This is a genomic window from Acidobacteriota bacterium (assembly GCA_028874215.1).
Lineage (GTDB): Bacteria > Acidobacteriota > UBA6911 > RPQK01 > JAJDTT01 > JAJDTT01.
Map to the genome: position 1 here is coordinate 63401 of JAPPLF010000108.1, position 57671 is coordinate 121071.

Annotated in this window: 50 protein-coding genes (2 of these 50 running past the window's edge); 19 read left to right on the forward strand and 31 right to left on the reverse strand. The window is 63.4% G+C overall.

All coding sequences use genetic code 11. From position 1 onward, the window contains the following. A protein-coding gene (locus OXT71_22010) for an amidohydrolase family protein (protein MDE2929070.1) crosses the window boundary here: on the forward strand, positions 1-949 show its 3' portion. Its footprint begins 44 nt before the window's first position; 949 of the gene's 993 nt are visible here — the last part of the coding sequence; its start codon lies off the left edge, out of view; its stop codon occupies positions 947-949. A 22-nt stretch (positions 950-971) separates the two neighbouring features. Here the strand turns inward: OXT71_22010 and OXT71_22015 are convergent, their stop codons facing one another. The 3 genes from OXT71_22015 to OXT71_22025 all read right to left on the reverse strand — a co-directional run bounded on the left by OXT71_22015 (position 972) and on the right by OXT71_22025 (position 2034). Beyond that, the gene (locus tag OXT71_22015) at positions 972-1154 is read right to left on the reverse strand and encodes a hypothetical protein (protein MDE2929071.1); all 183 of its coding nucleotides are present in this window, start codon (positions 1152-1154) and stop codon (positions 972-974) included. A 96-nt stretch (positions 1155-1250) separates the two neighbouring features. Beyond that, positions 1251-1619, reverse strand: a complete 369-nt coding sequence (locus tag OXT71_22020; protein ID MDE2929072.1) for a nucleotidyltransferase domain-containing protein — start codon at positions 1617-1619, stop codon at positions 1251-1253. Beyond that, on the reverse strand, positions 1612-2034 hold the full coding sequence (locus tag OXT71_22025) for a nucleotidyltransferase substrate binding protein (protein MDE2929073.1): 423 nt from the start codon (positions 2032-2034) through the stop codon (positions 1612-1614). Before OXT71_22025 ends, OXT71_22020 begins: the two co-directional genes overlap by 8 nt. Positions 2035-2473: 439 nt before the next feature. Here OXT71_22025 and OXT71_22030 point away from each other — a divergent pair, with 439 nt between their 5' ends. The 6 genes from OXT71_22030 to OXT71_22055 all read left to right on the forward strand — a co-directional run bounded on the left by OXT71_22030 (position 2474) and on the right by OXT71_22055 (position 12100). Continuing rightward, positions 2474-3949, forward strand: coding sequence for a hypothetical protein (locus OXT71_22030; GenBank protein ID MDE2929074.1), 1476 nt, complete (start codon positions 2474-2476; stop codon positions 3947-3949). Positions 3950-3955: 6 nt separating this feature from the next. After that, the gene (locus tag OXT71_22035; protein ID MDE2929075.1) at positions 3956-5548 is read left to right on the forward strand and encodes a hypothetical protein; all 1593 of its coding nucleotides are present in this window, start codon (positions 3956-3958) and stop codon (positions 5546-5548) included. A gap of 69 nt (positions 5549-5617) precedes the next feature. Further along, complete coding sequence (locus OXT71_22040; protein MDE2929076.1) at positions 5618-6838, forward strand: Gfo/Idh/MocA family oxidoreductase; 1221 nt, start codon at positions 5618-5620, stop codon at positions 6836-6838. A 25-nt stretch (positions 6839-6863) separates the two neighbouring features. Further along, positions 6864-8567 carry a hypothetical protein gene (locus OXT71_22045; GenBank protein MDE2929077.1) on the forward strand — a complete coding sequence of 568 codons (1704 nt, stop codon included), beginning with the start codon at positions 6864-6866 and terminating at the stop codon, positions 8565-8567. Between the two features lie 25 nt (positions 8568-8592). Beyond that, complete coding sequence (locus tag OXT71_22050) at positions 8593-10491, forward strand: SMP-30/gluconolactonase/LRE family protein (GenBank protein MDE2929078.1); 1899 nt, start codon at positions 8593-8595, stop codon at positions 10489-10491. Between the two features lie 22 nt (positions 10492-10513). Next, on the forward strand, positions 10514-12100 hold the full coding sequence (locus OXT71_22055) for a hypothetical protein (protein ID MDE2929079.1): 1587 nt from the start codon (positions 10514-10516) through the stop codon (positions 12098-12100). Between the two features lie 70 nt (positions 12101-12170). On the opposite strand, the gene OXT71_22060 is transcribed toward OXT71_22055, so the two are convergent. From OXT71_22060 to OXT71_22070, 3 genes are all read right to left on the reverse strand, one after another. Next, complete coding sequence (locus OXT71_22060) at positions 12171-13058, reverse strand: cupin domain-containing protein (protein MDE2929080.1); 888 nt, start codon at positions 13056-13058, stop codon at positions 12171-12173. Between the two features lie 92 nt (positions 13059-13150). Beyond that, positions 13151-13657: an SH3 domain-containing protein gene (locus tag OXT71_22065; protein MDE2929081.1), complete on the reverse strand. Its 507-nt coding sequence runs from the start codon at positions 13655-13657 to the stop codon at positions 13151-13153. 7 nt (positions 13658-13664) lie between these two features. Next, positions 13665-13982, reverse strand: coding sequence for a hypothetical protein (locus tag OXT71_22070; GenBank protein ID MDE2929082.1), 318 nt, complete (start codon positions 13980-13982; stop codon positions 13665-13667). A 136-nt stretch (positions 13983-14118) separates the two neighbouring features. Between OXT71_22070 and OXT71_22075 the strand changes: the two genes are divergently transcribed. Further along, positions 14119-16296 carry a PQQ-binding-like beta-propeller repeat protein gene (locus OXT71_22075; protein MDE2929083.1) on the forward strand — a complete coding sequence of 726 codons (2178 nt, stop codon included), beginning with the start codon at positions 14119-14121 and terminating at the stop codon, positions 16294-16296. Positions 16297-16389: 93 nt separating this feature from the next. Further along, positions 16390-17541 carry a Rid family hydrolase gene (locus tag OXT71_22080; protein MDE2929084.1) on the forward strand — a complete coding sequence of 384 codons (1152 nt, stop codon included), beginning with the start codon at positions 16390-16392 and terminating at the stop codon, positions 17539-17541. A gap of 279 nt (positions 17542-17820) precedes the next feature. Here OXT71_22080 and OXT71_22085 read toward each other — a convergent pair whose 3' ends face one another. After that, a complete protein-coding gene (locus OXT71_22085) occupies positions 17821-18240 on the reverse strand; it encodes a nucleotidyl transferase AbiEii/AbiGii toxin family protein (GenBank protein ID MDE2929085.1) in 420 nt (139 codons plus the stop codon). A gap of 80 nt (positions 18241-18320) precedes the next feature. Between OXT71_22085 and OXT71_22090 the strand changes: the two genes are divergently transcribed. Continuing rightward, positions 18321-19970: a hypothetical protein gene (locus OXT71_22090; GenBank protein ID MDE2929086.1), complete on the forward strand. Its 1650-nt coding sequence runs from the start codon at positions 18321-18323 to the stop codon at positions 19968-19970. A gap of 35 nt (positions 19971-20005) precedes the next feature. On the opposite strand, the gene OXT71_22095 is transcribed toward OXT71_22090, so the two are convergent. After that, positions 20006-21037, reverse strand: coding sequence for an NHL repeat-containing protein (locus OXT71_22095; protein MDE2929087.1), 1032 nt, complete (start codon positions 21035-21037; stop codon positions 20006-20008). Then, positions 21031-22119, reverse strand: a complete 1089-nt coding sequence (locus OXT71_22100; protein MDE2929088.1) for an NHL repeat-containing protein — start codon at positions 22117-22119, stop codon at positions 21031-21033. Before OXT71_22100 ends, OXT71_22095 begins: the two co-directional genes overlap by 7 nt. 539 nt (positions 22120-22658) lie before the next feature. Here OXT71_22100 and OXT71_22105 point away from each other — a divergent pair. After that, positions 22659-23843 carry a DUF1080 domain-containing protein gene (locus OXT71_22105; protein MDE2929089.1) on the forward strand — a complete coding sequence of 395 codons (1185 nt, stop codon included), beginning with the start codon at positions 22659-22661 and terminating at the stop codon, positions 23841-23843. 21 nt (positions 23844-23864) lie between these two features. On the opposite strand, the gene OXT71_22110 is transcribed toward OXT71_22105, so the two are convergent. Both OXT71_22110 and OXT71_22115 read right to left on the reverse strand, forming a co-directional pair. After that, a complete protein-coding gene (locus tag OXT71_22110) occupies positions 23865-24656 on the reverse strand; it encodes a phosphosulfolactate synthase (protein ID MDE2929090.1) in 792 nt (263 codons plus the stop codon). A gap of 16 nt (positions 24657-24672) precedes the next feature. Beyond that, on the reverse strand, positions 24673-27141 hold the full coding sequence (locus OXT71_22115; protein ID MDE2929091.1) for an FAD-dependent oxidoreductase: 2469 nt from the start codon (positions 27139-27141) through the stop codon (positions 24673-24675). Positions 27142-27327: 186 nt separating this feature from the next. Here OXT71_22115 and OXT71_22120 point away from each other — a divergent pair, with 186 nt between their 5' ends. Beyond that, entirely contained in the window at positions 27328-28827 is a 1500-nt protein-coding gene (locus tag OXT71_22120; protein ID MDE2929092.1) for a sodium/proline symporter, read from the forward strand. Between the two features lie 12 nt (positions 28828-28839). On the opposite strand, the gene thrB is transcribed toward OXT71_22120, so the two are convergent. From thrB to pgsA, 3 genes are read right to left on the reverse strand one after another with little or no spacing between them, the layout of a single operon-like run. Then, complete coding sequence (gene thrB, locus OXT71_22125) at positions 28840-29757, reverse strand: homoserine kinase (GenBank protein ID MDE2929093.1); 918 nt, start codon at positions 29755-29757, stop codon at positions 28840-28842. Continuing rightward, the gene (locus tag OXT71_22130; protein MDE2929094.1) at positions 29754-31217 is read right to left on the reverse strand and encodes a type I 3-dehydroquinate dehydratase; all 1464 of its coding nucleotides are present in this window, start codon (positions 31215-31217) and stop codon (positions 29754-29756) included. Before OXT71_22130 ends, thrB begins: the two co-directional genes overlap by 4 nt. Before the next feature lie 11 nt (positions 31218-31228). After that, complete coding sequence (gene pgsA, locus OXT71_22135; protein ID MDE2929095.1) at positions 31229-31795, reverse strand: CDP-diacylglycerol--glycerol-3-phosphate 3-phosphatidyltransferase; 567 nt, start codon at positions 31793-31795, stop codon at positions 31229-31231. A 254-nt stretch (positions 31796-32049) separates the two neighbouring features. Between pgsA and OXT71_22140 the strand changes: the two genes are divergently transcribed. Both OXT71_22140 and uvrC read left to right on the forward strand, forming a co-directional pair. Next, positions 32050-32520 carry a 3D domain-containing protein gene (locus OXT71_22140; GenBank protein ID MDE2929096.1) on the forward strand — a complete coding sequence of 157 codons (471 nt, stop codon included), beginning with the start codon at positions 32050-32052 and terminating at the stop codon, positions 32518-32520. Positions 32521-32571: 51 nt separating this feature from the next. After that, the gene (gene uvrC / locus OXT71_22145) at positions 32572-34392 is read left to right on the forward strand and encodes an excinuclease ABC subunit UvrC (GenBank protein ID MDE2929097.1); all 1821 of its coding nucleotides are present in this window, start codon (positions 32572-32574) and stop codon (positions 34390-34392) included. Positions 34393-34514: 122 nt separating this feature from the next. Here the strand turns inward: uvrC and OXT71_22150 are convergent, their stop codons facing one another. The 17 genes from OXT71_22150 to OXT71_22230 all read right to left on the reverse strand — a co-directional run bounded on the left by OXT71_22150 (position 34515) and on the right by OXT71_22230 (position 52185). Next, entirely contained in the window at positions 34515-35090 is a 576-nt protein-coding gene (locus OXT71_22150) for a DUF84 family protein (protein MDE2929098.1), read from the reverse strand. Positions 35091-35275: 185 nt separating this feature from the next. Then, on the reverse strand, positions 35276-36049 hold the full coding sequence (locus OXT71_22155; GenBank protein ID MDE2929099.1) for an inositol monophosphatase family protein: 774 nt from the start codon (positions 36047-36049) through the stop codon (positions 35276-35278). Beyond that, on the reverse strand, positions 36049-36546 hold the full coding sequence (gene ispF, locus OXT71_22160; protein MDE2929100.1) for a 2-C-methyl-D-erythritol 2,4-cyclodiphosphate synthase: 498 nt from the start codon (positions 36544-36546) through the stop codon (positions 36049-36051). Before ispF ends, OXT71_22155 begins: the two co-directional genes overlap by 1 nt. A 64-nt stretch (positions 36547-36610) precedes the next feature. Further along, entirely contained in the window at positions 36611-37255 is a 645-nt protein-coding gene (gene ispD, locus OXT71_22165; GenBank protein MDE2929101.1) for a 2-C-methyl-D-erythritol 4-phosphate cytidylyltransferase, read from the reverse strand. Further along, on the reverse strand, positions 37252-38619 hold the full coding sequence (gene radA / locus OXT71_22170; GenBank protein MDE2929102.1) for a DNA repair protein RadA: 1368 nt from the start codon (positions 38617-38619) through the stop codon (positions 37252-37254). Before radA ends, ispD begins: the two co-directional genes overlap by 4 nt. 27 nt (positions 38620-38646) lie before the next feature. After that, on the reverse strand, positions 38647-40044 hold the full coding sequence (gene dnaB, locus OXT71_22175; GenBank protein ID MDE2929103.1) for a replicative DNA helicase: 1398 nt from the start codon (positions 40042-40044) through the stop codon (positions 38647-38649). A 95-nt stretch (positions 40045-40139) separates the two neighbouring features. Then, complete coding sequence (gene rplI, locus OXT71_22180) at positions 40140-40709, reverse strand: 50S ribosomal protein L9 (GenBank protein MDE2929104.1); 570 nt, start codon at positions 40707-40709, stop codon at positions 40140-40142. A 36-nt stretch (positions 40710-40745) separates the two neighbouring features. Then, positions 40746-40958: a 30S ribosomal protein S18 gene (rpsR, locus tag OXT71_22185; GenBank protein ID MDE2929105.1), complete on the reverse strand. Its 213-nt coding sequence runs from the start codon at positions 40956-40958 to the stop codon at positions 40746-40748. Next, positions 40951-41349 (reverse strand): 30S ribosomal protein S6, encoded by a 399-nt coding sequence (gene rpsF / locus OXT71_22190; GenBank protein ID MDE2929106.1) that lies wholly within the window; start codon positions 41347-41349, stop codon positions 40951-40953. Before rpsF ends, rpsR begins: the two co-directional genes overlap by 8 nt. A gap of 104 nt (positions 41350-41453) precedes the next feature. Further along, positions 41454-43493 carry a sodium-translocating pyrophosphatase gene (locus OXT71_22195; GenBank protein ID MDE2929107.1) on the reverse strand — a complete coding sequence of 680 codons (2040 nt, stop codon included), beginning with the start codon at positions 43491-43493 and terminating at the stop codon, positions 41454-41456. 14 nt (positions 43494-43507) lie between these two features. Then, positions 43508-44098, reverse strand: a complete 591-nt coding sequence (pth, locus tag OXT71_22200) for an aminoacyl-tRNA hydrolase (GenBank protein ID MDE2929108.1) — start codon at positions 44096-44098, stop codon at positions 43508-43510. Positions 44099-44103: 5 nt separating this feature from the next. Further along, positions 44104-44760, reverse strand: coding sequence for a 50S ribosomal protein L25 (locus OXT71_22205; protein MDE2929109.1), 657 nt, complete (start codon positions 44758-44760; stop codon positions 44104-44106). Positions 44761-44841: 81 nt separating this feature from the next. After that, on the reverse strand, positions 44842-45783 hold the full coding sequence (locus OXT71_22210) for a ribose-phosphate pyrophosphokinase (protein ID MDE2929110.1): 942 nt from the start codon (positions 45781-45783) through the stop codon (positions 44842-44844). A 56-nt stretch (positions 45784-45839) separates the two neighbouring features. After that, positions 45840-46766 carry a 4-(cytidine 5'-diphospho)-2-C-methyl-D-erythritol kinase gene (gene ispE / locus OXT71_22215; protein ID MDE2929111.1) on the reverse strand — a complete coding sequence of 309 codons (927 nt, stop codon included), beginning with the start codon at positions 46764-46766 and terminating at the stop codon, positions 45840-45842. Between the two features lie 62 nt (positions 46767-46828). Continuing rightward, entirely contained in the window at positions 46829-48751 is a 1923-nt protein-coding gene (locus OXT71_22220) for a tetratricopeptide repeat protein (protein MDE2929112.1), read from the reverse strand. Positions 48752-48907: 156 nt separating this feature from the next. After that, on the reverse strand, positions 48908-51820 hold the full coding sequence (locus OXT71_22225; protein MDE2929113.1) for a YncE family protein: 2913 nt from the start codon (positions 51818-51820) through the stop codon (positions 48908-48910). 56 nt (positions 51821-51876) lie between these two features. Continuing rightward, positions 51877-52185 carry a DUF721 domain-containing protein gene (locus OXT71_22230; GenBank protein ID MDE2929114.1) on the reverse strand — a complete coding sequence of 103 codons (309 nt, stop codon included), beginning with the start codon at positions 52183-52185 and terminating at the stop codon, positions 51877-51879. 288 nt (positions 52186-52473) lie between these two features. On the opposite strand from OXT71_22230, the gene OXT71_22235 reads away from it, so the two are divergent. From OXT71_22235 to lspA, 5 genes are all read left to right on the forward strand, one after another. Continuing rightward, on the forward strand, positions 52474-53001 hold the full coding sequence (locus OXT71_22235) for an HNH endonuclease (GenBank protein MDE2929115.1): 528 nt from the start codon (positions 52474-52476) through the stop codon (positions 52999-53001). Next, on the forward strand, positions 52965-53696 hold the full coding sequence (locus OXT71_22240) for a TIGR04282 family arsenosugar biosynthesis glycosyltransferase (protein MDE2929116.1): 732 nt from the start codon (positions 52965-52967) through the stop codon (positions 53694-53696). Before OXT71_22235 ends, OXT71_22240 begins: the two co-directional genes overlap by 37 nt. 131 nt (positions 53697-53827) lie before the next feature. After that, entirely contained in the window at positions 53828-54667 is an 840-nt protein-coding gene (locus tag OXT71_22245) for a TonB family protein (GenBank protein MDE2929117.1), read from the forward strand. A gap of 148 nt (positions 54668-54815) precedes the next feature. After that, on the forward strand, positions 54816-57530 hold the full coding sequence (ileS, locus tag OXT71_22250; protein ID MDE2929118.1) for an isoleucine--tRNA ligase: 2715 nt from the start codon (positions 54816-54818) through the stop codon (positions 57528-57530). A 58-nt stretch (positions 57531-57588) separates the two neighbouring features. Then, positions 57589-57671, forward strand: partial view of a signal peptidase II gene (gene lspA / locus OXT71_22255; GenBank protein MDE2929119.1) — the 5' end (the start) only. The gene runs 1207 nt beyond the window's last position; only the first 83 of its 1290 coding nucleotides appear in the window; its start codon is at positions 57589-57591; its stop codon lies off the right edge, out of view.

Sequence of the window (57671 nt, forward strand, 5' to 3'; positions counted from 1 at the left end):
CGAAAGGGAGTTGGACGGCTTCGTTCCGGACCGGATCTACGACGTCCACGCCCACCTGTACGAGTTGTGGCAGTGGAAGAAGCCGACGATCCTGGAGGGTGGACCCGAGAAACTTCCCCTTCAGCGTTACCGGAGAGAGATTCAGTGGATCACTCCGGGACGCAAGACCCATGGCCTGTTCTTCGGCGGCGGACTCCACGAGGAGACCTTCCGGGCCTCCAACGAGTACGTGGCGGCCCAGGTGGGCCAGGACCCGGCCTCGCGGTCCCTGCTCATCGTGTCCCCCCACATGGACCCCGAGGAGGTGCGCCAGGAGGTCCGGCGCCTCTCCATGGTGGGATTGAAGGTCTACCAGCATTTCGCTCCGGGCGAGGAGACGTGGGAAGCGGAAATCGAGGAGTTCCTGACTGAAGAGCACGTGCGGGTGGCGCACGAAGAAGAGTTGGTCATCATGCTCCACATGGTCAAGAGCCGGGCCCTGGCGGACCCGGTCAACCAGGCCACCATCCGGCGCTATTGCGAAACCTGGCCCAGGATGCGCCTGGTCCTGGCGCACTCCGGCACCGCCTTCAACCCTCACCATACGGCCGAAGGAATCCACTCCCTGGCGGGGCTCCAAAACGTCTGGTTCGACACCTCGGCCATGACCGAGGCGGGCGCCTTCGAGCCCATCGTCCGGCAGTTCGGCCATACCCGCCTGATGTGGGGGTCCGACTATCCCATCAGCCATCTGCGGGGGAGATGTGTCGCCATCGGCGACAACCATATCTGGCTCTACGAGAACAACATCGACTGGAACGCCATCTCTTATCGGAAGATCCAGCCCGTCTACCTGGGCTTGGAGTCGCTGCGGGCGCTCAAGACGGCGGCCTGGAACCTGCGCCTCTCCGACGCCCAGGTCGAGGATGTCTTCTGGACCAACGCGCGACAGCTGCTTCGCCTGGAGTAGCCGGCTGGTCGATGGGCCCCGGCTACTTGTCCCGGATCTGCACCAGCAACAGCGTGACGGCGAAAGCCAGAAAGCCCATCGATCCCCTCCAGTAGACGACCGCCTCGTTGCCCAACAAGTTCCCTCCGCCCAGAAAGCGGGCCAGCGTCCCCACGATGAAAGCCAATACGGCCAGGAATATCAGGATGCTGATCAGTTGATTCATGGAATCTCCCCTTTCTCCAAGGCGGCGCCGGAGCACTTGCGAATTCGTTGCCGGGACGAACAGACGTTTATTGGCAATACTCCACCCGGATGAGAACTAACCGGACCGAACTTTGGGGGGTGCTGCGTCGCCGTAGGACGGGCCGTTTGAGGGACCAGCGAACAACACGACGTAGTTTCGTTCGATCTCAAGGTGGAAACTCTTCGGCAGTCGCGCCCAATCGTGTGCTTGAACGAGGATCGGGATGTTGGACCGCTCCAGCGCCTCTATGAAATCGACGTATTTGTCCCTTGGGACCGGTTCCAGCGTCGGACTGCGCAATACCAGATCCAAGTCGCTGCCTGGATGGCTCTGGCCGTTGACGCGGCTTCCGTAGGCCCAGGCCTCCACTTCCGGCAGATGTTTCCCCAATAGGGCTTCAATCTGCTTCCGGTAGCGCTGAGGCAGGTCCAGATGCTCAGTCATCCGGGTTCTCCGCTATAACCCGAGCCATCTCCTTGGCATCTTCTATGAAACGGGGCAATAGCCTGAGCGTCGTTTCGGCGAAGTCCACGCCGTACTGGTGCGCCGTGTCGTTTCGGTTGTCCCGGTATTCGAGCCAGCGTTCGCAACTGTCAACGGAGATCAACCCATGTTTGGCGGCATGGCGGAACCGGTTCTTGAAGGTGAGACGGTCCGCCCTGCGGTTGCTGGCAAAGTAAGGTCTGAGCCGTTTCTTCAGCAGGCTGCCGCTTTGCTCCAAGATTAATTCAAACTCTTTGACACAAGCCGCGCGAAAGATGTCATAGGCAACGTCACCCGCTTCATGCTGCTGCAACTGCTCGAACGCAACCTCCAAAGTGCGGATACACTGAGTGACGAAATCCGTGTTGAGGATCATATTCCATTAACTGTCCCAAACCCCAAGCGCTCCGGATTCGTCTCGATTGGCGCGTCCAGCGTAGCGGCCCTGAAGATGACTTCCGCCAAGACTTCGGTCCTCAACGGTTTGCCGTCCAACTCGAATCGAATCACGGGTCCATTTTAGACCTCATTCCTCACCCGTGCACCAGACAAAGGGATACGAGAACTGAAGATCGCCGCCGAAAAGTTCATGGTGAGAATCTCTCGGGGTGTGGGCTGGATTCTCATGATCACGCTTGGCGGGGATTTCCGCTTCCCATCTGCACGCCGTGGAGTCCACTCCGGGATCTGTTACTCTACGGAAACCACGTGGATTCAACCATCTGCGATGGAATGCGGGACCGGCCGCGAAGTTGGGCATAGGCGTCCGCGATGAAGACTGGAGAGGAGCCGCAATGATCGGGGGAAACCAATGCTTGAGCTTCGGGGATAGGATTCGATTCGGAAACCGGGGTGCCCTGCTCCTGCTCCTGGCCACGCTCGTTTCTTCACCGATCGGCGCCGAAGACAAGCCGGTCCGGGACATCGGCTCCCGGCTGGAGATGTTCCTCGACGACATCCTGATCGACCGACTCCAGGGCGCCCGGCTCAAGCTTCACCGGCCCCGTTCCAAGGGAATCGTGTTGCGTTTCGACGAGCCTTGGGAAGGAGAGTTTTCCGGATTTCCCAGGATTGTCGACGACTCTGGGACCTACCGCATGTACTACCGCGGCCTCCCTCCCTGGAAGAAGGGGGAACCGCTGGTGGAATCCACCTGCGTGGCCGTGAGCCGCGACGGCATCCACTGGGAGAAGCCCAACGTGGGCCGGATCGAACTCCTGGGCTCGACCCGGAACAACGCCGTCTTCGAGGGGAGCGGTTTCGCACCCTTCCTGGATACCCGTCCCGGGGTGCCTCACTCGAAGCGCCTCAAGGCTCTCAAGGGGCCTCCCCGGTTGGAGACCGGGATCGGTGTCCGGGCATACGTCTCATCCGACGGCATCCACTGGGAGGTGATGCACGACGCGTATCCCGGGGAGCGGTTGGGAAGCGTCTTCTGGAGCGCGGTGGAGGAACGCTACGTCCAGTACGTCCGGTCCGACGACGAAAGGAGCGAAGAGCTGATCCGTACCGTCAGCCGGGCCACCTCCTCGGACTTTACGGGCTGGGGGGAGTTCTCCTTGATGGACTTCGGTCCGAATCCCCCGACCCGGGAGGAGCAGCTCTACACCATCGGCGTCCGTCCCTATTTCCGTGCGCCCCACATCTACCTGGCGCTGGCCGCCCGTTTCGTGCCCAACAAGAGGTCCCTCACCGACGAGGAGTGCGAGAAGCTGGGACGGCATCCGCTGGGGGGCGGCTGCAGCAGCATCGCCGACACCGTTCTGCAGAGCATCCGCGCCTCTGAGCCTGACCGGATCCGCTGGACGTTCCCGGAGGCCTTCGTCCGGCCGGGATTGGAACCCAGCAGTTGGAGCGCCAGGACCAACTACCCGGGAGAGGGCTTCATCGCCACTTCGAAGGACGAGATCTCCTTCTACGTCCAGCGGGACTACGGCTTCAAGACCAATGGCATGGAGCGCTTCGTGGTGCGGACCGACGGTTTCGCCTCGGTTCGCGCGCCCTACGGCGGCGGCGAATTCCTCACCCGGCCCCTGCGGTTCTCGGGAAACGAACTGGTCCTGAACTACGCCACGTCGGCGGCGGGCGGAATTCGCGTCGAGGTGCAGGACGAGAAGGGAGAGCCGATCCCGGGACGGAGCCTGGACGACTGCACCGAGATCATCGGCGACGAGATCGAACGGGTGGTGCGTTGGAAGGACGGCCCGGCTCTGGGCCGGCTCCAGGGGACGGTCGTCCGTCTGCGCTTCGTGATGAGGGGCGCCGATCTCTATTCGATCCGGTTCCGCTGAATCGCCATGGGCGCCGCCCGAGAATCTGAATTGGATCGGCGCAGCTTCCTGGCCGGTTCCACCTCGTTCCTAGCGGCGGGGCGGGGACTGCGGGGCCGGAAACGCGCCTCCGAAGAGGGAACGCGAGACTACCGAATCGTTTACAACGACGATTCCTTTGCGCCGATCCTCATGTCCGAGAGCCTGGAGCACTTCCTGGAACTGGCCGTCGACCGGTTTCTGGGGACCCAGGTGGATGCCCTCTTCTGGAACGTCATCTCCAGCGACGTGCTGCACTACCCTTCGGAGGTGGCGGAGATGGTGGGCGCCCATCTGGACGGTTTCGAATCGGCCGACTACTTCCAGTGGTACCAGCGCCTGATGAAGATCGTCGAAGAGCGGCCCGATTATCTCCAGGCCATGAATGATCGGGCTCGAGCGCGGGGTCTGGAGTTCTTCGCCTCGCTACGGATGAACGACTGTCACGAGAGCCCGGTCTGGAAATCGATGGATACCCTCAGCCGGTACCGGAAGGAGCATCCCCAGTTCCTGTTGGGAGATGCGGTCCATCCCGGCTTCAGCACCGGATTCGATTTCGCCCATGCCCCGGTCCGGGAGCGCCGCTACCGGATCGTCGAGGAGCTGGCGACTCGCTATCGCCTCGACGGTATCGAGCTGGACTTTCTGCGGCATCCGGCCTACTTCAAGCCGGATGAGGCCTACCGCAACCGGCATCTCATCACCGGCCTGGTCCGCCGGGTCCGGGCGCTGTTGGATCGGCTCCGGGAGGAGACGGGCCGGAGGGTCCGGCTCGCGGTTCGAGTCGCCACGCCCATGGAGATCTCGCTGCGGATGGGCCTGGACGTGGAGACCTGGATCCGGGAGGGACTGCCCGACCTGGTCATCGCCGCCACGCCTCGCGGCTTCGAGTTGAGCCTTCCCTTGGAGCAGTACGTGGAAGCGGTTCGGGACCGGCCCATCACCCTGCTGGCCCAAATGGGCTGGCACCAGCCGGTGAAGGAAGCCCGCGGCGCCGCCTTGAATTTCTGGGACCAGGGGGCCCACGGCATCTATCTCTTCAACTGGTACTCGCGAAAGGACCGGCATCACGAGTCCTTGCGCGAAATCGGCGACCCCGGCGTTCTGCGGAGGCGGGACAAGGTCTATCCGGTCCATACCCAGGAGGGCGATCTCTGGGCCGGCACCCACCCTCCCGCACAACTTCCCTTGAGCTTGTCCACCGCGTCTCAGGGGGACGGGGCGGACGTCCGGCTCAGGATCGGGGACGACCTGGCCGCGGACGCCGCGGATGGACGTCTCCGGAGCGCCCGGCTGCGGATGCGGTTCAAGAAGCTTCATTCCGACGACAGGATGGAAGTGGCGCTGAACGGAATTCCCCTGGCGCCTGAGACCGGAAAGCGCAGGATCGACGATGCCAACATGTACGTCTGGAAGTACTGGATCGAGTATGAGTTGCCGGTTCCACCGCTGCGGGCGGGAGTCAACCGTTTTCTAATCCGGCTCGCTCACCGGAACCCCGGTCTGGACGGGCCGGTCACCTTGGCGGAGATGAAGGTGGAGTTGGACTACCGGGACGGCGACGATAGCCGAACCGTCTGAGACGTGAGAGGGTAGTTGTCGCGGCCATCTTCTCTCGGAGTCCGCGAACGAGCGGCAAGGAGATCGATCATGATTCGAAGGGATTTTCTGAAGACCGCGGCGGGGACTGCCGCCGCTCTCGGTTCGGGGTCCGCCTCCGCGGCTGCGGCCGAGACGGCGGCACCGACCTATCGAGCCGGCGTCATCGGCCTGGGCTGGACCGGCGTCCTCTACGATCTGGCCGGCCGAGGTGGGCTGCACCGGCAGGGAACCTATTGGGATCCCGCCTACGACATGGAGGGAAACCGCCCCACGCCCGGCGAGATCGACGTTCACCGGAAGTTCTACCACCACGATCACCCGGGGAACGAGGGTCTGCCCGTCTCCTACTCGGAAGCGCTTCACTCCCGTCCCGAAGTGGAACTGGTGGCGGGAGCGGAACGGGACCGGAGACGGCTGGCGATCTTCGGGGAGCGCTATGGAATCGAAGCCCTCTACACCGACGCCATCGAGATGTTCCGCCGCGAACGGCTGGACATCGTCGCGGTCTGCACCAACGTCAAGGGCCGTTCCTTTCTGACCTGCGCCGCGGTGGAGCACGGGGCCAAGGCGGTGATCACGGAGAAGCCCATGGTCTTGACCCTGGAGGAGGCGGACCGGATGGTCCAGGCTTGTGCCGACCGGGGGGTTCCGCTGGTGGCCGGGGCCATTACCACGGTCCATCCCTCTTTCGAGAAGGCGAAGCAGATGGTTCTGGACGGGACCATCGGAGAGGTGGTCTCCATTGAGGCCGGCTTCTACCTCTCCCAGCATCAGAACTGGACCTACTTCATCGACAGTCCGCCGGCCTGGGTGAGCGGCATCGGCGACGGCCCACGCCTGGAAAACGGCAGCGACGAATTTCGTGGTCAGGGGATGATGGTGACCCGGAAGGGTCAGGTGGTCCACTTTCGGCCCGGCGGTCCCATGATCCGGGTCAGTGGATCGAAGGGGGAGATCAGCTTCGACCGCAGGGGAAGAGGATGGAGAATCTGGCGGGACGTCAAATCTCTGTCCGGCCCGACGCGGCGAGTCGAAGTCCCCTGGCCCGATCCCAAGTTCGTGGGTTCCTATGGAGCCGTCAACTGCCTCGACGATGCCCTGAGGTGCCTGGCCGGAGACCTGGACGAACCCAAGAACTCGGGCCGGCGCGTGGCTCAGGCCATGGAGGTGGAGATCGCCCTCAAATTGTCCTCGGCTCGTGGCGGAGAGCGGGTGGAACTACCTCTGGCCGACCGGTCTCTGGGCCTGAACTACGCCTGGTTCCGTTGAGCGAAAGGGAGTTTGGCAACCGGGGATGAAACGCAGGCGTTTCTTTCTGACCGCCCTGACCGCAGGACTCTCCTCGCGCCTGGCCAAGGCTCGAGGCGAAACGGCTCGCAAGAGCCGTACCTCGCCGGGCTCTCCGATCCCCCGGATCATGTTCACCCACGACAGCCGCCACCCGGCCGTCTACATGTACGAACCGCCCATGGAGCGGGAGGAGTTCGAGGCGGCGGTGGACGAGCTGGCGGGGACGCCCGTGGACGCCCTGATGTTCGGCCTGGCCGACGGCCGGACCTTCTTTCACGACACCAAGGTGGGGGAGATCTGGGGGGACCCGATCCGGAAGTGGCCCCACCTCATCTTTCGGCGGGCGCGCCAGAACGTCAAGATGATGCTGGACCGGGGCCAGGACCCGCTCCGGATCGTCTGCGAACGGGCCCGGGCCAAGGGCATGCGGTTGTACCCGACGCTGTTGGTCAATCAGTGGTTGTTCGGGGATTCTCCCCAAGATGACGTCAGGGCATCCAGCTTCCGCTGGAAGAACCGGCATCTGGAAATCGGCGCCGCCGGGGACCTGGAGGAATTCCCAGGGAAGACTCATCTGGATTTCAAGCATGAAGCGGTCCGGGAAGAGCGGTTGGCCGTGATTCGGGAGGTGTTGAACAACTACCCCGTCGATGGATTCGAACTCCATCTCAATTACGCCGGACCCTTCTTTTTTCACCCGGATCGGGTCGCGGCCGGCCGCAAGATCATGTCGTCCTGGGTGTCTCAGGTCCACCAGGCGGTGAAGGCCAGCGGTGCGGAACGGGAGCTGGTGATTACGGTTCCGGTCGACCTGGAACGCGCCTATTCCCGGGGACTGGACGTGCGGCAGTGGATCCGCGACGGAAGCGTCGACGTCCTGGTGGGTGCGTCCCACAACTCCATGGATCATGTGGCCGACTTCCGGCCCCTGGTCCAAGCCGCCCGGGGCTCCTCTTGCCGGGTCTACGCGGGTCTCAACGGGCAGGTCTACTCCGACCGGCTTCAGAACTCCGACATCACCGTCGCGCGGGCGGGCGCCTGCAACTACTGGGCCCAGGGAGTGGACGGGCTCTACCTGGACCAGTGGTACGCCCGCTGGCCTTACCAGGCATCCTTCTACGAGCAGCTCCGGGAGGCGCCCCATCCGGACGTGATGGCCGCCAAGGACAAGTTCTACTTCGTGCCGACCCGGGCCGGGACCCGGCTTCGCTCCCACGAGCCACCGTTGCCCCTTCCGCGGAAGCTGGAGGTGGGACGGGCGGTGGCAGTCGATTTGGAGATCGCGGACGACCTGCCCCGGTGGGATCGCGCCGGCCGCGTCCACGAGGTTCTGCTTCGCCTGCGTATCGCCGGGACCACCGAGCTGGATCGTTGGCGGTTCACCCTCAACGGCCGGCGTCTGCCCGAGGAGCGGATGAGAAAGATCAACCAGATCTACACCATGAGGTCCCCCAGGAGGCAAAGAGTCGCCGGCTACTGGTTCGTTTTTCGTCCGGACCGGGAACAATGGCCGCGGCAGGGAAGGAATCGGATCGAGGTCACCCTCCTGGAGCGGGATCCGGACGTGACACCGCCCGTCGAGCTCCGGGACGTGGAACTGGAGGTCCGGTACCTGCGGGGGAAGAATTCCTGGAGGGGCCGGGATCCGGACGATCTGGGCAGAAACGAGACCATCGTCCGCCTGGGGCCGGGAGCCCGATTGGTATGACCGTGTTGGATGGGGAGAAGAGAACATGAGGAATTCGCTTTTCGGGAAATGGCTTGGGCCCGCGGCGGCTGCGGCGCTGGTGCTATTGCTCGCCGCCGGCTGCCGGATGGGGGAACCCTGGACCGAGGATAACGCCCGGGTGATCCAGGAAAACGGAGTCCAGGGAAGGGAGCGGGAGGTTCCCGATCTGGGCGTTCGCTCCAACCTGGACTGGGACAAGGTCTATCCCGATGGGACGCTTCCCAAGCTGGAGTTGGCTCCCGGGGTCACGGCCCGGGCGGCGTGGGGCCAGGGGACCCTCTACGAATACGTGACCTTGGAGCCGGGCGCCGTCTATCCGGAAGAGACGTTGGACGTGGAGGCGATCACTACGGTCCGGGCCGGCGGCATGACCCTGCGGGTGGATGACCAGGATCGAACGTTGGCCAGGAACGACGTGATCTACCTGGCCGAGGGGACCCGGCGCCGGCTGGAGGCGGGCGCCGAGGGCGCGGAGCTGGTCGAAATCTTTTCGCCGCTGAGAACCGACCACCTGGAGTTGGCCGGTGTCGAGGTCGAACCCGCCGAGATGCCGGATCAGGGGGTGATGCCTTCGTTGGAGGCGGGAAAGGTCTACAACATGGGGCAGATTCAGCTCACGCCTCTGATCCCCGCCGACAAGAGCCTTTCCTACCCGCGCAGCAAGGCGAATTCACGGCTCATCTGGGGCAAGAACGCCATGCTCAGCTTCATCACCCTGGATCCGTCGGCGTACTTCCCCTTGCACATCCATCCCGAGGACCAACTGATGATGGTGCTTCGAGGGAACGTGGTGCAGACCATGGTCGATCTCAACTTGCCGGTGGACGGGCAGGCCCGGCATGCCCTCTTCGTTCCGGGAGGAATGGTGCATGCCGGAGAGTCGGGGGAGTTCGGAGCCGACGTCCTGGATGCCTTCTGGCCGGTGAGGCCCGACTATCTGGAGGCGGCCAACCGCCAGAGCGCCCGTTATCAAGAAGTGATCGCCCCCGGAAGCGAGCCGGAGCGGGTGGCCACCGGCTTTACGTTCCTGGAGGGTCCCACCTGGATGGATGGGCGGCTCTATTTTTCCGACATGTATTTCGCCGATCCGGCGGGAGGCGACTGGACCGGAGATCCCAAGCGGAGCCGCCTGATCCGCATGGAGCCGAACGGTGAGACCAGGGTGCTCTCCCGCGGCCGGCAGACCAACGGAACCATTGCCTCCCGGCGCGGCAACCTCATCGTCTGCGACATGTTCGGACACCGGGTCGTGGAGGTCCATCCCCGGACCGGGAGGGTCATCCGCAACGTGCTCAGACGGGTCAACGGCAAGCCGGTGGACGGCCCCAACGACCTGGTCATGGACGCCAAGGGGGGCATCTATGTCTCCGATCCCCAGTTCACGCTGGAGGCGAAGAAGAGTCAGCCCGGCGCCCAGGTCTACTACGTCCCGCGGAGAGGACGCGCCCGGGTGGTGGTGCCCGCCGGGGAGTTCGCCATGCCCAACGGCGTGGAGGTCTCGCCGGACGGCAAGACTTTCTACCTGAACAACACCTGGAAGAGCCCGGGTGAGAACTTCGTCTGGGCCTACGATATCCAGGAGGACGGATCGCTTGCCAACAAGCGCAAGTTTGCCATGCTCAACCTGACTCCCGATGTGATGGACGCCGCCGATCCGGAAGACCGGGTCAATACTCAAGCCGACGGGATGGCGGTGGACATGGAGGGCCGAATCTACGTCGGAACGCTCTCCGGCGTTCAGATCTTCGATAAGACCGGCCTCTACGTCGGGACCATCCACACCCCCGAGCTGCCGGTGGTGAGCTGCACCTTCGGAGGCGACAACTACGACGAGCTCTACATGGTCAGCCCCAATTCCGTCTGGAGGATACCGACCAGGGTTCAAGGCTTCCGGCATCCGTAGCTTCGGGGGCGCAAGAAACACCATGAAGAAGCCGCGCATCTACTTCCACAACGACGGCCGCCATCCGCTGATCTACATGCACGAGCCTCCCATGCAGAAGGAGGAGTACGAAGCCGCCGTGGACGAATTGTTGGGAACTCCCGTCGAAGCACTGGTCTTCTCCTTGGGCGAGGGGCGGACCATGCTCCACGACACGAAGGCCGGCGAGCTCTGGGGGCACAACGTGGAGAAGTGGCCCCATCTGATCTGGCGGCGGGCGCATCAGAACGCCCGCATGATGATCGATGCCGGAGATGATCCGCTTCGAGTCGTCGCCGACCGGGCCCGGAGCGAGAACATCCGCTTCTATCCCTCCCTCAACGTGCAGTGGCCGGCCGTCAAACGGGGGGAGGGGACCGTCTGGGTTCGAGTCTCCGACTTTCGCTGGAACAACAAACACCTGGAAATCGGTGCCGAGGGGGACGTGGACCCCGGGTATCCCGGTTTCGGGTGTCTGGATTTTCGGCATCCGGAGGCGCGGGACGAACGCTTCGCCATCGTGGAGGAGACGGTCCGGCGGTATCCGGTGGACGGCTTCGAGCTCAGCCTCAACAGTTTTCCCTATTTCTTCGCTCCGCACCGGATCGACGAGGGACGCCCCATTCTCACCGAGTGGGTAAGGCGGGTTTCCGAGACCGTCCGAGGCAGCGGCGCGGTTCGGGAGCTGCTGGTGAAAGTGCCCACCAACCTGGCCGGCGGCTACTCTTTGGGATTGGACGTCGAGGAGTGGATTCGCCAGGGGCTGGTGGATGTCCTGGTGGTTCAGGACCAGCCGGGCGTGGTCAACCAGATGGCCGACTTCCGTCCCCTGGTGAAGGCCGCCCGAGGAACGGGCACCCGGATCGTCGCGGCGATCCAGAGCAGGGTCGAGACCGACCGGCTGGATGTGGAGACCATCGAGATGCTCCGGGCCACGGCCTGCAACTACTGGGCTCAGGGGATCGACGGAATGTACCTGGACCGGGGCTGGTTCCTGGACTGGCCGTATGAGGCTCCTTTCTACCAGAAGCTGCGGGAGTTGCCCTATCCGCACGTGATGGAGACCCGCGACAAGCATTACCACCTGCTGACCCAGCCGGGCCGGGGGGCCGAAGACACGGTCCTTCAGACGCGGGCTCCGCTCCCGGCCGAACTGGAGGTGGGCCGGCCGGTCAACCTCGATTTCACCATCAGCGACGATCTGCCCCGTTGGGATTCGGTGGGACGGGTCCATCGGGTTCTGCTGAGGATTCGGGTGAGGCAGACGACCGAGCTGGATCGCTGGCGGTTTCGACTCAACGGGCGGGAGCTTCCTGAAGATTCTCTCCGGAAAATCAATCATATGTACAAGATGCACGCCCCGCGGCAGCGGATCTCAGGCTATTGGTTCGTCTTCACGCTGGAGCGCGGCCACTGGCCCAAGAACGGGGCCAACCGAATGGAGATCACTCTGTTGGAGCGGGACCCGGAGGTGACCAAACCGATCAGGGTCCGCGATCTGGAGTTGGAGACCCGGTACCTGATGGGAAAGAACTTCCACCGGGAATACGTGGACCCGGACCTGGGTCCCTATGAATTCTCCACCGCGTAGGAGAGGGGACATTCCTGTCCCCGGTCTTCTTTTTTGTGCAGGTCGGCGGTGGGGAAGTGTAAAAGGGGGATTATCGAGACTCCACCACGACCGTATCCAGCTTGTCCTTTTCCCGGGCGACCCCGATGATCATCAGTTCCAGGGAAGAGTCCGGGCCGCCGGCGATGGAGTGAGCTTCGCCCAGGAGGACAGGAACAGCGTCTCCATCCGCTACCGGGGCGGTTTCTTCCCGGTCCCCTATGCCGAGGCGGAAAGTTCCGGTCCCGGCCATCACGTAGAACACTTCCTCCACACCCTGGTGCCGGTGCTTCCCCAACGAGGTTCCCGGAGGAAGGAGCAGGTGGTCCACGTAGGCCCAATTGGTTCGGAACACCTCCGGTGAGAGCGCCCGCCGGTAAAGGACGGTTCCGGTCCCGCCGAGGAGCCTGTCCGTGGCCTTGAGCAGCCGGCGGTCCAGCCGCATGGTCATGAAGACGGGCACCGGATCTTTGGGCGCGCCGACCCGGTCGTCCCCCAGATCGAAGGCATCGTACTTTCGCTTGACCGAGGAGACGGCGATGTTCATCCACTCGGTGGGCCGGTCCGTCGGATTGTAGATGCCGTGGGAGCTTCCCTGGGTGCAAGGCGCACCGGCCGGACCTTGAAGCGTGGAGGTCCTTCCGTCGATGGTGAACTCGGCCTCGTTGTCGAAGATGACGTACATCTCCTCCATCCGGTTGTGGAAGTGGTGGCCGATACCGCCGCCGGGATGCAGCACGCCCCGGTGGACGAACAGGAGATTGGTGGACAAGGCGTCCCGTCCCAGGAGGGTCATGTAGGCCATCTCACCGGCGCCGCCGTGAACGGCCTTGATGGTCCTCAGCGTCTCGGGCGCCGTGTGTCCGATCCGTTCCGCAAGCGGCTTTTTCTGGGCTGTGGCCGAAGTGAAGAACAGCAGCATGAGGAGAACGACTTTCATAGGCCTATCCAGGTTGGCGGCACCGGCGCCGGACCGCAGCAACCCACGCGGGAGGTCGATCAGAGTAACCCCGTCAGGAGATGCCGCCGGCATCACCACCCGCGGCGGTTTCCCTCCAGGACGATTCGACGATAGACGGCGGGCGGCAACTGAAAGTCGCGGAAGACCTTCAGCTTGTAGCGGTCGTTCAATAAATTCTTGAGGCTGATGTTCCGCTTCAGGTTCCTGTCCCGGGGCCGCCTCCGGTCGGCCTCGTCCCGGGCCCTCTGTTCAGCCTTTTTCCATGCCATGAAGATGTCGCGGCGAACCGAGCTGTCCGATGGAAGATCCGCGACGAAAGCAACGGGGCGCGCCACCGACTTGTGCACGTAGCGGGTCGCCGCCGAGAAGAGATGAATGGCGTACCAGTTGCCTTTTTCGTCCTCCAATTGGAAGACGTCGTGGCGTGCCGCCTTGGCCACGATTCCGGCGCCGCGGCGGGGCGCGTTACGGATATTGGCGATTCGGGTCCTGATCTCGACGTAATGGGCCGCACTCAGCAGCGGTCCACTCAGAAAGAGCAGGATCAATCCGAGGCAGACCGACGGCGCGGGTCTCATTCGCCCGCTAGTCTCCCGAACGGAAATTGGCGTCGGAAGAGGATTCCGCTTCCTGGGAGTCGGCGGACGGTTTTCTGATTCGAGGCTTCATATGGGTTCCGGACCCCGGACCCATGGGCTTGAGCTTCGACACCTCGTGAAAATGAAAACCGATGGTCTCAGGCTCGGCCTCCTCGAGATCCGGATCTTCGCCGAAGTCGTAGCGCTCTACCGGAGCCAGACCTTTCTTCCGTTCGAAACGCCGCTGGCGCTTCAGGTTGGCCTTCTCCATTCTGCGCAACTCTTTTTGCCGCTTGAGGTAGGACTGTCGAGACTTCCTGGCCATACGGAGAACCTCCGGGGGATTGAACACCAAGGGTTTCGAGAGTTCCGCCCGGCGAGCTTAAACTCTACATGGAACCTTGAAAATATTCCAGCGAGCGGCTTCCGGCCGCCCGCCCTTTTGGTTGAAATCCTTTCCGATGACTGTCAAGTTTGGTAGTCAGATCACCATGTCACACATCCGGCGGCTCCTCCCGGCCACCCTCCTCCTGGCGATTTCAGGCTTGGCTCTGGCGCAGGAACGGCGTGTTCCCGAACGTGGATACACGGACTGGCGAGTGTACGGAGGCACGGCCGAAAGCATCCGCTACTCGGCATTGACCCAGATCCATCGTGGAAACGTTCAACGGCTGGAGTTGGCCTGGACGCACGACACGGGAGATGCCACGGAAGACTCGGAGATGCCGTGCAATCCCATCGTCATCGACGATGTTCTCTATGCCTTGACGCCGACACTGCGAATCTTCGCTCTGGAGGCGGCCACCGGCAGGTTGATCTGGCGAGTCGAGCTGCCCGGAGAATTCACGCGCGCCCAGAGGCGCCTCCGGGGATTGGCTTGGTGGGGGGATGAACGGGAGGGGCGCATTTTCGCCACCAAGGGGCCGTACCTCTATGCCCTGGACGCCCGCAACGGCCGGCTGATACCAGGGTTCGGCGATTCGGGGCGGGTCGATCTCAGAGTCGGCTTGGGGCGTCCGACCGAGACTCTTCGAATCTGGGCCAGAACGCCGGGCGTGGTCTACGGGGACCTCCTGATCCAGGGCAGCGTCATGAGCGAGGGTCTCCCGGCACCGCCCGGCGACGTCCGCGCCTACGACGTGCGTTCCGGCGAGCTGCGCTGGTCTTTCCACACGATTCCCCGTCCGGGAGAGATTGGCTACGAGACCTGGCCGGAGGACGCTTGGAAATATGCCGGAGCCGCCAACAGTTGGGCGGGCATGAGCGTGGATTTGCAAAGGGGAATGGTCTTCATCCCCACGGGGTCGGCCTCCTTCGACTTCTACGGCGCCAATCGCCACGGCGACAATCTCTTTGCCAATTCCCTCATCGCGCTCCGGGCCGCGACCGGAGAGCGCGTCTGGCATTTCCAGTTCGTCCGCCACGATCTCTGGGATCGGGACATTCCGGCTCAGCCCTCGCTGGTCACGGTGAAGCGGGACGGGCGGCTGGTGGACGCGGTGGCGCAGACCACGAAGTCGGGTCACGTCTTCGTATTCGACCGGGAGCGGGGAACTCCCCTGTTCCCCATCGAGTACCGGCCGGCGCCGGAAACCGACGTCGTGGGGGAACGGGTCGCCGCCACCCAGCCCTTCCCCCTGAAGCCGCCTCCGTTTGCGCGGCAGCGGCTGACCGAGGAGATGGTCACGCGCCGTACTCCGGAGGCGCATGAAGCCGTCCTGAAGTGGTTGAGGAGCCTGCGAAACGAAGGACCCTTCACCCCTCCCAGCCTCCAGGGGACGGTCATCTTCCCCGGGTTCGACGGTGGAGCGAATTGGGGAGGGGCCGCCTTCGATCCCGAGACCGGACTGCTCTACGTGAATGCCAACGAAATGGCGTGGGTCCTGCGATTGGTGGAGACCTCCCGGCCCGATCAACCGTTCGGCGGACAGCAACTGTACCTGGACCGGTGCGCCGGCTGCCACCGGGCGGACCTCCGGGGGACTCCGCCCGAATTCCCGTCTCTTGTCCACCTGAGAAATCACTCGAACGAGCAGGAGGTCGTCCGCATGATCCGCGAGGGCGGGGGCCGGATGCCCGGTTTCCACCAGTTGGAACCGGACGAGCTCCAGGCGGTGGCTCGCTATCTCCTGAAGGGCGAGGATGCTCCTCTGAGCAGAAAGGGGAGGAAAACCCGGGACCCGGTCCTCCGTTACCGGCACGCCGGCTACGACAAGCTGTTGGACCCGGACGGATATCCGGGCGTCGAGCCCCCTTGGGGCACGCTGACGGCCGTCGATCTGGACCGGGGAGAAATCGCCTGGCAGATTCCGTTGGGAGAATTCCCCGAATTGGCCGCCCAGGGGCTCCGAAACACGGGGACCGAGAACTACGGCGGGCCGGTGGTCACCGCCGGCGGCCTCGTCTTCATCGGGGCCACCAACCATGACAGCAAATTCCGGGCCTTCGACAAGGCCACGGGCCGCCTGTTGTGGGAGGCCGGCCTTCCGGCTGGAGGGAATGCCACTCCCGCCGTGTATCAGGCCGGGGGACGCCAGTTCGTGGTCATCGCCGCCGGAGGCGGCAAATCGGGGGCGCCGTCGGGGGGCAGCTATCTGGCGTTCGCCCTGCCGGATGGGGAAACTGAAAACGATCCCTGAAACGAAAACGGTCGCGGCCCTCCGGTCGGTTGCCGATCTGAGCCGACTCGCCAATGGCAGGCTCCCAGCTTCTTGTGTGAGTCCGGCAATTTCATGTGGAGACTGAATTCGATCGTCGCATCGGCATGGCTTCTGACCTGTTCTCAGGTGACGGCGGCAGAGCTCACCCGGTTTCCCATCGGCGGCAGTGGTATTCCCAGTGCGATCCGGGTCGGCAGAGCGGGACTGGCGCACACTGGAATGATTGTCGGAGCCGAGGCAGGACAGGGGGCGTCCGGTATTTCCCGGATCGCCGCGCAGGTCGAGGCCATTGCCCGGCATTACGGGTCGACGCTTGCAGACGTGGCCAAATTGAACCTCTACGTCGCCGAACCCCAACCTGGTCTGATCCGCCGGATCGAAACTGAAATCGAGCAGGCATGGTCCCGCGAAGCCTGCCCCGCCCTCACGCTGATTCCATCGCCGATTCCGGGTGGCGCGTCCGTCGCCGCGGACGCCGTCATCGCCGTGCCCATGAATGATGGCGCGGTCACCCGATTCGGCAACAAGGCATCCGTGATGCCGCCGGGCCGCGACATACTCTACGTATCCGGCCGCGTGGGTTCCGGCGCCCTGGCGGAAGCCACGACGGAGACCATGCGGCAACTCTTCGACGTGCTGGCGCACCTGGGGAGCACCCGGGCCGACGTGGTGCAGGTCAAGGCCTTCATTCAACCCATGTCCCATTGGGAGACCGTCCAACTTGAAATCGACCGAGCCTTCGGGAACGTCTCCTCGCCGCCGGTGGTCTACGTCGCGTGGACGTCCCCGTCACGCGCCACCGAGATCGAATTGATCGCGGCAGCGCCCGATCGGCAGAAGAAGGAAATGACCGTCAGCTACATCACGCCTCCCGGTGACCAGGCGTCCCCGGTCTACAGTCGTGTGGCGCGGGTCCACGCCGGCGAATTGATCTACATCGGTGGCATCGTGGCCAGCCTTGTAGATACGCCGGAAAGCGAAGTCCGTTCGGTCCTCGATGAGTTGAAGCGCGTTGCTGAGGCGGCCGGGTCGAACCTCAATCACTTGGCCAAGGCGACCTATTACGTCTCCGGCAGGCCGGCGTCGCAGATGCTGAACCAATTGCGGCCCGAGTACTATCAGCCGACCCGGCCGCCGGCCGCATCCAAGATCTCCGTGGCAACCATCGGCATCCCGGACCGCACCCTGTTGGTGGATATGGTCGCGGTGCCGGCGGGCCAGTGAAACAAGTGAGACCGGTTTAGCCGGCAGATCCCTTGGCCCGGGAATCCCTCTCCCGGTTTGCCGCTTCGATAGAGGGAAAGTACTGAACACCTTTCGGCGCTACGGGTCGCGCCAAGCGGCGGGAAAACTCCCATAGCCGCCGGATGCGGTGGGCGAGGCGAGGATGATTCGAGTCGGACCATAGGGCACGGCGCGCGTCGTCATGGTCCTTGAATTTGGTGACCGGCACACTGGTCCTCCAAGCTGAACTTTTCACTTAACGCCGCTGCGTCAGCCTTGTCAATTGGACGAACCGTCCCTTTCTTCCATTCGGTGGAGTGTCGCAGCCGTGGCCAGGCGAATCTTGACCCCTTCCAACTCGACCACCTCGACATCGAGATCGTCGAATGCGAATTCGGTACCCAGCCGAGACAACAAGTCGATGGCAAAATCTCCATTTGGAGGGCCATAGCGGATGACGGGGTATGCGTCAGCCATCTCACAGGCCTTGATTTCTTCGATTTGAGGGTCGTTCCAGACCGCCCTCAGCGCGGCCTTGAAGCGTTCCACGTTCCCGTCTTGCAGCCGAACGAAAAAGTTAATGTCTTCGGTAGCCCGGATGATCCCGTGGAGGTTGAGTGCGGCTCCCCCGACCAACACGTATTCGACCCGGTGCGCCTCGAGTTCTCGCAGAAGTTGGAGGAACCGGTCGAAATTCATGGATGTCCTGCGAAAAGAGTAGCATGACCCGGCTATGGTAACTTGAGGATCTCCCGGTCCATTTTGGGGGAAGGGTTCCGTTGTTGCGAAAGAGAAGGGTTCAATTCGATCGCCGGCGATTCCTTGCCGGCACGGCGGGCGCCATGGGACCGGCCGTCTTCGGACGATTGCCGCTCCCTCTGATGGCGAGTCAAAGTGTTCCGCCCCCGGCTCCGGATTGGGACGCCGGCAGGGTGCGCCATCTCCTTCCCACGGTCAGCGATTCCCGGATGCTGGTGAAGGTCTCGTTCAACGGTCCGTTGCCGGACACGCCCAAGCTGCGCATCGGATCTGCCGAGTTTGCGGGCCGGATGAACGACACGGCAGGCGTTTTCTGGCAGTTCTACGCCATCGGTCTCGAGCCGAATACTCCGTATTCCCTCTCCCTTGCGGGTGGTGACGGACGGGCGCTGTGCGAACCGTGGAAGCTTTCGACATTTCCGGCGCCCCATACCCTCCCCGAGCGGTTCCGGCTGCTCTTTTTCACCTGTGCGGGCGGTCCGGGCGGGAGCTATTCGGGGATCGGCAAACGGAGCGGGTTTCTCCCCGCCGCCATCCGCAATCGGCTGCTTCGGCGCGCGTTGTCTCTCCGGCCGCATGCCGCCGTGGCCAATGGCGACCACATGTATTGGGATCTCCACACCTGGTTGGGGGACGGCGTCGGGGAACTCAGTCCCGGCGGACGGGAGTCCAACTTCGATTTTTCGGCTTCCCCGTTCGGCGGCAGCAACGAAGCGGCGCTGAAGGCGGCGGCCGGGCCGCAGATCGTGCCGGTGTACGGCGTGGACTTCAGGTCGACGCCGGTGTTCTTTTTGCAGGACGACCACGACCACTGGGAGAATGACGCCGCCAGCGACGAGCTGGTCAATTTCCCCATCCCCTGGTTCCAGCTCCAGTTGGCACGGGCGACCCAGCAGCTCTACTATCCGGAGTTTCTTCCCGACGTCCGGCGTCCGGCGGGATTGCCCTGGTCGGGAGTTGGAGACCGGGGCGACCTGTCCGAGAGCTTCGGGACCATCCGCTACGGGAGGCTCGCCGAGGTTCTGCTCTACGACGTGCGCCGGACGCTGAGTCTGGCAGGACCTACCGCAGTCTTCGTCGAACGTCAGGTTGAGCAATGGTTGCTGGAGCGCACCGGCTCCAACGAAGTGCGGCATCTGATCCACGCTCCCTCGAACCCCTTCGGGTGGAGTGCGGGCAAATGGGGAGAATGGTATCCGGACGTGCTGGACCGGGAGGCGGGCGCCCTGACGACGGCGGTTCCGAAACCCTATTGGCAGTCGGGATGGCTCAAGCAACACGACCGGTTGGTCAGGGCGATCGCCGCCCAGCCCTCGCGGGTTCCCCTGGTGGTCAGTGGAGACCTCCATGCCATCGGCGTGGGGCGGATGCATCGCGCCGGGAAATTCGAGCTGAAGGACAATCCGTTGACCGCGGTCCTGAGCGGCCCCATCGGCACTTCGATCCGAGGCTTTCCGTCGGTCGTCCGCGGCATTGGCGCCACACCGCCGGCACACCTGGACCTGGAGGAGACGGTCCCGCCGGTGGAGGAGCACGGTTTCACACTGGCGGACTTTCTGGGCGACCGGATCATGCTGCGGCAGTACAAGTGGGACGTGAACAGTCAGCCGCTGGAGGCCATCGACAGCCTGGAGCCGTTCCAAACGACGGAGCTGGGAGTCGGTCGCTGACCCGGAATCGGTGGTTGACAACCCCCGTTCCCAGGCTACCAGTGGACCCGGAACTTGAGGATCTGGTGTCCCGCCTGAATGAAGACCAGCCCCTCGTCCGCCCGGCTGACGGCCACGGCGTGGTGGCGGCCTCCCAAGTGGTCGAACAGCCCCTCGGCGTCGTCTGCCGTGATGGTGGCCAGGAGATCTCCGTTCTGGCTCAGAATCCACAAGAATCGGTGCTGAGGGCCGACGGGAACCACCGGGCCGATTCCGCCGACGTCGGGGGGACAGTGGAAACCGGCGGCGTAGATGTTCTCCCGGCTGTCGACGCAGATTTGGCGAGGCTGAAAAATCACGCCGTCGCCGATGGATCTTTGGAAGTTTCCCTGGAGGTCGAACACCTGGATGCGGTTGTTCTCGGTATCGGAGGCATAGAGGTCACCGCTGGCGGGGCCCACCGCCAAGCCGTACGGACCCTCGGGAGAGGTGGCGCCGCGGCCGGTCTCGTGTCCGTAGCGGCCCCTCAACGGTGATCTTCCGGCGAATTGGCCGGCTCTCTCGCCATGTCCGCCGAACGCCGCCACGAAACGGCCGCGATGATCGAACTTTTGAATCCGGTTGTTTCCGCCCAGATAGGTGTGGGTGTCGCTGACGTAGATGTGCCCGTCGGCGTCGAAGGCCAGGCCGTTGGGACCGGCCCCGCCGAACTGACCGGGACCGTTGCCGTAGCTGCCGAACATCATCCGGAAGGAACCGCCGGAATCGAATTTCTGCACCCGGTTGTTCCAGGAGTCGCCGATGAAGAGGTTGTCGTCCGCATCGACTCCGATCCCCCGGAACATGAAGAACTGCCCCGGTGCGGTGCCGTGGCGGGGTCTCCCGTCCGATCCGACGGCTCCCAGCGACCACAACGGTTCACCGTCCGGGCTGATCCGCTGAACGCGATGGTTGGTTTCGTCGGCGACCAGGATCCGGCCGCGGCTGTCGGACGCGAGCCCTTCGGGGTTGTGGAACTGACCCGGCAGGCGGCCGCCCTGCTTGGGTCCGAAGGCGTTCAGGAGTTCGATTCCTGGGCCCGTCACCATTCCACCCGGTAGCTGAAGATCAGATGATCGCCCTGCACGTAGACGATGCTCTCATCCAACCGGTCCACAGCCAGACCGTATCCGTGCGCGTGCAGGCCGGCGCCGTAACGGTGCCGCATCTGGTCGTGGGTCTCGGTCAGGCCGATCCTGCCCAGAGGAGTCCCATAGGCCGAAAACACCGATACCCAGCGGGCTTCGGCCTCCAACCTCCATTGGCCGGGACGGTTCAGGTCGTGGACCGCCATCGGCGGTTCGTGCATGTGGACTCCCGAGACGTAGACCCGCCCGCTGCCGTCCACCGCCACTTGGCGCGGTCGAAAGATCTCGCCGGCGCCGATATGAACGGGAGGAACGGTGGGTCCCCGGAATCCGATCACCCGATCGTTGTCGCAGTCGGCAACGAAGACCATACCGCCTCGGAGGTGCTCTTCCGCCAGGTGGCCGGCTTGGGTGTTGACGGCGATGCCGGCGGGTCCGATGGGACCCGGACCGATTCCGGGCCCGTGATCGAAGCCGTACTGGCGAATGGGAGCCGCGCCGCCGAACTGCCGGGGCCCGGTGCCGTAGCTTCCGAAGTGCTCCAGGTAATCTCCGGCGGGAGTGAAGATCTGGACCCTGTGGTTGCCGCCTTCGGCGGTATGGCTGTCGCTGACCAGCACCCGGCCCTGCTCGTCGACGGCGATCCCCAGAGGTCCATCTCCACCGAATTGTCCCGGCGCGTTTCCCCAGCTCCCGAACAGAGTCAGCAGGCCGCCCTCCGGCGAGAATTTCTGGACCCGGCAGTTCCGGCTGTCGGCGACGTAGACGTTGTTCCGGGGGTCCACCGCGATGGCTTGGGGACTGTCGAATTCCGACTGGGCCGTGCCGCGCCGGGGCCTCCCGGACGAGTCCTGTGCACCGACGGACCAGAGCCGGCGGCCGTTCCGGTCCAGCTTCACGATTCGGTGATTACCGGTGTCGGCGACCAGGAGGTTCCCTTCATGGTCCGAAGCCAGGGCTGACGGATTTCTGAATGCCGACTCGCCATGACCACCGTCATGGATACCCCAGGTTGCCAGAAGAATGACCTTGGGCCTATCCACGCCGTTTTCTCGCGAGTGGGATGAACCTGTTGCCTGAACCGGCTCCAGGCCACCGAGTCGTTACTCCGTCTCCATCACGACCCTGGTCAGTAATTCCTGTTGTGACACAGAGAAAGTCGATTCAGATAGAGTTGCTGAAATTCTTCTTCGGACAGATCGGGAAACCTGCGACGTAAACCGTCACGAAAAAGTTGCCGGACATTGTCGGAGATTTCAAACGCCTTGGCCAGCCGCTGCCGGGCGGTCATACGGCGCAAAACGGCCAAGTAGATCCTGTGATCAGGCTGTGGTTTCAAAGCCACCGGCGCCGAGTCTAGCACAGCGAAACCAGGGCCATACGAATATCGAATTCAAGTGGGGCAGGGAGGGATGCCGCCGTTTTGTTGGTGCCGGGAGTTGGAGTCGGCAACTGGATCGAAGGGGATTTCGCTGTACTATACGGAACGGTCAAGTTCGAGGGAACGGAAACCTTGGGAGATGCACCTTGTGTCGCGATACCCATCGTCGGAGCTTCGGGTGCCGGGAACTGGAGAAACGCCATGCCTATTCTGATTTGCATCTTGGCCTTCTTGCTGATGCCGCTTTCGGCATTCGCCTCGGACCACAACACCCTCACCTCGGAGGAGGCCGCGGCGGGATGGATCCTGCTCTGGGACGGCAAGACCGAGTACGGCTGGGAATGGCATGGGGACGCCCGCTGGAAGGTGGACGACGGAGTGCTCCGATCCGACGGCGGCGGGTATGGGTGGCTGGGCACGACCAGCATGTTCGGCGACTTCGAGCTCAGCCTGGAATTTCGCACCGCAGAGGACGGGAACAGCGGCATCTTTCTCCGCTCCGCCCGCAGGGGGCCGCCCCACGAGACCGGGTACGAACTCCAGGTCTACAACCGGCAGCCGCAGGGCTACAACACAGGCAGCCTGGTCTTCTATGTGAAAGCGGAACCCGCCCGGTTCGAGGGTGGCCAGTGGAACCGGTACGAGGTTCGCGCCGTGGGGAGCCGTTTCGTCGTGAAGCTCAACGGGAAGCAGGTGCTGGACGCCAATGACTCGTCGCATGCCGTGGGCGTGATCGGGCTGCAGTACAACGTGGACAAGCCCATCGAGTATCGCAATATCAAGCTCAAGCCGCTGGGGTTGAGCCCGCTCTTCAATGGACAGGATCTGAGTGGTTGGCGGAAGGTCGATCGCCCCAACCGGGACGACGTGCATGAATGGTCGGTGAGGGACGGGATCCTCCACGTGGAGAAGGGCGCCGGACAACTGGAGACCGAGAAGGAACTCAAGAACCTGGTGCTGCAACTGGCGATCCGGACCAACCCGCCCCACGCCGGCCACCATCCCAACAGCGGCGTCTTCTTCCGGGGGGAGAAGGGGGTCTTCTGGAGCGGGTACGAGTCCCAGATCCGAAACGAGTTCCGCAACGGCGATCGCACGCAACCCCATGACTTCGGCACGGGGGGACTCTATTTCTACGTGCCGGCCCGCGAAGTCATTCCCGAAGATGGAGAGTTCTTCTACAAGACGGTCATCGCCCATGGCCGCCATCTGGCGGTCTGGGTCAACGGCGTCCAGACCAGTGACTGGGAAGACCCGCGGCCGCCCGGCAACAATGCCCGGCGCCAAGCCCGGCTGGTTCCCGGTGTGGTCAGCCTTCAGGCCCACGATCCCACCACGAACCTGGACTTCAAGAACATCCGGGCCGTCGAGCTGCCGGAGCGTTGACCGGCGTCACGTGCGCCGGTTTCAGGACGCCGGTCCCTTGCCGGCGTTGATGCCGAGTTCTCGCCGATAAGCCTCGAGCGACAGCAGGTCGTCCGGCATCACGTTCCCCACGTTCACTTCGGGGCCGAATCGATCCACCAGGTCGCGCCGCATCCGATGGATGTGGTGCGACGCGACACCGGGGATCCAGGGTCCGGGGAGTTCGAACATGACACGATCGAGACCGACGGCCGCCACCGTTTCGTCGACCTCGCGACAGGTCGCGTCATCGGCGTGAACCAGCTCCGCGGCCTCCAGCAGGATGATGCTGGCGCCGGCGTCCAGGCAGGCCCTGGCGTCGTCGGGAAAGCTGGGACCGTGGGAGAGGCCCTCCTTCTTGCCGACCTCCCCCAGGACGCCCATCCCGAATCCGGACACGGCTTCCTCGATGACCCGGACCTTCCATTCCAAAGGGACGTCGGCCACGTTGTTGGAGACTTCGATCCAGCGGTATCCGGCCCTTCGGCAGGCCGGAAGGTAGAGATCGGCTTTCCCGTGGACCTGGGCGTACTCGAGATACTGGCCGCCGGGGAAAGCCTCGATCCGGTGAGCCCGGTAGGCCTCGATCTTCTCGACCAGGACTGCACCCGTGAGCAGACGCGACAGACCGACGGCGATCTTGGCGAAGTCGATGTAGGGCGCCGCGGTGGCGGCCAGGTCGTTCTGGTGGCCGGCGCCAAGGCCCCAATCCACGACCATGGTCAGACCCGACGACCGGGGCTTCCGGCTGCGCGGAGCGCCGTCCAAGCCGGCGAATATGTGCCGTTCGTTCATCCGGACCCGGCTGGCGTCATCGAGTCAGTTTTCGGTTCTTGGGATCGTAACGGGGAATGGACACCACCGTCGCTGCGCATGGCTCCTCGAAATAGTCGATTTCCAGGCGGCTTCCCGGCAGAGAGGCCTCTGTGGGGAGATAGCTGAACGCCAGGTTCTCCTGAACCGTATAGCCGTAACCGGCACTGGTGACGTAGCCCACAGTGCTTGCCTCGAAGCGGACCGGCTCGGCTCCCATGAGCACCGTATCGGGGTCTTCCAGCCGGAGGCAGCACCATTTCCGCCTCACCCCTTCGGTTTCGATCCTTTCCAGCGCGGCCTTTCCCAGAAAGTCCTTCTTGTCCATGCTCACGGCGAAACCGAGACCCGCTTCCAGTGGGTTGTATTCCGTGTGGACGTCGGCGCCCCACAGCCGGTAGCCTTTTTCCAGTCTCAGGCTCTCGAAAGCTCCTCCTCCCGCTGCCGCCGCTCCCAGGGATTGACCCGCCTCCCAGAGCGTGTCCCACAAATGCAATCCGTATTCCGTCGGAACGTAGAGTTCCCATCCAAGTTCTCCCACGTAGGAGATACGGAGAGCGACCACCGGCACGTGGCGCACGTAGATCCGCTGGGCCGTCAGGTAGGGAAAGGCCTGGTTCGACAGGTCGTTCTCGCTGACGGATTGGACCAGCTCCCGGGCGGCGGGACCCCAGACTCCCAGGCAGCACCATGCCGACGTCAGGTCCCGGATCTGGACCCGGCTCTTCCGGTCCAGATGGAGGCGGAGCCAGGCCAGATCGCGCATACCCGTCCCGGCTCCCGTGATGACCCAGAAGCGGTCCTCCTCCAACCGGGTGATGGTGAGATCGGCCTCCATCCCGCCGCGGCGGTTCAGCAGGGAGGTGTAGGTGATTCGGCCGGGAGGCCGGTCCATCCGGTTGGCGGCCAGGTGTTGGAGGGAGGCCAGGGCGCCCGGACCCGCGACCTCCAGCTTGGTGAAGGGGGTCAGATCGAACAGGCAGACCCGCTCCCGGGCGGCGCGATGCTCGGCGCCGATGAGGGGGGACCAGTAACGGGCGCTCCAGCCCTGTCGTCCGAGTCCTCCCTCAGGGGCCGGGAGGCGCTTGCTGGCGGCGAACCACTGGGGCCGTTCCCAGCCGGCGTTCTCGAACATCTCCCCTCCCAGTTCCTCCAGGCGCGGGTGAAAGGGGCTCAGTCGTAGCCGGCGCGGACGCTCGATCTGTTGGTTGGGGTGGATGACGTCGTAGACTTCGCGGTACTGCGTTCGTCCTCGAGCCAGGACATAGGGCCGGCTGGGGACATGGGCGTGGAAGCGATTGCAGTCCAGGTCGCGCAGGTCCAACGGGGGAAGACCCTCCACCATGTACTGGGCGATGGCCCGGCCCACGCCGCCGCCGTGAGTCAGCCACACTCCCTCCGCCAGCCAGAAGCCCTCGAGATGGGCGGATTGTCCCAGCAATGACTGGCCGTCGGGGGTGAAGGCGAAGATCCCGTTGAGGCGGAAGGGGAACGATGCCTCCCGCAGGCAGGGGAACAGTTCCCTGGAGTCGGCCAAGGCGTTGTCGAAGTGGTGGGACGGAAAAGGACGGAGCGCCGGTTGGGGAGCACCCGACGGATCCGGACCCAATGACTCGACGTCCACCGGCAGCGGCTCGTGCCGGTAGGAGCCCACGCCATAGCGGTCGAAGTCCTGCCGGGAGTACATGGAGCGATCCTGGTGCCGGAGGATCGGTTGTGTGACCTCGTCGCCGGCTCCGGCTAGCGCGGGCAGGGGACCGGTCCGGGCGTAAAGGTGCTGCATGGGCTGCATGGGGACGGGAACCCCCGCCATCCTGCCGACTCGCGGGCCCCAGATTCCCGCGCAGAGAAGAACCTTCCCGGCTTCAATGCGGCCTTGGCTGCAGACCACTGCCGTCACCCTGCCATCGCGTGATTCGATGGAGGTGACCCTGGCGTCGGGCATGAAGAGCGCGCCCCGGCTCCCGGCCTCCCGGGCCAGGGCCTTCAAGATGCGGACCCCCTTTCCCAGACCGTCGGAAGGGACGTGGTAACCGCTGTATATCCGCCGGGAATCGATCTGGGGAACGAGGCATCCGACCTCTTCCGGAGTCAGGATCCGGGCCGGCAATCCCCAGGAGCGGGCCAGACCGGCACGCCGCTTCAGGTCCCGGTGCCGCTTCAGGCTGCCGGCGACTTCGATGCTTCCCACCGGATAGAAGCAGGAAGCTTCCGATTGGGAACCCAGTTCGCGGTAGAGCCGGACGGTCCACTGGGCCAGCTTGCAGACGGTCCGGGAAGGATTGGTCTGGAAGACCAGTCCGGGAGCGTGGGAGGTGGACCCAAGGACCTGAAACAGAGGCCCCTGATCCAGAACGACCACATCGTCCCAACCGTAACGGGTCAGGTAGTAGGCGGCGCTGGAGCCCACGACGCCGGCCCCGATAATGACCAACCGGGCTTGGCGGGGGAGTCTTGGGGGATCCATGAATGCGTGCGTCCTTGGAGGCGGAGCCTCCGTCCGGCCCGGATTCTATCGTCCTGGAAGTGACCGGAACAACACCCGCTGATCGTTCGCCGCCGTTGTCGGCGGGAAGGGAGATCCGGTCGACTGCCGTGACGACTTTTGCCACGGGCTGTTAAAGTTGCCCCTCTCCTACGGGAACCGAATCGGATGATCCTCTCCTTCGTCCTCTATCTGGTGGTCCTCTTGGGGCTGGGCCTCTATGCGTCCCGTTTCATCAAGAGCCTGAAGGGGTTCCTGCTGGCCGACCGCTCCATGGGGCCGTTCGTCACCGCACTGTCTGCCGAAGCCTCCGCCATGAGCGGTTGGCTGCTGATCGCAATCCCCGCTCGCGCGTTCACCTACGGACTCGCCGCCATCTGGGTGGGATTGGCCTGTGTCATGGGGGACGCGGTGAGTTGGCTGTCGGTCTCCAAGCGGTTGCGGCGGCAGACGGAGCGGCTGCGGGCCCTGACCTTGCCCGAGTACTTTGAAAAGAGGTTCGCCAAGGAAGGAGGGTACGCCGTTCAACTGGTAGCCACCCTGGGAATCATGGTCTTCATGCTCATCTACCTCTGGGCCCAATTCGTGGCCGCGGGCAAGGCCATGTCGGCCATTCTGGACTACGTCGATTACCCGGAAGCCACGCTGCTGGCTGCCATCATCATCATCGTGTACACGCTGCTGGGAGGATTCCGGGCCGTTGCCTGGACCGACTTCCTTCAAGGATTCATGATGCTGCTGGCCCTCACCATGCTGCCCCTGATCTGCCTGGCGAAAGTGGGCGGCTGGAATGCGCTCATGGGGCACCTTTCCCAGGTCTCCTCCGAGATGCCCGGAACCGCCAGTTCCAACCTGGATCACTGGTTCGCGGGGCTGACGGGGCTGGTGCTGTTCACCTTTCTCTTCGAGGACGCCGGAGTGGGGGTCGGCTATGTGGGTCAGCCTCACATCAGCGCCCGCTACATGGCGGTGCGGAAGGTCGCCCACCTGAAGACGGCTTTCATGGTGTCCGTCTGCTGGAACCTGCTGGCCGTTTCGGGAGCCGTGCTTCTGGGGCTGACCGCCCACTATTGGTATCGATTCGCCGCCGCAGAGACGGTGCAGTCCCGCCTGGATTCCGCCCTGATCTTCAACGTGGAGCAGGTTCTGCCCATGATGGCTCGCCAGGTTCTGGATCCCTGGGTCGCCGGAATCCTGGTCTCGGCCACGCTGGCCGCCATCATGTCCTCGGCCGACAGCTTCCTGCTTTCCGCCGCCAGCTCCATGACCCGGGACGTCTACCAGCGCATCTTCCGGCAACAGGCATCGGAACGGGAACTGCTCAAGATATCGAGAGTGGTGACCATCGGACTGGGAACGGGCGCTCTGACACTGGCTCTCTCCACCGATCCCTGGGATCCGGAGGCCACCGTCTATCAGCTCGTCCTGTACGCCTGGGGTGGACTCTCCGCTTGCTTCACCGCGCCCCTGGTCATGGCCCTCTTCTATCGGAAAATGACGCGAGCCGGGTGTCTGGCGGGCATTCTGATCGGCGCCGGGACCAGCTTGGTCTGGCGCAACATCGAGGCCCTTTCCTCCGTCGCCTACGAATTGATCCCCTCGGTGATCGTCTCAGGCTGCACCATTTGGGTCGTCTCACGACTGACCTGGAACGGTGACCCCAAGTAGCGCTGAACCGGACTAACCCGATTTTTCGACCCGGGCCCCCTGCGTGTCCAGGTCCAAGACCCGGAACTGGGCGCGGGTCCCTGCCGCCGCCAGAGTGCGGACCATCCAGGCGCCGACCTCCGCTTCCCGGTCGGCCACCAGGGCGATCACGGTGGAGCCCGAACCGCTGATGAAGGTGCCCAGGAGCGAGGCGCTCCAGTCGCTTTCCGGGGGAGGTCCGGCCAGCACCTCATCAAGTCCCGGCACGAGGCTCGCCCGGTATGACTGGTGGATCCGATCCAACGTCGCTTCCCGCAGAAGGCGGGCCTCGCCGGTGTGAAGGGCATGCACCAACAGAGAGGCGCGCTGGATGTTGAACACAGCGGTGGCCAGATCGTAGGACCGGGGCAGGATGGCGCGGGCTTCGGGTGTGGAGATGGCCTGATCCGGTACGGCCACGACGAATCGGCAGCGCAGGGCGGAACGCAATCGCAGGGAATGCACCCGGGAACCGGATGTCCAGGAAAGGACCCATCCGCCCAGCAGGCTGGCGGCCAGGTTGTCGGGATGGCCTTCCAGGGGAAAGGCGATCCGGAGGGCGTCGCCGTCGGAAAAGCGTTCCCCCGTGATCTGCTCCGCGATCTTGATTCCCGCGATGATGGCGGCGCCGCTGCTGCCCAGCCCGCGGGTGAGGGGGATGGGGTTGCCGATGCTGAGGCGAATCCCGGGCAGCCCGGCGCCCAAGTTGGAGAACGCGGTCCTCAGGGAGCGGTCCAGGACGTTTTCTTCAAGGGGCAGGCTCCAATCCGGAGGCCACTCCACTCCGACTCCCTCGATGGGCTCCACTCCGATGGTCAGGTAAAGGCTCAGGGCTGCCGAGAGAGTATCGAACCCGGGTCCCAGATTGCTGGTGCTGGCCGGAACGCGGACCTGGAAAGGATCCCAGCTCATCCGACGCTCGCCAGATCCTGCGGGTGGCTCCGGACCAATTCCAGCATGGAGTCCCGATCAGGCTCCCGGCCCGTCCAGGCCGAGAACTGGAGCGCCGCCTGCTCCACGAACATCTCCATTCCCGAAATGGTTCCAATGCCCTTTCGGGTCGCGAGCGCCAGGAGCTTCGTCTCCTCCGGCTGGTAGACCAAGTCATAGACCCACTCGAACCGCAGGTCCTGCTCGGCCAGCAGGGAGGCGTCCTCGTCCGGGGATTGGCCCACCGGGGTGGTGTTGACGCAGAGAAAAGCGGAAGCGGGGAGGTCCGGAAGGACGGTATGGGGACAGCCGTACGAGCGCGCAAACCGTCCGACCCGTTCCGGACTGCGTCCGGCCACCGTTACCCGCGCTCCCCGGGCGATCAAGGCCTCGGCCACCGTGTGGGCGACACCGCCGTTTCCCAGGATCAGCGCTTCTCTGCCGCGGATGGAGGCCCGGGAAAGAAGCGGCCGCAGGAACCCGCGATAGTCGGTGTTCAGGCCCTCCCACCGGCCGTCGTTGCGCACCAGCGTGTTGATTGCGGGCGCTGCGGCAGTGTCTCGGGATGCCAGGGCGGCGGCATCCTGCTTGAACGGCAACGTCACGCTGAACCCCTTGAAGGAGAGCCGGCTGCCCTCCAGGTAACGGAACCACGGCTCCAGCTCGTCCAGCCGAATCGGAAGGTAGAGCTGGCGGTCCAGCCCATGCCGCTTGAAGAGCCGGTTGTGGATCCAGGGAGACCGGGAGTGGGCCACCGGATTCCCCAGAACGGCATACAGATCGGGAGGCTGATTCCAGGAGTCGAGCCGGTAGAGGTCCACGGCGGTTTCCAGGCTGAACTGGCCTGGAGCCGTTCCCTCGCCCTCTTCCTCCGCCACGAAGGTCCAGGCGTTCCCCAGGAAAGCACCCAGGGCCCGGGAGGGCTGGCCGAAGTCCCCCATGCCCAGGAGCACGTAGGCTGCCCCCTGGGGGACCGATTCCATCCAGCTCAACAGGGTCACCAACTCCCGGGTGGAGGAGACCATCACGGCGATCTTGACCACGTCGCCTTCCAGGGCGTCGAGTCTGGAGTAGAGCCGGTTCAGATCTCCGGGAAAGGAGTCGAAGGAGTGGAAAGACCGGATCAGGCGTGTCGTGCCGGGAAACGGCGGGAGTTCCTGGACGTCATGTTCGACGTCGACCCAATGGAATCCGCTCCGTGCGGCCTCCAGGAGCAGGTTCAATCGATCGGCTTCCGGCCCCGTGTAGCCGCCCCCTTCGCGCGGGGGACGGCAAGTGGCGATGAACTCGGTCCCGGTGTCGGCCGGCAGGGGCGGGACCTGAGGTTGCGCGAGGCTGTCCAGGCGGCATTCGATGAGGGCCACCCGGCCCGCATATCGATGAATCTTGTCCAACAGGCGTGCCGGTGATTCCTCGCCCAGGGCAAGACAGAGTTTGGGCATGGGGGTCCAAGTCACCCGTTCACGGCCGGACCGGAGTCGCCGCCGCCGTCGATTCGGCCCCAGAACCTGTGGAAGTACTCGACCATGGAAGCGCAGGCCAGAATCACCACCACCCAGAGCAGGTATTGTCCGGCGCTGGCCAGCCAGGCGGAATCCCGTTGTCCCAGAATCAGGCAGCTCACGCAAAGCACCTGGGTCCACATCTTGGCCTTTCCCAATGGGGAAGCGTCGATGGTGACGCCTTGAGCCGAGGCGATGCTTCGGAGTCCGGTTACGGCAAGCTCGCGGCCGATGACCAGGATCACCATCCAAGCGGAGGCAACTCCCCACTCCACCAGCGCGACCAGGGCCGCCGATATGAGCACTTTGTCCGCCACCGGATCCAGGAGCTTGCCCAGTGTGGTCACCTGCAGCCGTTTACGCGCCAGATAGCCGTCGAAATAGTCGGTCGCCGACGCGGCGAGGAACACGATGAATCCCCACAATTCCCGGTCCTTGAACTTCCCCGTCAGCAGCACGACGAGAAGCAGGGGCACCAGAAAAATTCGCGTAACCGTGAGGCCGTTCGGCAGGTTCATGGGTCGCTAAAGTAACACAATCTCCGAAAGAGTCACAAACGCTTCCGGGGGGCTCTGAAGCCGCTTGCCAGCTCTGTTCAACGATGCGCCCGCAATGCGCGTCCTGGCCGCCTGCCGGGGCCGGGTTGGCCAAGCTTGCGGCGAAATTGAAACTATTTCGAGTATCCGCTGTCTAAATTTCGCTTGAAGGGATTGACAGGGAGCGCAGGAATTTCGTCAAATGGGCGGCCCGGAGATCGGAGAGAGGTTCCGGAATGAGTCGAGTCGGGAAAATTGTCCTGATTTTGTCCGCCACACTGGCGCTTGGCGCCTCCGCCGGGATCGGTCTGCTGACGGATCCCGCGGCGGGAGGACTGCTGGGAAGTGACCGGCGGGACCCGGCTTTCCCGGAGCGGTTCGTGGGACCGCGTGATTCCGGATATCGCGTCTTTGTCGCCACCGCCTACTGCCTCAAGGGGGTGACCCGTTCCGGCGTCCGCGTCAAACGGGGCATCGTAGCCGCCGATCCATCCAGAATTCCGCTGGGATCGGTCATCCAGGTGAGGGCCGGCAGCTACAGCGGGATCTACAGGGTTCTGGACACCGGTTCCGCAATCAAGGGCGAAATCATCGACATCTACGTTCCCGACTACCATGAAGCCAAGCGTTTCGGCAGACAGCGGGTCCAGGTCCGTGTCCTGCGCCACGGCTGGGATCGGGAAATTCCCACGAAAACGCTGGGCTAGCGACCCTCCAGGCACCAGGTCCTCCCCCACCGGTTGCTATAATTCCGCTTGATGAACCAGGAGGTTCTGGAGGCCCGGCTCGGGCACCTTCCCGACAAGTGCGGCGTCTACCTGTTCCGGGATGCCGAGCAGCGCATCCTCTACATCGGCAAGGGCAAGAGCCTCAGGCACCGGGTGCGTTCCTACTTCCAATCCAGCCGCTCCTGGGACCAGAAGACGGAGGTCCTGAAGCGGCAGATCCGCGATCTCGAATTCATCGTCACCGACACCGAAGTGGAAGCTCTCATCCTGGAGAGCAACCTGGTCCGCAAACACAAGCCCAAGTTCAATGTGAACCTGAAGGACGACAAATCCTTCCTGCTGGTGAAGCTGACGGTGAACGAAGACTTTCCCCGGGTCCTGCTCACGCGGCGGAAGCTGCGAGACGGAGCCCTCTACTTCGGGCCATTCCTGCCGGCCTCTCTTGCCCGCAACACAATCAAGATCATCAATCGCCACTTCCTGCTCCGAACCTGCGACATGGAGATCGACGGCCGGCTGGACCGTCCCTGTCTCGAGTACTACATCAAACGTTGCCTGGGTCCCTGCGTGGCGGGCCTCTGCTCCCAGTCCCGGTACACCGCGGCGGTCAGGGACGTGATCCTTCTGCTGGAGGGAAAGAACGAAGAGCTGCTTCGGAACCTGACTCGCCGGATGCTCGCCGCCTCCGAGAAACAGCAGTACGAGACGGCGGCCTTCTACCGCGATCGCATCCGCATGGTCCGGGAGCTCAACGAGAAGCAAAAGATGATTCTGAGCGGGCCGTCCGATGTGGACATCTTCGCCTACTACCGGGAGGGGCCCCGTTTGGCCCTCCAACTCTTCACCATGCGGAACGCCAGAATCGTCGGGAAACGGGAATTCTATTGGGAGGACCTGGAGTATTTTCATCCCGCTCGTTTTCTCCGGGATGCTCTCCAGCAGTACTACCTGAACTCAGGCTTCGTTCCCGGGGAGATCTATCTTCCCGCCGAGGCGGAAGACCAGGAGCTGATTCGGAGCTGGCTCGACAAGAGGCGAGCCGAGGGACAACGGCGGCAGGTGCGCATCCTGGTGCCTCGGAGGGGGCACAAGCACGATCTCCTGCTGCTGGTCGAACGCAATGCCAAGGTGGCATTCGAGCGCCGTTTCAAAGTCTTGAGGACCGCCCGGTTGAAGGTCTTGGAGGAACTCCGGATTCTCCTGGACCTGGAGGAGACTCCCGCCCGCATCGAGGCCTTTGACGTCTCCAACATCCAGGGAGACGAGACGGTCGCTTCCATGGTGGTCTGCCTGGACGGGCGCATGGAGCGTGGAGAGTACCGGAAATACCGGATCAGGACCGTGTCCGGCCCCGACGACTATTCGGCCATGCAGGAAGCCGTCCGCCGGAGATACCGGCGTTTGCTGGACGAAAAACAGACCCTTCCCCAGTTGATCCTCATCGACGGCGGTAAGGGACAGCTGCACAGCGCATATCAGGCACTGTCGGAGCTGGGGGTCGAAGACACCCCGCTGATCAGCTTGGCGAAGCGGGAGGAGCACGTTTTCGTCAAGGGTCGGGAGGAGGCCGTCATCCTGGACCGGGGCTCACCCCTGTTGCATCTGATTCAGGAGATCCGGGACGAAGCGCATCGTTTCGCGGTCAGCTACCATCGCAAGCGCCGCTCGATTCGGGATTTCGGTTCCGAGCTGGACCAGATCCGCGGTATCGGCGAGAAACGGAAGAAACGGTTGTTGCGAAATTTCGGCAGCGTCAACCGGATCCGGCGGGCCACCACCGAAGAACTGGTCCCCTTCCTGGGAGAAAAGCTGGCCGTCCGCGTCAAGGAGAGCCTGTCCGGAACACGCTGAGGGGAGCGGCGGCTTTCTTGCCGCCGAACGCCAGAGTAACGGTCAAGCGCCGAGGGAACGAAAATAGAAGAGACCCCCGATGGAATGCGGAGAAAAAACGGGGGACAGGAATGTCCCCCCTCCTACCCGTACACGTGGGCGTTGTAGAAGGGGGCGAACGCCGCGGTGAGAGCCAGGGCGTACGACTGGTCCCGGTTCAGGAGTTCCTGGCTCAGGAGCATCCAGCCTTCCTGTCCGGATTGCAGTTGCCGAGCCCGGCAAAACCGGTCGATGACGATCTCCAGCTCGATGCCTCGATCGATCACCGGATCGGCGATTTGAGGCGGAACCGATATCCCGTTGCCGTGGCCGAAATAGCCGTTGAGACCGTCGGACACGTAGACCCAACTTTCCAGGACGACCTGCCGCCGTGCCCCCGAGGAAGCGATCACGTTAAATCCTTCCTCCAGCCCGACGTAGAAGTCGGCCTCGCTCCATTCCCGCTTCAACTGCATGATGAGATGATCCACGCGGCTCAGCGCGCTCCAGGAAAGGTCTGCCGAGGTCGTGGGGATTTTTGGGGCGTCGGTGGGGACGTCGTAGCAGAGAAAGTCGACGCCATCGTCGATCCCGCGAGACAATCTGTCCTCAAGCCGTTCCCAGATCTGTTTTACGGCATTCACCTTGGCGGGCCGAGTGCTCCCGACGGCAACTCTCATCTCAATTCAGTCTAGCAGCCCATGGCGACTTTTTGCGAACCGGACGACCGGCCGGTAGCGACCGTATCCGGGCCGCGCGACCGTCGCGATTCCGCCTCGCACAGAATGCCGGTCTCGAGTCGGATCAGGCCACCGGCCGGGTCGCCTCGGCAACTCCTGGTCCACGCTTCACTCGTCCGGCCGGATCATTCGGGCCGCAGCATTTCGACCAGATCCTGGTGGATCCGGCCATTGCTGGCCAGCACCGTTCTTTCCTCCAAATGGAACGGTGAACCGTTCAGATTGCTGACCGTTCCTCCGGCCTCCTCCACCACCAACCAGCCGGCCGCCATGTCCCAGGGACTCAAGCTCAACTCCCAGTAGCCGTCGAAACGCCCACAGGCGACGTAGCAGAGGTCGAGTGCCGCCGATCCATCCCGGCGCACCGCCTGGACCTTGCGGGACACTCGCGTGAACAGTTTCAGGTTCGTCTCCATCTCCCGGTAATCGTAGGAGAATCCGGTGGCGAGAAAGCCGTTTCGCAAATCGGCTTGTTCGGACACGCGGATAGACTTGCCGTTGAGTTGCGCACCGCCGCCCACCGTCGCCGAAAAGAGCTCTTCCGCCACCGGATCGTAGACGATTCCCGCCTGGATCCGGCCTTCGACCCGATAGGCCACGGAAACGCTGAAGAAGGGGTAGCGGTGCGAATAGTTGGTGGTGCCGTCCAACGGATCGACCACCCATTGCCGCTCGCCCGCTCCATGAACGCCTGATTCCTCCGCCAGAATGGAATCGTGGGGGAAGTGGCGCCGGATGATGTCGATGATGGCGGTCTCGGCGGCGAGATCGGCTTCCGTCACCAGGTTTCTGGGTCCCTTGGCGGATACCTCCACTCCGGAGTCCAGGTATTTCAGCAGGATCCGGCCACCCTCCAGTGCGGCTTCCCTGGCCACCGGCAGGATCTCACTCGTTCCCATCACGCTTCCCGTTGGGATCGGACCAGCAGGACGACCGCCTGAACGGCGATCCCCTCGCCCCGGCCGATCGGACCGCAGCCCTCCATTGTGGTCGCCTTGAGACCGATCCGTCCCGTCTCCACCGAAAGCAGCCTCGCCAGATTGGCTTTCATGGCGTCCACGTGGGGCTGGATCCGGGGGGCTTCCGCCAGCACCGTGATGTCCAGGTTGACGAGGGCGAATCCCTTGTCCCGGACTCGCCCATACGCCTTCTGCAAGAGCACCCGGCTGGAGCTGTCGCGGTATGCCGGATCGGTATCGGGGAACCAGGTCCCGATGTCCCTGAGCCCGGCAGCCCCCAGGAGGGCGTCGATCACCGCATGGAGCAGAGCGTCGGCGTCCGAGTGCCCGCGCAACCCCAGGGGGTGCGGGATCCGGACCCCACCCAGCAGGAGGCGCCGGTCCTGGCCGAAGGGGTGAAAATCGAATCCCAGGCCGACACGAAATCCATCCGTCATGCCTGCACTCCGTACCCTGGTTCCCCTGAATCCGTTCTCAAACCATCTGGAAACGGGCGGACGCTCACAGATCCCCCTCGAATGTGACCTTGAGGTTCCTGGGATCTCCCTCCACCGCCTGAACCTCCGCTCCGATGCGCTCCACCAGGGAGGACTCGTCGGTCCCGTAGAAGTGGTCCCGTCCGGCTTGCCGGAGGGCCTCGTTGAGGATTTCGGCCGGAAATCCCTGCGGCGTCTGGGCGAGACCCAGGCGCTCACGCTCCAGGGTTCCCTCCACCCGCCCCGAAACCACCTCCTTCACCGTGTCCCGAATCTTCAGGACCGGAACCGCGGCCTTCCCCCGGCGCACCGTCCGGATCACCCGGGATATCAGCCGGGCATCGACGTAGGGCCGGGCCGCATCGTGGACCAGGACGATCTCCACGCCGGGAGAGAGCAGTTGGAGACCCCGGGACACGGTGTCCTGCCGGTGGCGGCCACCCGCGGCCACGCGCCACTCCCGGCCTTTGACAGCGCCGGCCGACAACTCTCGCCGGACCGTCTCGATCCAGTCTTCCGGCACCAGTATCACCGCCTCGTCCAGGAAAGGCAGGAAGGGGTTCAAGGCCAGCCGGTACAGGCGCTCGCCCCCCATCCTCAAAAACTGCTTCGGGGTCGGGGAGCCGAATCGGGAGCCGCTGCCGGCAGCCGCCAGAATCAGTCCGATCAAGGCCCGATTCCCGGGAGAGCGATCGCCTGGAGGCACTGGCCGACCGTGGCCACGCCCCGCAGGGAGACCCCGCGAACCGTCTCACTCAGAGGCAGGCTGTTGGCGGGCAGGATCAGGTTTCGAAAGCCCATCATCGACGCTTCCTTGACCCGATTCTGCGGGAAGCTGACGGCCCGGATCTCGCCTGCGAGGCCGACTTCTCCGAAGACCACCGTCGATTCGGGAAGCGGGTGGTTTCCCAGGCTCGACACGATGGCCGCGACGATGGCCAGGTCCACTCCCGGCTCGGTCAGGGAGAATCCGCCGGCGACGTTGATGTAGACGTCGCTGCCCAGAAGATCCAGTCCCAGGCGCTTCTCCAGCATGGCCAGGAGCAATGCCACCCGGTTGGCATCGATTCCGTCCGTCATCCTCCTGGCGGCGCTGAAGCCACTCTGGCTGACCAGCGCCTGGACTTCCACGAGAACCGGCCTCGAACCTTCCATGGTGCAGGTGACGGCGGATCCCGAAACCCGCTCGCTGCGCTGGGACAGGAACAGCCGGGAAGGATTCTCGACACAGCGAAGTCCCCGGCTGGACATTTCGAAGATTCCCAATTCGTTGGACGGACCGAATCGGTTCTTGACCGCCCGGACGATCTTTTCGTTCCGGTGGCGAGTCCCCTCGAAATAGAGCACCACGTCCACGATGTGCTCCAGCGCCTTGGGTCCGGCCAGGGCCCCGTCTTTCGTGATATGCCCGATGAGAAGGACCGGAACGCCTTCCCTCTTGGCGAAGACCAGAAGCTCGGCGGCGCAGTCCCGTATCTGGCTGACGCTTCCCGGGATGGATTCGGTCGCCTCGCTGAACACGGTCTGGATCGAGTCCACGATCACCACCGACGGCCGGAGGCTCTCGATCTGCTCAAGGATTCGCTCCAGGCAGGTCTCTCCCAGCAAGTAGAGGCGCGTTCCCTTGACCTGCAATCGGTCACCGCGCAGTCGAATCTGCTCGACAGACTCCTCCCCCGCCACATAGAGGACGGGACGGCCCCGGTTCGAGAGGCTCTCGGCCACTTGAAGCAGGAGGGTCGACTTGCCGATACCCGGCTCTCCTCCCAAAAGAATCAGGGAACCGGGCACGATTCCTCCGCCCAGGGTCCGGTCGACCTCCGGGTTGCCCGTGTTCATTCGTTGCAGCCCGCGGCCCTGAATCTCCGCATACGCGTGCGCGGGCACGGCCGGCCTGGACTTGCCCGAAGTGGAGACCTTTTCCTCCACCAGGGCGTTCCAGTCACCGCAGGAGGGGCAACGGCCGAACCACTTGGGACTCTGGAATCCGCACTCGCTGCAGACGTGCAAGTGCTTGAGCGGGGCTGGGACCATTGCGGAAATTCTATCAGCAACCCGTGGCTAAAACGGCGCCGCTTCCGATCCGGCAGGCTCGCTCCCGCTTAAAGCCGTCTCCGGAGTATAGAACCGCGTAAACTTTTCGAGGAACACCAGCTTCACGGTCCCGGTAGGCCCATTCCGCTGCTTGCCGACGATAATCTCCGTATAACGATCGTCCTCGTCCAAATCCTCGTCTTTCTTATAGTAGGACTCCCGGTAAATGAACATGACCACATCGGCGTCCTGTTCGATCGAACCGGACTCTCGCAGGTCCGAGAGTTGAGGACGGTGGTTCCCACGTCTCTGCTCCGGGGCCCGGCTCAACTGGGAAATGGCGATCAGAGGCACGCTCAACTCCTTGGCAAGCGCCTTCAGCGAGCGGCTGATGGTTGAAATTTCCTGCTGCCGATTCTCGTGCCGACGGCGCCCGGAAAGCTCTCCCGACATCAGTTGGAGATAATCCACGATGAGCAGATCCAGCCCCTGTTCCGACGCCAGCCGGCGGGCCTTGGAACGCATCTCCAACAGGGAAATGCCGGGAGTGTCGTCGATGAAGAGCCGGGCCTCGGAAAGGCGGCTCACCGCACCTGCCAGATCGGTCCATTCTCTCTTGGAAAGGAAGCCGGAGCGCATCTTGTGGCTGTCCACCCGGGCTTCGGAGCAGAGAAGCCGCAAGGCCAATTGTTGAGAAGTCATCTCAAGACTGAACACTCCAGCTACCTTCTGCTTCTTGACCGCAACATACTGAGCGATGTTCAGAGCCAAACTGGTCTTTCCCAAACCGGGCCGCGCCGCGATGATGATGAGATCGGAGTTCTGAAGGCCTGACAACATCCCGTCCAACTGGGTAAAACCGGTGGGGACTCCGGTGACCTCATCCTGTCGCGAATGTAGATTTTCCACATGCTTGTAGGCTGACGACAGGAGTTCCTGCAGAGGAGCGAAACCGGTGCGGGATCTCTCCTGGCCGATCTGGAAGATGGCTTTCTCCGCCTCCTCCAGGAGGAGGCCGGGATCCTCTTCATCGGAGAAACTGCGATTCAGAATGTCGTTGGCGGAGTGGACCAGCTTTCGCAGGACGGCCTTCTCCTTGACGATGCGTGCGTAGTCCTCGATGTTGGCGACACGGGGGACGCCGTCCACCAGGGAGGCGATATAGGCAACGCCTCCCACCGCGTCCAGGTCGGTCCGCCGTGTCAATTCCTCCCGCAGGGTCAGGATGTCGACGGCCTTGGAGGCTCCGGCCAGTGTGACGATGGTGTCGAAGATGCGGCGATGGCTTTCCAGGTAGAAGTCTTCGCTGACCAGCAACTCGGCGGCCTGGTCGAATATCCGGTTGTCCAGCAGCACCGCCCCCAGGACGGCCCGTTCCGCTTCGGCGCTGTGGGGGAGAGTCTTCTCCAGGGAGGAGGAATTCATGTGGCCGGATTATATTGGGCTAGGCCCCGGATTCGGAAGGTGAATAACGAGCCGCCCGCGACTGTCGCGGCTCCGGACGTTCAGGACGCCCCTCGTCAGCCGGAATCCGAGTCGGGAGTTTCGACTTCGGCTGCCTTCATCTCGTCGACCAGGAACTCCAACTCGGCCACCAACCGGTTGGACTCGTCATCCTGCCGTTTCAGCCGCTCGACCGGATCGTCTTCCTCCGGAACGATGGAAACCAGGAGTTGGGCCGTGACCTCGGCGTGGCAGCGGATGTCCAACCGGTAGTTGCCGATGCTCTTGATGGGGTGCTCCAGCAGGATCTTGCGGCGATCCACTTCGATCCCGTTGGCCGAGAGCAGGTCGGAGACATCCCTCGATGTCACCGAGCCGAACAGCACTCCCGTGTCTCCCGCCCGCCGGCTCAACACCGCATGGTGGCGCGAGAATTCTTCGGCCAGGAGTTCGGCTTCCGCCTTGTGTTTGGCCTGCCTTCGGGCCTGGGCCAGCCTCTGCGACTCCACCAGCTTCCGGTTGGCCGGAGTCGAAAGCAGCGCCAGCCCCTTGGGCAGCAAATAGTTTCGTCCGTAGCCCTTGGCCACGCGGACCACATCGCCGCGCCGCCCGAGATGCTCGACGTCCCCCACCAGAATCAGTTCCATGGTCGTGCCCCTCAGTGGAATAACAGTGGGCGGAGATCAATCCGAGACGTAGGGAAGGAGGGCCAGGTGGCGAGCCCGCTTCAAGGCCCGCTTCAACTTCCGCTGACACGGCGCACAGACGCCACTGAGCCGGCGGGGCGAAATCTTGGCCCGTTCCGGCACGTACTGATTCAGCATCCGCACGTCCTTGTAATCGATGTATTCCATCTTGTCGGCGCAGAACTTGCAATACCTGCGTCTTCTAGGCATGGCTCGCTTCCCGGGACGCGGACCCTTGGGCCGGTGCGGGTGCCTCCGGCTCGGTCTTGCGTCGTTCCTTTCTCTTTTTTCTGCCTTCGGCGCGCTTACGCTCCAAGTCGACGCGAATGGCGAGGAAACGGATGATGGAGTCGCTGACCCTGACCCGGCGTTCCAGTTCCCGCAACGCGACGTTGGAGTCCGCCAGGACGGTGAAAATGACGTATTGGCCGTCCGTATGTTTCTTGACCGGAAAGGCCAAGCGCCGCCGGCCCCACCGATCCACGTTGGCCACCTCCGCCCCACGTTCCTCGGCGGCCTGCCGTAGGCTGTCGATGATGGCCTGGGTCTGCTCCTCGTCCAGCGTTGGAGCCAGAATGAAAACCGCCTCGTATTCCCTCATTCGACTGCTCGATCCTCCGTGGCCGGAACCACAGTTTTGCAAGTTGTTCAGTTTAGCACAGCGCCCGTCTCTGCTGACAGTTCGGGCCAAGTTCACTGGGGCCGTTAGACCAACAACGGCGCGATCACCAGCGCGACGATGGACATGAGCTTCACCAGGATGTTCATGGACGGACCGCTCGTGTCCTTGAACGGGTCTCCCACGGTGTCGCCCACCACCGCCGCCTTGTGGGCTTCCGAGCCTTTGCCTCCCAGAATGCCCTCCTCGATCATCTTCTTGGCGTTATCCCAGGCCCCTCCCGCGTTGGCCATGAAGAGCGCCAGCAGCACCCCCACCAGCATCGACCCAGCCAGCATTCCCCCCAGAGAATGCGGTCCCAGCACGAAACCGACGATGACCGGGGCCGCCACGGCGGTGATGCCCGGAGCCACCATCTCCTTCAGAGCGGCCCGGGTGGAGATGTCGATGCACCGGGTCGTGTCCGGCTCGGCCTCGCCCTCCATGAGTCCCGGAATCTCCCGGAACTGGCGCCGCACCTCCTCCACCATCCTGAAGGCCGCGCGTCCCACCGAAGACATGGTGAGGTTCCCGATGAAGAAGGGGAGGGTTCCCCCGATGAAGAAGCCGACCACCACCCGGGGATCGATGAGATCCAATTGAAGCTGTTTCCCGGGCAGACTCTGGGCCACAGTCTGGGAATAGGCCGAAAACAGCGCCAGAGCGGTGAGCGCCGCCGAGCCGATGGCGAACCCCTTGCCGATGGCGGCAGTCGTGTTGCCCAGGGAATCCAGGCTGTCGGTGATCTTCCGGACGTCGGGACCCAGGCCGCTCATCTCGGAGATCCCGCCGGCGTTGTCCGCTATGGGGCCGTAGGCGTCGACCGACATGGTTACTCCCACCGTCGCCAGCATGCCCACCGCGGCGATCCCGATTCCGTAGAGGCCGGCGAAGTTGTAGGCGACCATGATGGTCCCGGCGATGGTCAGTATGGGGAGGGCCGTCGACTCCATCCCCACGGCCAGGCCCGAGATGATGTTGGTGGCGACGCCCGTCTTGCACGATTCGGCGATGCGGCGGACCGGATTGCCCGAGGTGTACCACTCGGTAAGCAACCCGATGAGGACTCCCGCGACGGCCCCCAGCAGGACCGCGTAAAAGACGCCCGCTTCCAGATCCAGGGCGCGTACCGCGAACCAGGTCCCCGCCAGGAGAAGCAGGGCGCTCACATACGTGGCATTGCGCAGAACCGCAGCCGGGCTGAGATTGCGGAGCACTCGAATGGAAACCACACCGATGAGGGAGGCGATCAGGCCGATGGCGATGACCACCAGGGGAAACAGCATGTAGCGGCTCTTGTCGGCGTCCCCGATGATGAGTATCTGAGTGGTCCCCGCCGCGGCGATGGCGATCGTGGCGATCACCGAGCCGACGTAACTCTCGAAAATATCCGCGCCCATGCCTGCCGTGTCTCCGACGCAATCGCCCACATTGTCGGCGATGGTGGCCGGGTTTCTCGGGTCGTCCTCGGGAATTCCCGCTTCCACCTTGCCCACCAGATCGGCTCCCACGTCCGCCGTCTTCGTATAAATTCCGCCGCCCACTCTGGCGAAAAGGGCGATGGAGCTGGCGCCCATGGCAAAACCGTTGATGTCGCGCTCGGAAATGAAGCCGTTGCTGTAGAGCAGGTAGGCGATGCAGATTCCCAACATGCCGAGGCTGGCGACCGAAAGACCCATCACGGCCCCTCCGGAAAAGGCCACGTTCAGGGCGTCGCCGATCCCGGAAGTGGAGGCGGCCTGGGTGGTGCGGACGTTGGCGCGGGTCGCCGCCTTCATACCGAAGAAACCGGCGATCATGGAGAGGAACGCTCCGGCCAGAAAGGCCATTCCGGTACCCGCCGAAAGACTCCACCAGAGCAGAAGGAAGACCACCACGACAAAGACGGCCAGAATCCCGTACTCGCGGCGCAGAAACACCATGGCGCCGTCATGGATGGCGTCGGAGATGCGCGCCATCGTCTTGTTCTGGATGTCTATCTTGTTGATGAACCGGTATATCAGGCCGGCTGCAAGGAGTCCGGCCAAGGCCACCGCGCCCACCGCGGGGACCAGTTCTCCAGCAGAAAGAAAGTTCGCATAGACCATCGAAAACCCGCCTTTCAGTTCAGTGGCCGGAGGTTTTCGTGCCTCCAACCATTGACCAGGTCCATGGCCCGCAAATGGCCATGGGTCAGTATCGTGTCGACCGCCAGGACCGCACGGTCCAGCACGGCGTCCAGTATCAACCGCTCACCCGCCGTGAAGGGGGAGAGCAGATAATCGGTCAGATCCCCTTCCACCGCGTCGCCGCCCACTCCGATTCGCAGCCGGGGAATCTGTTTCGTTCCTACCATCCGAATGATCGAGTCCATGCCCTTCTGTCCGCCCGAGCTGCCGGAACGCCGGACCCGCAACCGTCCCAAGGGCAACTGTGCCTCGTCGTAGACCACAAGGAGCTCCTCCGGATCGGCGCCATAGTGAACAAGCAGCGAGCGAACCGCGATGCCGCTGAGGTTCATGTAGGTTTGCGGCTTGGCCAGAATCAGCGATCCGCTCTCGCGCTCGACCCGGCAGACGCGCGAACGTCCGGCGGCGGAACCGAACCGGGCGGCGCTCATAGCGGCCAGGCGGTCGACCAGCATGAACCCCGAGTTGTGTCGGGTCGCTCGGTACCGGCGGCCCGGGTTGCCCAACCCAACGACCAGAAGCACCAGCGCTATTCTCCGGGTTGGCTTCCTTCCGGCTGACCTCCTCCCGCGACCTCCGGTTCAGCGGTTTCCTCGTCGAGCATGAGATCAGCCTCGTCTGTCTCGACCAGGGGAGCTGCTATCGTCAGGATGGTCAGGTCCGGATCGGAGAGAATCTCCACCTTTTCCTGATCCACATCCAGTTGTTCCACCCGCACCGAGTCTCCAATTTCCAGGTCGGTCACATTGATTCGAATGTGATCGGGCAGGTCCCCGGGGAGGCACTCCAAATGGATTTCTCGCACTACCAGGTCCAGAATTCCCCCGTGCATCTTGACACCGGAGGCCGTCCCCACGATCTCCACCGGTACGTCGAAGACCATGGTCCGGTCCATGGAGATGGCTATGAAGTCGGCATGGAGAAGTTCCTCTCCTACCGGGTCACGCTGGAACTCGCGGATCAGGACGTCTTTCTCCTGGTCCTGGTACTTCAACGTGAAAATCGTGTTGTGGCCCGTATCGGAGTGCAGGATCCGGTCCAGGTCTTTGGGATCGACGGAGACGGCGACCGGCAACACATTGCGGCCGTAGACGATTCCAGGCAACCGTCCTGCGGCGCGTAGCCTCCGGTTGGCGTTCTTTCCGAATTCCCGACGTATCTGCGACTCCACCGTCAATCGAGGCATTTCCTCCAACTCCTCTTTCCTGTGTTCGAGCTGCCCTGAGAAAACGGACCAACCCGCGCAACTCGGTTTCCGCATTCAGGATCAGTTGACAAAGAGCCGGCTCACCGAGGTTTCCTCGTGGATCGACCGGATCGCCTCGCCCAACAGGCCGGCGACGCTCAAGGTCTGTATCTTGGGAATCCGCTTTTCCGGACTGATCCAAACCGTATTGGTGACGACAATTCCTTCGAAGTGAGACTCGCGAAGGCGCTTCACGGCCGGCCCCGAAAGGACGGCGTGGGTGGCGGCGGCGAAGAGTCTCCGGGCTCCCTGCTTTCTCAGGGCGTCCGTGGCCTGCACCAGGGTCCCCGCCGTGTCGACCATGTCGTCGATGATGACCACGTCCCGGCCGTCGACGTCGCCCACGATGCGCATGACCTCAGCCGTGTTCACACCGACGCGGCGCTTGTCGATGACGGCCAGATTGGCGCCCATCCTGCGGGCGTAGAAGCGAGCCCGCTCCACGCCTCCGGCATCGGGCGACACGACCGTGGGCCGGATCAACGACATCTTGTTCTTCAAATGGGAGAGGATGACCGGAGTGGCGAAGAGGTGGTCCACCGGCAGGTTGAAAAAACCCTGGATCTGTCCCACGTGCAGGTCCATGGAAAGGAGCCGGTGGGTCCCGGCCGCCGTCAGGAGATCCGCCACCAGCTTGGCCGAGATGGGCACTCGCGGTTTGTCCTTTCGGTCCTGGCGGGCGTAGCCGTAATAGGGAACAACGGCCGTGACTCGCCGTGCCGAGGAACGCCGAAAGGCATCCAGCATGATCAGTAGTTCCATCAGGTTCTCGCCCACCGGCGGGCAGGTGGGCTGAACCACGAAGACGTCCTTTCCTCTGACGTTCTCGAGAATCTGGAAATTCACCTCGCCGTCGCTGAATCGGGTCAGGTTCGCCCGGCCCAGAGGTTCTCCCAGATGTTGGCAGATCTCTTCCGTGAGAGGGGCGTTGGCGCTGCCTGTAAAGATCTTCAAACTGGACATGGAATCAACCCCGTGCCGACGTGCTTGCGGATCCCGCACGATCGGATCCGAAGTGGTCAGACCGGAACTTCGAGCCCCGATTCTCTCAGTATTTTTCTATAGCGTCTTCTGGAAAGAGTGGAGCAGAACAACAGTTCTCCGCCCCCCTGGAAGGCGGATGGGTCTTTCCCCCGCGGGGGCCGCTTCCGGCACCCCAAGCCCATGAGCGTCGAGCCGCTCCCACAAACCATGACTCTCTCGCAACCCAAGGCGATGAGGGCTTTTCTCGCCTCCTCGAGAAAGCCGTAGCGCTGGAACAGCAGCGTTTCGAAGTCGTTCTCCAGATGAGCCCAATTCAGGCCGTCTCTGAAGCGTGAGAAGCGATGGATTGTATTCTGCGTCCAGGACCTTGTCAACCTTTCGGCCCCCGCCCAAACGCCCCAATTCCGCATGGAATACACTGACTTCGTGGAGAGGCCGCGGCCCGGATAAAGTAGCATCATGTCCACCGGGCGCCCTAGATCAGGCAAGGGCGTGATGAGTTCTCCCCGGCCTTCTCCCAACGCGGACCCTCCGCGAAGGAAGAACGCGACATCGGAGCCCAACTCTGACGCCAATGCAGTCAGGCCGGAGAGGCTCAATCCGCAATCCCACAACTGGTTCAATGCCAGCAGGGTCGCCGCCGCATTCCCCGATCCGCCGCCGAGTCCGGCCCCCAGGGGTATTCTCTTGGTCAGGGTCATTTCCGCTCCGGCGGACACGCCCGCCCTCCGCTTCAGCAGCCGGGCGGCGCGGCAGACCAGGTTCTCCGGCCCCGCCGGCGCGGCGCGGCCATGAACCCGAATTCGAATCTCCGGATCCGTGGTGACCCGCAGCATCAACTCGTCCCTCAGGTCCAGCATCTGAAAGACGGTTCGCAACTCGTGAAAGCCGTCCTCCCGAAGACCCAGAATCTTCAGGATCCAGTTGGTCTTGGCAAAGGAGGGGAGAGCGAGTGAGGACAATGCGCCGAGTCAGACCGAAAAATGAGCGCGCGGGGTGGAGTTCCCGCGACGGTTGAACGAGATCACGGGGCTTGCGACGAGAGGCGCTGCTTCACGTCGGCCACCTTCCGTTGAAGTCGATGGAATTCCTCGTCGGTGGCCACGCGCACACCGCGCTCGTAATACTGAAGTGCGGTTTCGAGCTGACCGAGCTCGATGTAGAGGTCTCCCAGGTGGTCGAGAATCGTCGGGTCCTCCGTCAGTTGGGCCGCCCGTTTCAGATTGACCTCGGCCTCATCGAGGCGATGCAGCTTGAAGTAGACCCATCCCAGACTGTCCAGATAGGCTCCGTTGTACGGATCCATTTCCGTCGCTTTCCTGATGTAGGTCAACGCCTCCTGGAGACGGATTCCCCGGTCCGCCCACATGTAACCCAAGTAGTTGAGAACCCCGGCATGGTCTGGATTCGACTCGAGAATCCTCATGAATTCGGCTTCGGCGTCGGGAAGTTTCTCCTGCCTTTCGTAGACGGACGCCAGTCGAAACGAGAGCGGTTCACTGTCCGGCTTGAGACCGAGGCCTTTCTTGATGGCGTTTTCGGCTTTCCGGTAGTTCTTGTGATCCATGTAGAGTTGGCTGATGATGCGGTAGTACGTCTCGGGATCCTTCTCAGGGCTCAGCCTGGACTGCACGAGTTCGACTCCCTCCGACAGCCGGTCGTTTGCCGAGAGCATCTGGGCTCGCGTCGCGAGGGCGTCCGGATCGCGCGGATGGTCGTGGAGCAACTCCCCGGCCAGGGAAAGCGCCTCATCCAGCTTTCCCGCATCTTTCAGGGCGTAAATGAGCATGGCCTTGAATCGGGGTTCGCCGGGCCGGCCCTTCAGCAACTCCCGAAACAGCCCGATGGCCTCCGTGTATTGGCGTGATTCCTGGTGGACGTGGGCCAGCGTGACCTGGACCTGTTCTCGAAACTCCCACTCTCCCCGCGACCTCGGGCTGTCCAGAGCGGAAAGAAGATGCTGCAAACGCCCGGTGGCGCTCTCCCGTTCCCCCTGTATGGCCTCGAGTCGGGACAATTCCAGGGTCGCTTCCCTCTGCTTCGGATTGTTTTCCAGGACTCGGCCGAACACCTCCGTGGCCTCTTCAAACTCGCGGACCCGCATGAGAGCCCGGCCCAATTCAACCGCCAATGCCGGATCCTGCACGTTCCGGGACGTTCCCTTCCTCAGCAGTTCGACAGCTTGTTCGTGGCGCCCCTGTTGCGCCAGGAGCCTTCCGGTCTTGGTCAGGAGATCGGGGTCCGCCAGGAGCTGAGGGGCCGACAGATAGATTTCCACGGCCCGGTCCGGCCGGCCGGTCTGTACGTACAAGCGTCCCAGGTCGCCAATGACTTCGAAATGACCCTTCTGGATGCTCAGCGCTTTCTCCAACGCCTGGATGGCCCCGGCCAGGTCACCCAGCTCCTCCAGGTTTTTGGCATGTTGGTAGTGGGCCTCCACCAGACCCGGCCGCAACTCGACCAGACGCGCCAGGAAGGGCGCCGCCTTCCGGTGTTCGCCGCGCAGCCGATGGAGATTCCCCAACTGATAGAGGGCCTCGGCATGGTCGGGATCCAGCTCGATGACTTTGTTCAGTTTCTCGATTGCCTTTTCCGAAAGCCCGCTTTGACCGCCGTGGTAGCTGGAATAGAGCTGGCCCAGGAAGTAATGGGCCGCGACGCTGTTTGGATCCTTCCGGATGGCCTGCTGGATCTCGCTGACGGCCTTCGTGACGTCGCCTGATCTGACCAGGATGTGGGCGTACTCGATCCGGAGCTGGATACTGTCCGGATCGAGTTCCAGCGCCTTCTCGAATTCGGTTTTGGAGAGGCCGAAGTCCTTGTTCCCCGAGTGGAGCGTGCCCAGGGCGAAATGATAGTAGGCCTGGGCCTGCCGGCTTGGGGGCGTCGGGACCGGCTCGACCGCCGCAACGGTTCCGAGAATGACTCCGATTACCAATCCGGTCATAACGATTCGTGGGCTATTGGCAAGAAAAATCAGGCTGATAGTACCCAACTCCGGGCGGGACGACAACCGTCCGGGAGAGAAGCGAGGAGCGGGAAACGTGATGCGGGAAGGACGGGTGTAGAGGATGGAACGATAAGCCCGGAAACTGTTTCGGCGTCAATCGATGACCTGCGGAGGGATGATCGATACCTTTTCGAGATCTTCCGTAAAGATGAGTTCCATCACCACGATCGGCTGATCGGACGACACGGCGATGTAGCCGCCGATGGCTGCCGGCAGACCGGAGAAGATCTCGTGAGCCATCCCGATCCGGCGATGGCCGCTTTCCAAGGTCAGGGTCTCTTCCTCGCCAAGCGGGTTTCCGCTCGTTGATCGGGCCGTTAGCTTCACCGTTGCCGCCGGGCCGGGTCCGGGATAGATAAACGCCAGACCTGTCCTGTACTTCTCGACTCCCCCGTGGGCAATGTAGGGCAGGATGTACTCTTTGGCCGGCGCCGACACGGCCGGAGTGCTGATCATGCCCTTGCCGGAAAAGAGCTGCAATTCGGCGCTGCCCACCAGCCCCGGCTGAGAGCCGACGATCTGAATCCAGCCGGACACCAAGTCTCCCGTGTCCGTGAGGTTCGGAAAAATGGAGGCCAATTCCATGCGCAGGCCTTCGCCGGGCGCCAGCTCCAGCTCCGGCGCAACCTCCACCGATTTCCCTTCGTTGTCCATCAGGGTGAGCTGGACCGTCATCTCCTCGGTGCCCTGGTGCACCAGGTTGACGTGGGTCTTATTGCCTCCGAAGGTCACCGCCTGGGGCAGATAGAGGGTCTCGGCGGGGACGACTCCCGGGGCCTCCACCACCAGTCCCTCCACCATGGCCATGCGCTCCTCGTCGTACCAGCGCTGGAAGGCCATGATCCCCTGCTCGCTCTCCACGGTGATGTAGGCGCCGTCGTATCCGTTGTCGGCCAGGGGCCGGCAGGTCGCCTGCTCGGGGTCCTCGCAAGCGGCCAGGCTGTCATCGCGGCACGGCTCCCCGTTGTCCGAGCAGGTCCCGCGCTGACAGTAGAAGTTGTCCCGGAAAACCCCGCCGGTGGAAAAGCACTCGAAGGCGAGACCTTGAAAGAAACCGATCTCGTCTCCCAGTGCGCCCCGCAACACCAAACCGCCGAGGGTGGGCCGGGTATCCTCGAGAGCCACTGCTCCGTCGGCCGTGTGAAGCCGCACGGAGACGTCCGTGCTGTTGGAGTTGGGATTGAGAACATAGACTTCGGTGGTGAAGCCGTCCATGACCCGGACTTCGGGAAGAACGACTTTCTGCGCCGTATTGGAATATAGGGAGGCCGCGTCCAGACGGCGCCGTTCCCCGCGATCCCCGACCCTGAAAAATCCCCGGGCCTGGGATTGGTCATCGTCCAGCAGCATCCATCCTTCCATGAACTGGTTGCGTTCGGCGCTGACCACCTGCCGAACCGTGGTGGACAACTGCCCCCGGGGAGCAATGGTCAGGTTGGTGGGATTCTCTCCGAACTCCACGATGTCTTCGGTGTCGTTCAAGTCCTGAAATCGGATCCCTCCCACGTTGGATCCCCGGGCCATGATGTCGCTGGTCCGGGAAGAGAGGTTGGTCACGTTCACCGCGGTGAACCATCCCTGGGAACTCAACAGGTAGGGGAGGAACAGGCGGCGGCTCGGGCGCAGCAGCTCGATGGTGCCGAGGTTGAAATTCACCGCGGTCATCGCCTCTCCGTCAGGACTTACGGCCACGTCCAGAGGCGCGCCCGGAACCTCCGGCCGCAGGTCCTCGCTGAAGCCCCGCAATTTCTGTCCCACCAATATGGGTTGCAGGAGCTCGCCCGTATTCAATTTGAATTGCAGGAGGACGTCGTCCATGGGAGCGCCCAGCATCATGGTGGCTCCGTCGAGGAAGACCGGACGGCTGGAGTCGCGAAAATCGGATGTCCGCGGTTGGAAAGTGACGACCTCCAGGCTGTCCGCATCGATGGTCCCGTTCTCGTCGGGGACGGGAATCGGGATCAACTGCAGGTTCAGATTGCTGAGCAGCACGAACGACGTGCCATCCGGCGCCGGCACGATCTCCACCGGAACGCCACCCACGTCGAAAACCTTCACCACCTGTCCTGTCTGAATGTCGAACAGGGTGGCGCGATCGCTCCCCAGCTCGGCCAGCGTCTGCAGGGCCCCCAGTTGGCGGTCCGCCACCAGCCCGTACCGGCCGTCCGGAGAGATGGCGGCACCCGCACCCACCTGGAAGTCATGGGGGATCGCCTCTTGATCCGTTTCCGGAATGATGGTCGTCACCACGGAGAAGGAAGCGGTGTCCACGATGGTGATGGCGTCCCTTTCTTCGGCGGGAGTCACCAGTGTCGAACCGACCGTGACGACAAAAAACCGGCTTCCGTCGGGAGTCATTCGGAGCGTCGTCGGACGGGTTCCGCCCGGCATCTGGAGCCTGGGTTCCACTTCCTGGAGTGTCGTCGTGTCGAAACGCAGGATCTCGTCGGTCCCGGACGAGGCCACGATGCCAATGGTCCCATCTCCCGAGAAGACCATGTTGTTGGCGACGGAGAAGAATACCTCCATCGTCAGGATCTGAACCTCCAGGGTGTCCACGTCGATGGCCGCGATCGCTCCCTGAACCGGCTGTGTCTCTGCCTGGGACGCGTCGGACCTGAAGGCATCGGCCCGGCCGTTTTCGTTGATGAACGTGCACAGGACCGCGACCCGGTCCCCGCCGGGCATGAGGGCGATGTGACCCGGGCTCTCCGGAACGTCCACGAGGCCCAGAATCTCGCCGCTCTTGGGATTGAAGGCCAGAACCTTGTTCGAGAAGGTGTAGCTGACGAAGGCCTTGCTCGAGTCCGGAGTAAAGACCACGTTGGGGGAGAAATTGAGATCGGTCTGGTTGGCCCCGAGTATCAGGGGTACCTCGTTGGGATCGAAACGCAGCGGGTCCTCGGACTGGCTCGGATCCAGCGTCATGAATACCCGCTGACCGTGGAGCGCAGGCCCCCCCAGGCTCAGCAGGACGAACAGAAGAATCACAAGCTGGCGGCGCATCACTGGTCCATTATGATATTCCGGCCGGAACCGGCCGTTCAATCCGTTCACCCGGCTCAAGTGGAACGATCTCCCGGGCGGGGACGGAGCACTTGGAAATCCAGACCTCGGACCAGGGACCGGTTCCAGAACCGGTTGACCTTCGAGATCAGCGCCGGAGTCATACCCCGGAGCACCCCTTCCCATTCGGAGTCGTGTACGCCGATCTCCAAGACGCGTCCGCGGAGACGCAGAGGTTGGGTCGATGCGGCCAACGGTGCCCCGACGATCCGAGGCCAGAACTCGCGCAGGAAGATCACGGCTACCTTCTCGTCCCGGACCACCTCCTGCAGCCAGGGAAGAAAGAGAGCCCCGACCGTCCTCATCGGCGCCGTCCGCGGGCTTCGAAACGGAACCGGTGGCTCCTGGCCCGGGACTCGATTTCCTCGATCCCTTAGTTTCATCACCGCATCAGTCTAGCAAAACGAACTCCCGCCATGTCCTGATCATTGCGAGTCCGCGCCAGGCACGCCCGGCCGTCGTCCTGCATCCGGGCTGAGCCGGTTCGGCTCCCGCCACCGGCTTCGAGTAGGAGGGAGCTTTGCGCATCCTCGACTTGACATTGGGCGGAAGCCTCCCTTACATATCGATATCGGCCCGCGCCCCGTTGACAAGTGGAACACACTCTCGTACTCAACGCCACCTACGAACCTCTGCAGATCATCGGTTGGAAACGTGCCGTCCGCATGGTCTTCCAGGAGAAGGTCGAGGTGGTGGCCGAATATGACCGCGAGATCCGCAGTGTCTCGAACCGGATCCGCCTCCCCTCGGTCTTGCGCCTGCTTCACTACGTCAAGCTCCGGCACGGGTGCCACCGGATCAAATTCAGCCGTGAAAACCTGTACGCTCGCGACAACTACCGTTGCCAGTATTGCGGCACCAAGGCGCCCCTGAGCCAGCTCACCTACGATCATGTGATCCCCGTGGCCCAAGGGGGGATCAAGAGCTGGGAGAACATCGTCACCTGCTGCATCCAATGCAACCGGAAGAAGGGAAACCGGTCACCGGCGCAGGCCAACCTGCGCCTTTTGAGAATCCCCAAGGCCCCCTCTGGTTTTCCCTATCGCGTCCGTCTCCTTTTTCGCCAGCCGGCCGTTCCCGAGAGTTGGAAGGACTACATCTTCTGGTCCGGGGGAACCTGATGGACGGGTCTCTGGTGATCTTCTCCCGGTTTCCCCGATTGGGCCGGGTGAAGACCAGACTGGAGCCGGCGCTGGGTAAGCGGGGTTGCCTGGAACTTCACCGGGCGCTGCTTCTGGACACCGTGGAACGAACGCGATTCCTGAGCCGGCGCCACTACCTGTATCTGAGCGGCTCCACCGCCCGGGAACGGGCCCGGTTCGCCGCAGCGTGGCGCCTGCCCGCGGATCTGATCATCCGCCGACAGACGGGAGCCGACCTGGGAGAGAGATTGTGTAAGGCCTGCCGGCAGATCGCCGCGGAATCGAAGGAAAAGCCGGTGGTCTTTCTGGGGGCCGACTCCCCTACGGTGCCGCGGAAGTACATTCGCCGAGCCCTGGATCGACTTGCGAGGCGGCCCGTCGTCGTGGGACCGGCCGAGGACGGGGGGTACTATCTCATCGGTCTTTCCCGCCCCAGGCCGGAACTCTTCTCGAATCTGGATTGGGGGACCGGCAAGGTCCTGGAGCAGACACTTCAGAGGTTGCGGCCGGACCAATATACGTTGCTGCCCTACTGGTTCGACGTGGACGACGGCGGCGACCTGGCCCGGCTCCACAGGGAGGTCGAGGCGGCGGGGCCGGACGTCTTCCGGCACACGCGCCGTTGCCTGCGGGCGCTGGTCCACGACCCGGTTTCCCAATCGGTTTTCCGGTGATCCTTTTAAGGGAGATTCGCGTCTCAAGAAAGGTGCGCTCGATCTGGCTCGGTTGACCAGAAGCGGCCACCTTGACTAACATTGCATCAGGCGTGCGCCCGGAAAAAGCGTGAAGGGGTGTTGAGGCGGCGGTGAAGGATTTCCTGGAACGGCTGTTGGGTTTGAAGGTCCCCGAGGCCCAATTGGAGGGACCGCGAGACCCCTATAACATCTACGAATGGGATCTTGACGACCGGAGGCCGTTGGTGGTCGCCGCCATACTGGCGATCCTCTTTCACGCCGTTCTCCTTTTGATGATCTTCCCCTCGTTCGGCAAGACGGTCCTGATCCCGACCCAGCAGGTGCTGGTGCTCAAGAATCTGGCGAAACCCGCGGCCCTCGCCGGGGGCGGCGACCTGCCCAAGGCGACACCGCCCAAGCCCGAGCCGGTGAAACCGAAGCCCAAGCCGATTCTGGTTCCCATTCCCGATCCGACTCCCAGAGAACCCGAACCCATCCGCAAGGAGGAACTGGAAAACGTCCCCCAGGTCATCAAGCAGATCGTAGCGGAATTGAACCTGGACGACATTGAGGCTCCGCCAGGGCGTCCCGGCCGGGGAGGGCAGGGTGAGAGCCAGGGCGAGGGCACGGGAACCGGCCCCCTTGCCGGTTCGGGACCCGCGGCTGGAGACGGCAGCGGCATCTATCGATACGGGAGCGGAGTCACCAACCCGGTTCCCATCGTTAAAACGACTCCCAGCTACACCGACGCCGCCATCAAAGCCAAGGTTCAGGGTGTGGTCTGGCTTCAGGCCATCATCCGGAAGGATGGCAACGTCGACAGCTTCAAGGTCATTCGAGGATTGGGCCACGGTTTGGAGGAACAGGCCATCCAGGAGATCGCCACCAACTGGCGTTTTCGGCCCGGAATGCTCAACGGGAGCCCGGTCGACGTCCTGGCCACCATCGAAGTCCAGTTCAACCTGAGGTAGACGACGGCTCCGGCGTCGAACCTTTCGAGAATGAGGGCAACTACACAGGGTTGCCCCGACACCATCGCATCCCGCTATAATTCCGGCTCTTGTGGCTGAAGTACTCGACCTGAAAGGAACCATCAACCTTCCCAGAACCCGTTTCCGGATGAAGGCGAATCTGCCCGTTCTGGAGCCGCGGATTCTCAAGTCGTGGGAAGAGTCGGGGATCTACGCGAGAATCCGCTCGGCGCGAGAGGGAAAGCCTCTCTTCATCCTTCACGACGGCCCTCCCTACGCCAATGGGCATCTCCACGTGGGACACGCCCTGAACAAGATCCTCAAGGACTTCATTGTCCGTTCCAAGACCATGGAGGGTTACGATTGTCCCTACGTGCCGGGGTGGGACTGTCACGGGCTGCCCATCGAGATTCAGGTCATGAACCGAAAGCGGGCCGACCTGGAGCCGCTGGAGGTGCGCCGGCGATGCCGGCGGCACGCCGACAAGTTCGTGCGCATCCAGGGGAATGAATTCCGCCGCCTGGGGGTCACGGGGGACTGGACCGCGCCCTATCTGACCATGAGCCATTCCTATGAAGCCGAGACGGCCCGGCTGTTGGGTGATTTCGTCCGCCGGGGAAGCGTCTACAAGGGTCTCAAGCCGGTTCATTGGTGCATTCACTGCGAGACGGCATTGGCCGAAGCCGAAGTGGAGTATTCGGAACATGTCAGCCCATCGGTCTACGTCCGGTTTCCCGTGACGGGAGGACTCCATGGACTGGACGCCGGAGCCCGCCCCGTCTCGGTGCTGATCTGGACCACGACGCCTTGGACCCTGCCCGCCAACATGGGGCTCTGCTTTCATCCCGACTTCGAATACGCGTTGGTGGAGGCCCGGGACGAGGTCTTCATCCTGGCTGCCGATCTGGTCCCCCGCGTTTCCAAGGAGTGCGATCTGGGCGACTACCGGATTCTGGGACGCCTGCGGGGCGCTGCCCTCGGCGGTCTCGAGTGCCGGCACCCATGGATACCGCGCCGGTCCGCGGTCGTATTCGGGACTCACGTCACGCTGGACCAGGGCACCGGCGTGGTCCATACGGCACCCGGACACGGAGAAGAGGACTACCGCCTGGGGGTCGACAACGGTCTCGAAGTGTATTGTCCGGTGGACGATTCGGGCCGGTTCCTGCCGGAGGTGGATCACTTCGGTGGCATGCCCGTGTTCGAGGCCAACCCTTCCATCAACGCCCTTATGGCCCGGGAAGGCCATCTGGTCCGGGAAGAGCCGTTCCGGCACAGCTATCCTCATTGCTGGCGCTGTCACAACCCGGTCATTTTTCGCGCCACGGCGCAGTGGTTCATCAGCATGGACCGGGAAGACCTTCGCGGCCGGGCCCTGCGCGAGATCGCCAGGGTGAAGTGGCTTCCGTCCTGGGGCCGGGAGCGGATCCACAACATGATCGCCACCCGGCCGGACTGGTGTATCAGCCGGCAGAGAACCTGGGGTGTTCCGATCATCGCCTTCTACTGCAGGGCCTGCGGCAAGATCCTTTTGGAGAGCGGCATCATCGAGCATGTTTCGCGCATCTTCGAGCGGGAGGGAGCCGACGCCTGGTACCGGAGGCCCGCGTCAGAGCTTCTTCCGAAGAACACCCGTTGCGCCTGTGGAAGCGAAGAATTCGAGAAAGAAAAAGACATATTGGATGTCTGGTTCGACTCGGGGGTCAGCCATCACGTGCTGCGGGAAACGCCGGGACTCGATTGGCCCGCGGATCTCTACCTGGAGGGTGGAGATCAGTTCCGGGGCTGGTTTCACAGTTCCTTGCTGGTCGGCGTCGGCGTCAGCGACGGAGCTCCCTACCGGTCGGTCCTGTGCCATGGATGGACGCTGGATGCCGAGGGGAAAGCCATGTCCAAGTCCCGGGGCAACGTCATTTCTCCCCAGGACATCACCAAGCGGGACGGCGCCGAGATCTTGCGCCTCTGGGTTGCGTCCATCGACTACACCGAAGACGTCCGTCTGGGGGAAGAGATACTTTCCCGACTCCGGGACGCCTACCGCAAGCTGCGAAATACGAGCCGCTTCCTCTTGGGCAACCTTCACGACTTCTCTCCGGAAATGGCAGTGCCGGACGAGGAACTGCTGGAGTTGGATCGTTGGGCTCTGGCCCATACCGCCGCCACGGCACGGCGGGTGGAGGAGGCCTACCGGAATTTCGAGTTTCACACCGTCTACCACTCCCTGTACCACTTCTGTGTGGTGGGGCTTTCCAGCTTTTATCTCGACGTTCTGAAGGATCGCCTCTACGTCTCGGCGGCCGATTCCACGGAACGAAGGTCGGCCCAGACGGCCCTGTTCCGGATCGCGGACGCATTGGTCCGGCTGCTGGCTCCGGTCCTGCCCTTTACCACCACCCAGATCTGGGAAGAACTCCACGGCCGGAACCCTCCCGCCGAGTCGGTCCACATGGCCGAGTTCTCCCGGGAGCTGGACCGTCATGAGGACCCCGAGCTCCTGGAGCGGTGGGAGCCGCTCCTGCGGATCCGCCACCAGGTCAGCAAGTCACTGGAGGAATGCCGCCAGCAGAAGCTCATCGGGAACTCCTTGGAGGCGTCGGTCAGGATCGAGGCCGGCGCGGAGACTTGCCGGTACCTCAGCCGGTATGCGGACGATCTGGCCACCGTCTTCATCGTCTCCGAGGTCGAGATCGGACTGAGGGAGGACCTGGCGGGGGATGAGACGCGGATCGAGGTGACCCGAACCCAGGCAAAGAAATGCGCGCGGTGCTGGAACCATCGGCGCTCGGTGGGGACCGATGCCGATCTGCCGCATGTCTGCTCCCGTTGCCGCGCGGTGCTGGAACGGATCGGTGCCCTCGATTGATGCCGGGAGCGATGGGAGAGGATATCCTTCGGAGGCCTTTGGCGCGGTGGAGAAGACGATGAAACTCGTGGCGCTGGGAGTGGCGGCGACGGTGCTGGCGCTGGATCTCCTCACCAAGTGGTGGGTCAAGAGCACGCCTTG

Bases quoted from the DNA above. Each gene is read 5' to 3' on its own strand.
- OXT71_22015 (MDE2929071.1), bottom strand. From the start codon at position 1,154: ATGAATCAACTGATCAGCATCCTGATATTCCTGGCCGTATTGGCTTTC.
- OXT71_22020 (MDE2929072.1), bottom strand. From the start codon at position 1,619: ATGACTGAGCATCTGGACCTGCCTCAGCGCTACCGGAAGCAGATTGAA.
- OXT71_22025 (MDE2929073.1), bottom strand. From the start codon at position 2,034: ATGATCCTCAACACGGATTTCGTCACTCAGTGTATCCGCACTTTGGAG.
- OXT71_22035 (MDE2929075.1), top strand. From the start codon at position 3,956: ATGGGCGCCGCCCGAGAATCTGAATTGGATCGGCGCAGCTTCCTGGCC.
- OXT71_22040 (MDE2929076.1), top strand. From the start codon at position 5,618: ATGATTCGAAGGGATTTTCTGAAGACCGCGGCGGGGACTGCCGCCGCT.
- OXT71_22045 (MDE2929077.1), top strand. From the start codon at position 6,864: ATGAAACGCAGGCGTTTCTTTCTGACCGCCCTGACCGCAGGACTCTCC.
- OXT71_22050 (MDE2929078.1), top strand. From the start codon at position 8,593: ATGAGGAATTCGCTTTTCGGGAAATGGCTTGGGCCCGCGGCGGCTGCG.
- OXT71_22055 (MDE2929079.1), top strand. From the start codon at position 10,514: ATGAAGAAGCCGCGCATCTACTTCCACAACGACGGCCGCCATCCGCTG.
- OXT71_22060 (MDE2929080.1), bottom strand. From the start codon at position 13,058: ATGAAAGTCGTTCTCCTCATGCTGCTGTTCTTCACTTCGGCCACAGCC.
- OXT71_22065 (MDE2929081.1), bottom strand. From the start codon at position 13,657: ATGAGACCCGCGCCGTCGGTCTGCCTCGGATTGATCCTGCTCTTTCTG.
- OXT71_22070 (MDE2929082.1), bottom strand. From the start codon at position 13,982: ATGGCCAGGAAGTCTCGACAGTCCTACCTCAAGCGGCAAAAAGAGTTG.
- OXT71_22075 (MDE2929083.1), top strand. From the start codon at position 14,119: ATGACTGTCAAGTTTGGTAGTCAGATCACCATGTCACACATCCGGCGG.
- OXT71_22080 (MDE2929084.1), top strand. From the start codon at position 16,390: ATGTGGAGACTGAATTCGATCGTCGCATCGGCATGGCTTCTGACCTGT.
- OXT71_22085 (MDE2929085.1), bottom strand. From the start codon at position 18,240: ATGAATTTCGACCGGTTCCTCCAACTTCTGCGAGAACTCGAGGCGCAC.
- OXT71_22095 (MDE2929087.1), bottom strand. From the start codon at position 21,037: ATGGTGACGGGCCCAGGAATCGAACTCCTGAACGCCTTCGGACCCAAG.
- OXT71_22105 (MDE2929089.1), top strand. From the start codon at position 22,659: ATGCCTATTCTGATTTGCATCTTGGCCTTCTTGCTGATGCCGCTTTCG.
- OXT71_22110 (MDE2929090.1), bottom strand. From the start codon at position 24,656: ATGAACGAACGGCACATATTCGCCGGCTTGGACGGCGCTCCGCGCAGC.
- OXT71_22115 (MDE2929091.1), bottom strand. From the start codon at position 27,141: ATGGATCCCCCAAGACTCCCCCGCCAAGCCCGGTTGGTCATTATCGGG.
- OXT71_22120 (MDE2929092.1), top strand. From the start codon at position 27,328: ATGATCCTCTCCTTCGTCCTCTATCTGGTGGTCCTCTTGGGGCTGGGC.
- thrB (MDE2929093.1), bottom strand. From the start codon at position 29,757: ATGAGCTGGGATCCTTTCCAGGTCCGCGTTCCGGCCAGCACCAGCAAT.
- OXT71_22130 (MDE2929094.1), bottom strand. From the start codon at position 31,217: ATGCCCAAACTCTGTCTTGCCCTGGGCGAGGAATCACCGGCACGCCTG.
- pgsA (MDE2929095.1), bottom strand. From the start codon at position 31,795: ATGAACCTGCCGAACGGCCTCACGGTTACGCGAATTTTTCTGGTGCCC.
- OXT71_22140 (MDE2929096.1), top strand. From the start codon at position 32,050: ATGAGTCGAGTCGGGAAAATTGTCCTGATTTTGTCCGCCACACTGGCG.
- uvrC (MDE2929097.1), top strand. From the start codon at position 32,572: ATGAACCAGGAGGTTCTGGAGGCCCGGCTCGGGCACCTTCCCGACAAG.
- OXT71_22150 (MDE2929098.1), bottom strand. From the start codon at position 35,090: ATGAGAGTTGCCGTCGGGAGCACTCGGCCCGCCAAGGTGAATGCCGTA.
- OXT71_22155 (MDE2929099.1), bottom strand. From the start codon at position 36,049: ATGGGAACGAGTGAGATCCTGCCGGTGGCCAGGGAAGCCGCACTGGAG.
- ispF (MDE2929100.1), bottom strand. From the start codon at position 36,546: ATGACGGATGGATTTCGTGTCGGCCTGGGATTCGATTTTCACCCCTTC.
- radA (MDE2929102.1), bottom strand. From the start codon at position 38,619: ATGGTCCCAGCCCCGCTCAAGCACTTGCACGTCTGCAGCGAGTGCGGA.
- dnaB (MDE2929103.1), bottom strand. From the start codon at position 40,044: ATGAATTCCTCCTCCCTGGAGAAGACTCTCCCCCACAGCGCCGAAGCG.
- rplI (MDE2929104.1), bottom strand. From the start codon at position 40,709: ATGGAACTGATTCTGGTGGGGGACGTCGAGCATCTCGGGCGGCGCGGC.
- rpsR (MDE2929105.1), bottom strand. From the start codon at position 40,958: ATGCCTAGAAGACGCAGGTATTGCAAGTTCTGCGCCGACAAGATGGAA.
- rpsF (MDE2929106.1), bottom strand. From the start codon at position 41,349: ATGAGGGAATACGAGGCGGTTTTCATTCTGGCTCCAACGCTGGACGAG.
- OXT71_22195 (MDE2929107.1), bottom strand. From the start codon at position 43,493: ATGGTCTATGCGAACTTTCTTTCTGCTGGAGAACTGGTCCCCGCGGTG.
- OXT71_22205 (MDE2929109.1), bottom strand. From the start codon at position 44,760: ATGCCTCGATTGACGGTGGAGTCGCAGATACGTCGGGAATTCGGAAAG.
- OXT71_22210 (MDE2929110.1), bottom strand. From the start codon at position 45,783: ATGTCCAGTTTGAAGATCTTTACAGGCAGCGCCAACGCCCCTCTCACG.
- OXT71_22220 (MDE2929112.1), bottom strand. From the start codon at position 48,751: ATGACCGGATTGGTAATCGGAGTCATTCTCGGAACCGTTGCGGCGGTC.
- OXT71_22225 (MDE2929113.1), bottom strand. From the start codon at position 51,820: ATGCGCCGCCAGCTTGTGATTCTTCTGTTCGTCCTGCTGAGCCTGGGG.
- OXT71_22230 (MDE2929114.1), bottom strand. From the start codon at position 52,185: ATGAGGACGGTCGGGGCTCTCTTTCTTCCCTGGCTGCAGGAGGTGGTC.
- ileS (MDE2929118.1), top strand. From the start codon at position 54,816: ATGAAGGCGAATCTGCCCGTTCTGGAGCCGCGGATTCTCAAGTCGTGG.